The following is a 52,618-nucleotide window of genomic DNA, read 5'->3' on the forward strand; positions in this document are numbered from 1 at the left end:
ACCTTCACCGGCCGCGCCTGGTTCGACCGGACGACCTTCACCGGCAGCGCTGAGTTCCATGGTGCGACCTTCACAGGCCACGCCGTATTCCTCGAAGCGACCTTCACTAGGCACGCATCGTTCGACAAGGCGACGGGGCTGGAACGGGCGCAGCTGGCCCACGTGCGGGTGGCACCCTCCATGAGCGCGCAGCGGTTGTGGCCGCCGAACTGGCAGATTGAGGCGGGCGCGGACGGGTGGGCAACCCTGCGCCTGGCCGCGCCCGGCGGTGACGCGGAAGCCGAGACGGCGCAGGAGCAGGAGCCAGAGGGGTTGACCTAGAGTTCCTTACCGAGCACCCCGACCTGCAGAACTCAAGATCGCATTGTCGCGCCGGAACCTTTTACGTTGTCCTGCGGGCTCAGGTATTGCGGCTATCCAGGGAACGCTATGACCTCGACCAATTCCGCAAGATCAACGTGACGGGTGAGCTCCCCGATGGTGGCGCAGTAGCCGATAAGGTAACGGCGGCCGTGGACCCGTTGCGTCACCTTCATGAGAGCGCGGGTGTCCAACTGGATGACCTCTACCAGGATGCTGTTGGGGCCGAGCCATACCGACATACCACAAGAAACTACACATAGCGGACTTCAGGCCATAATGCGGACAGGGTCGGCGACACCGGAAAGCGGCGATAGCCGCGGTAACACCTAAGCGCCGAGCTGCGGCCGCTGCTGACCCGACGGGCCGTACAGCTCCCGGTACGCCTCCCGTAGCTCCTCAGCCACCGCGAGGCCTCGCTGCTCGACACCCGCGATGATCTCTTTCGCCCGCCAATAGTTCGAGGGCACCAGCACGCCGCTCGTGATCGCCTGGAGAGCCACATGCCCAGCTTCCCCCGGCTCGTCCGTGGACAGCAGAGCCAAGGACAGATCTAACCGCGCGGCGGCCGCCCTGCGCGGGCGCGGGCCGCCGTCATCCGCGGACTCCAGGCGCTCCAGGACCTGCCGCGCATAGCCGACCGCTGCAGGGTCGCCCAACCATGAGAGCGTTGTCACGGTGTACGCCTCGCTCTTGGTCGGGTCGTACCGGTAATGGTGTTCCGGCTGATCCGGCATCGGCATGGGAGAGACCAACTGATGAATCCGGGTCAGCGCCGCTCGAGTTTCGATGCCCCGCCCCATACGAGCCCACGCCCTCCCTTCCTGCCCGGTCGACTGGATGAAGGCCGAACTGGAACGTGGGGCGACATCCTGCGCTGCCTGAGACAGCACCAAGGCGTGGTGATATTCACCATCGGTGAGGGCCTGCCACGCCTCGGTTTCCAGGCACCACGCCCTGATCTCCGGGTGCTCCGCATGGTGCGCCAACTGGGCCGCGGTCCGCAGTCGTGCGGCGGCTGCCGGGTACTGCTTCAGGTCGATGTGACACGTCGCGCCGAGCAGCGACAGCCATCCGCCGGCCACGAGCAGGCGGCGATGCTCGGCGATGGTTTTCTTGCCGTCGAGGAGGCGCCCGACGTACTCCAGGTGCCGCCGCACCCGCCCAAGGAGCTGCGTCGGCGGAGTCCGTTGGTAGGCGGATGCCAGGTCATCCACGGCGACCTCAAGACGCTCCAGCGTCTCTCTGCCGACATCGCTGGCCGCCGCCCGGCGGGCGAGCTCCATCGCGTCGATCTCGTCTCCGAGGTCGGTCTCAGCGTCCGTATGGTTGAAGAGAGCGTGCTCGCTCAGGCCGTAGAGGCGGCAGTACAGCTCTGCGTACTCGTCGTCAGGCCGGTGCCGGCCCGACTCATGGTCCCGGATTCGGCGGATCATGCTCTCCGGTTCAGGCATCGATCTGTCAGCTACGGCAGATAGACGCACCGCGAGGTCCCGCTGAGACCAGCCTCGTCGTGTCCTCTCGGCGCGTAGCCGACTGGCCCAGGCCGGAGCCTTAGTCATCGCGTGCACCTCCGAGGGCGGACACGGGAGGACATCGGGGTTCGCCTCTAGCGTCCTCTCCCGAAGTCGTACCACACACGGCTGTCATAGATACGTGAATCTGAACACGGACAACCAGCCTGCGGGAATCACCGGCTATCGCGTTCGTGAGGCCATGGCACAGGCAGCGCTTGTACAGGACCTTCGGGGTCGGCAGCTGTCCGTGCTGCGCAACACCTACCCGGGTTGGGACATCGACGCGCCGAACGATTCGAGCGGCGCGCAGAGCTGGACGGCCAGGCTACGCATCCCGCTGACCTTCGAGCTGATGACCGCTGGCGCTCAGCAGAGTGTGGCGCAGGTCGACGCTATCGCGCTCGCCTCGGCCCTGGCATGGCAAACAGCCCTCATCAACAACGGCCGCCTCTACCACCGATCTAGGGCCGGCCAATAAGGCTCCCGGCCCGCCGCTTCGCGAAAGGCTGCAGGCGGTGGGCCGGGTCAACCCCACGCAGGCGCGGCGGTGGCCCGCACCCAATCGTGTCCGCCGCCGCGCCCCTACCAAGGAGGTCTGATGACCATCACCGCGACACGCCCCTGGGGCATGAGCCGCATGACGCCGCACATGGAAGCGGTGCCCCTGCCATGGGCGTCCACCGTCCTCGATGAGGACACCCAGCTCGCCATCTACCGCGACGGGGACGGCAGGCCCGTCCCGATCACCGCGGCGACGTACCAGACCGTCACCACGTCGAGGCCGCATGACGGCTCGGGGAACGCGTCCCCGAGCGCGGACGACTCGAACACCGACCAGAAGTAACCATGCGATCCTCTCCGGGCACCGTCATGGTGATCACGTGCATGGACGATGTCACCGCCAACCCCGTCATCGCCGCGCTCGTGCAGCGCGGCGCCCGGGTGGCCCGGGTGGATCCGGCTGACATCGGCCCCGATTTGACGTTCAACGCTCAGATCGGGGCCGATCAGGTTGGATGGTCCGGGCTGATGCGGACCCCGTCTCGGGATGTAGCGCTGGAGGACGTGCAGGCGCTCTACTACCGCCGGCCGTCGCCGTGGCGCTTCCACGAGCTGCCCCCGCAGGCGCGGGAGTTTGCGCGCGCCGAGGCCCGGCACGGGCTCGACGGCATGCTCGCCGCCCTACAGGGGTGCCGATACGTCAACCACCCGGCCGCCGAGGCACGGGCCGAAATGAAACCAGCGCAGCTCCAGGTGGCCGCCGAGGCGGGCTTCGCCGTGCCGGCCACCCTCATCACCAACGACGTCGACGCCGTCCGCGAGTTCGCCGCCGAGCACGGCCCCATCGTCTACAAGTCGTTCCGCGGAGTGCCCGAGGCGCCGGGCGGCGAGGTGGCGGCCATCTGGACGCAGCGTGTAGATCCGGCCGACGTTGACGAGTCGGTCAGCGTCACCGCCCACATGTTCCAGGCCGAGGTGCCCAAGACGGGCGACGCCCGCGTCACGGTGATAGGCAATCGCGTGTTCGCCAGCGAGATCACCCACCAGGACGGCACACTCGACTGGCGCCGCACCGACTCGGATCGCCTCGTCCACACCCCGATCGACGTGCCTGCCCCGATCCGAGCCGCGATACGGCTCTACATGGATTGGTTCGACCTCACCTTCGGCGCCTTCGACTTCGGGCTGGTCGGCTCCGGAGCCGACCGCTCGTGGGTGTTCTTGGAATGCAACCCCGGCGGGCAATGGGCCTGGCTGCCCGACAGGGACTCGATAGCGGCAGCCATCGCCGACGCCCTGCTCAACTTGGAAGGATGATTGCATGAACGACCTAGCCGCCCAGTTGCGGCACGAGCTCGCCGGCCAGATCGGCTCTCCACGCTGGCGTGCCGCGCTGGAGTCGGTGCCGCGCGAGGTGTTCGTCGGCGACCACGTGTTCCGCGACGACACCGCCGAGTGGGTGCCCATGCACCGGTCGCAGATGAGCAGCGAGGACTGGCTGGCCCTCGTCTACAGCGACCGCAGCCTCGTCACGCAGGTCGCCGGCGTCATGGCCGAGGACGCCACCGAGCCGATCGCCTATGCATGGGCGACGTCATCGTCCACGCTGCCGAGCCTCGTCGTGAGCATGCTGCACACGGCCGGGATCAGCGCCGGCGACAAGGTGCTGGAGATCGGCACAGGCACCGGCTACTCGACGGCGCTGCTGTGTCATACGATCGGCGCGGAGGCCGTCACCTCGATCGAGTATGACCCGGAGGTCGCCCGCAGGGCGGAAGCCGCGATCGTGGCGGCCGGGTACGCACCGACCCTGCTGGTCGGCGATGGCCTGCGAGGCTTCAACGAAAACGCCCCGTACGACCGGCTCATCGCCACGTGCGCGGTGCGGACGATCCCGCCGGTGTGGTTGCGGCAGGTCCGTCCGGGCGGGACGATCACCGCGCCCATGCTGGGGTGGCTCGGTGCCGGCGCCCTGGCGCACCTGGAGGTCGCGGACGACGGCACCGCGAGCGGCACCTTCCCGGACATCGTGTATTTCCAGCCCGCCCGGCCGCACGCCGCCCCGCCCATGGGCACGATGAAGCTCGGCGTCGGAGACGTCAGCCACACCACCATGGACCCGGCGCTGCTGACCGACCAGACGGGCCAATTCGTGGCCCAGCTCGCTGCGCCCCAGGCGCAGCACGCATGGATCGAGAACACCCTGGCACTGCACGACGTGGAATCGGGCTCGCATGCTGATGTCGAGCCCGCGGACGCGGGAGGGTGGACGGTCCACCAGTCCGGCCCAAACCGCCTGTGGGACGCGGTCGAGCGAGCCCTCACCACGTGGATGGACGCTGGCAAGCTGAACCTGTCCGCGTTCGGCCTCACCGCTACGCAGAACGAGCAGCGCGTTTGGCTGGGCAGCCCCGACGGGCCCACGTGGGACCTTCCCCGCGCTGGCGCGTAGCGTGACACCCACCGATCACAGCTCCTAGGAGTGCCGCCGAACCCGGTCAGGAGAAACGCGAAAAGCCCCCGCCCGCCTCCGAAGAGGCGAGCGGGGGCTTCTTGTTAAATGCCGGAATATAGCAACCTTGGTACGGCATGTCAGCATCTTCATGCTTGGCCCTGTAGCGGAAACTTGGTCCGCTTCGGCAATCCCGGGGCCACAGACTTTCTCCGATGGCGGTATGTTTTGCTGCGTACTGGACAACGATCGCGACGGGGATGATCACTGTTTGGGCGAGCCTTTGGGTGGGCCGCCGGAGTGGTGCTAATTGTCGTTGAGGTCAGCTCTCTGTTCCACGCGAGGTCGGAGCTTGTGCACGGCCGCCGACCCGGCCTAGGCCAGTCGACCGGCTGGTCTGAGAGCCCCCATAGGGGCATGGAACATGGAGTGCCATATGTGCCAGTGCGACCGCAAGCCCGTAGACCCGGGCGACAAGGTGACGAGGTGGGCGTCTATCACGGGCGCTGCCGCCTCGGTCGGCAGGTTCTTCTTGGACCTGTTCGACAGATGGAAGTGACGGCCCCGGATCGAGCCGGTTACCACCAGCTCGACGCCAGGGCCGCCGCCTAACCAGGAGGGACTCTCGCCCCGGTCCTAGCCCGACCGGATTCCGGCGGTGGGTCCCTCCACCCTTTTGCTACCCCGCAGGCTCGTACAAGTGACAGATTTAGCCGCCTCGCTTTACCTTGCGGTTGAACGCACAGTACACAACCGACTACGCGCCCGCCGCCAGAAGGGGGGTATTCTGCCAGAATGCCCCTTTTGGGGTTTTTAGTCGCACGCAGCGCTGTGCCATGATGCTCCACATGCCACAAAAATTCTAGGGTTATGTAGAATTAGGTCCGTTATATCATCAGATATCCCCTTCGTGCCAACATGCACGATCGGGCGTGGAGGTCCGCATCGCGAGCGGCATGGTTCCATGCTCTTCGAGCGTAAGACGATCAAATGCTGCTGTTCTCGGTCAGGTCGACACCCACGATCGGAACCAGCACGGTCAGGTTCGGGTAGTCGCCTCCGATGTCGGTGGGCAGCTGGGTCAGGCCGGGGTGGGTGAACGTCCGGCGGCCGTTCGGGTTGTAGATGTCCGGCTCCGAATAGATAGGGTTCTCCAGCATGATGAAGCCGGGCTGCTTGCCGCTGTACTGGGGCACGAGAGCGGTCAGCCAGATCATCCGGTCTTCCGCCTCAGCCGACACCGGGGCGTCGAGCGGGGAGTAAGACCATCCGGACGTCATGAACAGCTCGGGGTCGTTGGCCGTCGCCGCGACGAGACCGCCTGCCTCGCTGTAGACCGCCAGCCGCGCCTCACCCGACCGGGTACCCTCCGCTGCGCTTGAAAGCAGCACGCCCAGGTGAGTGATCGCCTTACCCGCCGGCAGGACGGCTTTCGCACACACCATCTGCCGCCCCAGCGGTGCAGCGCCGTTGACGTGCTCCGGCAGGAGAGTCGCGCACGACAGTCCGTACACGTCCTCAGCCCGCAACACAGTCGGGGCGGCCGCGGGAGGATTAGCGGTGCAACCGCAGCAGTTCACAGTGATGTCGTCGCCGGTGATCGTGATCGTCATTAACGCTCCAGGCAGATCGAAGGGTTGTCCGACAGCGGATCGGGATGGCTACCGCTGCTCAAGCGGCAGGTCCGGCCGCGCGGTGTGCTTGGCCCTGTAGCCGGACACCCACGTGATCAGGCCGGGCAGAAGCGGGACCGCGAGCGTCTCCAGCCAGTCAGGCAGAAACGCGATCAGGTCGAGGTCGGCGCTGACGGTCTGCAGGACGGCCAGGAGCGCCACCAGGCCGAGGTACGAGCCGGCCGTCGCGGCGGTCACCTTCCGCTCGATCGGCGTGCCGTAGGTCACGGGCTCAGCGTGCATGATTCCTCCAGAGAGAATGGGACATGCGAAAAGCGCCGCCCGGATGGGCGGGCCACTCAGGGTTAGTTCGTTTCGCCCAGCACCGCCGTACGGCCAGACTTCTGAGCTCAGCCTCGGGTGGTACTCAGACAGCTAAGACCGAACGGTCGACGTGAGCAGCTACATAGAAGCCCCCTCCCAGGAGCAATCAGAGCGTGCTCAACTGACGGGATGCAGAGTGCGATCACGAGCCTCATCGCCATCGCCGGCACACTGCTGGGCGCCGCAGCTACCTATGTCTTTCAAGCGCGTGCAGCAAAGCAGGCGCGATTAGAAGCCCGGGAGGAGCGGCTCTGGCAAGAACAACTCGCTGCCTACAGTGCATACGCCGGTGCCATCACCTCGTACCGAGCAAGCCAGAGTGCCCGCTGGTATCGCAAGCGGGAGGACCCTGGCGGGTCCGCGTACATCAACGCCCGGGATGAGGCGCTCAACGAGCGTGCGAATGCCAAGGCCGCGCTGTTTAGGCTGCGGCTGCTCAATCCGGACGCGGAGCTAGGTCGGCTAGCGTCGGAAGCACTAGATGTCACTACTGCCATCCACCGCGCCCAGGATGACGCCGCGCGAGAGGAGCAAGCGGAGCGTTCGCAAGCTGCGCTCCTCGCTTTTGTGGAGTCCGCATCGGCCCAGATCCGGGCCCGAGCGACGCAATCAACATCTAGGCGCCCGTCAATATCCTGACCAGTCTGCAGCACTCAACCGAGACTGGTCTCGGAGCAGGGCGAGGCAGGGCGGTCAGTCCATACGCAGCAGCTTCGGCCACGTCTTCGGGCCGCACTGGCCGTCCACCTTCAGCCCGGCCGCCTTCTGGAACGCCCTCAGCGCCTCCTCCAGAGGCCCGCCGAACACCGTGTCGTCGATGCTGTCGTTGAGGCCGTAGCCGCGGGCGTGCAGCAGGTAGAACACGGTCTTGACGTCGTAGCCTTTACTGCCGCGCTTCAACAGCGGAAGCGTCTTCACGATCTCCTCCGTCCTATCCGCCGCCGCGGCGGGCGTGGTGCTCTTGCCTCCGTAGAGGGGGTAGCCGAACCCGGCAATGACCGACATCGACCGCTCACGCCGCATGACGCGGTTGGACGTGTTGCCCTCGATCGTCACCACCGTGCCGTCCTTACGGACGGACTCGACGACGCCAACGTGGTCGATCGCGGGGATGTTCTTAGAGCCGGCCCAGTCGAAGAAGACCACGGCGCCCTTGCGCGGGGTCTGCCCCCACTGGCCGCGGTCCTTGAACCACTGCGCGTGCCCCGGCGTCCACGCCGAGTCGCCCACCACGGCGAGCAGGCCCGCCTTGTTCGCGGCCCACGACACGAACATGTCGCACCACGGCTCGCGGGCCCACTCCTCCGGCTTGCCGTGCCGCTTCGCCCACCACTGCCCGAACACCGACCAGCCGTTCGGCGACTCGGTGTACCCGAGCTGGGCTCGCATCACGTCGAGCAGGCGATCCTCAGGCGACTTCGCCACCCTCCACCTCCTCCAGGTCCTCGACGACCGACCCCGGCTCCTGCGGCAGCCACGACTGATCCGGGTCGAACTCGGTCACGTCCGCATCCATCCACGGCGCCGGCGGCCGCGGCGCGTCATCCTCGATCGGGGGCACGATCTCCTCCTTGCTGTTGAGGGCCAGCCAGTCGGCCACGGTGAGTTTCAGGTCCGCCTCGGTCAGGCGGAAGGGCAGGACGGCGGGCACGACAAGCACGCCGTCCTCGGCGGGGAACACGGTCAACGGGTCAGCCCCGCGTCAGCTGGATCAGCGCGATCACCGCGCCGGCCACCGCAACCAGCGCCGTCACGACGCCGATGATTTGCCGGGTTCGCTCCGTCAGCTGCGTGCGCGTCACCGACTCCCGCTCGACCGCATCGAGGCGGGCCTCCAACGCCGCGTACCGGATCTCAGCGGTAGCCCGGTCCTGCTCGACGCGCTGGGCCAGCTCGGCATGCCGGTCGTCCACCTGGTCGAGACGCTGCAGGATGAGCGCCGTGGAGCCGTTGGTCTTCTCGAACCCGACCTCGACGAGGCGCCGCAACGTTTCCAAGGCGAGTGCCAGGTTGGGCACCTCCTCACTGGTCACAGCGGGATCGACTCTCCGTCCAGGCTGTAGGCGATGTCGTAGTTGTCGTATCGGCGGACCACGACAGTGCGGCCCTGCGTGGCCAGGCCCTGAGCGAATTCCACGGCCGAGACCGGCGCCGTCTGGTACGAGGCGACGCCGAACGCCCGCTCCGCGATCGCGTACAGCAGCCACCGCACAGGCTGGTCGGCCGGAGCGTCACGGACGCACACGAACCACGCGCGGTCAGACCGGACCAGGCTCTGGCCGCCGGAGTAGATGGAGCGGCGGCTGGCGTGGCCGTACTGGTAGAACAGCTTGGCCGCCTGGTCCACCTTCTCCAGGTCCGGCCCCGCGCCGCCGTTCGGGTCGTCGCCAATCGGCAGGGACATGTCGGTGTCCGGTGGGGTGAACAGCTCCATGGTGATCTCCAATCCCTGGGCTTGCGGCAATGGTCAGGCGTGAGGCGCCTGAGCGTTCGTCTCGGCGCGGAGCCGCTCCAGCTCGGCGCGGAGTTCGTCCCGCTCGGCGGTTCGCTGCACAGCCACGGCCTGCCACTGCGCGGCCTGATCCAGCGCTTCGTTGCGCTGAGCAGCCACTACCAGGGCGTACGGCTCCAGCGGGACAGCGAAGGACTGAGGGTTATCCATGAGACTCCTTGATCGTGTAGTAGCGGTACGGGCCGAAACCGGCGACGTTCACCTCGTCGCGGCGCGGCTCTACCTTGACGGGCGGCACATCGCTGCGAACCGCCTTGACCTGCCAAGCCACACGCTCGCCCGGCACGCCGTAGATGCTGAACTGGCCGTCGAGCGGATACGTCGCTGAGGCGGAAGAGCGGCCCGTACCCATCGCTGTGATGAAAACGGCGCGCTCTTCGACCTCCGTCAGCCCCTCGAAGTAGGCCGGCAGCTCAACGTGGGCCTCACCACGTTCGTCGAGTTGGGCTGTGCCCCAGTACTCGACGCCGTTGTGCGGCGATTCGGTGCAGGCGTGGATCAGCCACCGGTCTGGGTCGTCAGGGTGCGGGATGATGAAGGATTTGACGCCACCATTGATCCTCACCGGCGAACCGACCAGGTCCAACGGGCCGAAGTCGTTCCGGAACTCGCTACCGCCGCGATAAAGGGTGAGCACGACGCCGTCGAAGTTGGAGGCCTGCAACGCTGGGCCTGACCCGCCGCTGTAGGCCCATATCTGGCCGACGATGGCGTTGCTGGGGTTGATGAACTCGATCGGCGAGTACGTTCCGCCGAAAATCCGTTGGATTTGGACGCGGGCCTCGCCCGCCTTTCCGCTGATGAGCGTCCCAGTGATGCTGGCGGTCCCGTTCGAGCCGATGGAGACGGTTTGCGCGCCCGAGCTGTCGTAGGCCCGGAAGCCCGTGTTGTCCATCTCGATGCGCGCGCCCGAGGAGCTCGACTTGAGAGCGAATGACCCGGTGCTCGCCAGACTGACCGTCTCGACGCCGCCCGAGTTGTACGCCCTGAAGCCGGTTCCGTCGAGCTGGATGCGGGCGCCGGACGATGCGCTGCGCAGCGCGAACGACCCGTTGTTAGCGAGGCTCACCGTCTCGGAGCCGGAACTGTTGAACCCCCGGATTCCCGTGGCGTTGAGCTCCACCCTGCCAGCGGATGGGTTCCCTGCGACTACGCGCGTGGACAGCGTCAAGACCGACTCCAGCTTGCCCGCAGTAACCGAGCCGGCCGCCAGGATCGGCGTGGTCACTGCGTTCGCTCGAAGGTGCCCCGTGTCGATCGCGCTGGCTTGGACAAGGCTGCCAGTAATCGTGTTGGCGATCACCGCGTCGGCGGCGTTCACCGTCCCGGTCTTGATGTTGGCGCCGTCGAGAACCTTGCCGATCACGTCCGTATCCACCAGCGGCTGCGTCGCCACGGTGACGTGCCCCGACTCTAAGGACTCATTGCCCGAGCGGTCCACGGCGGTCAGCCAGAACTCGCGGGCCGCGCCGTACGGCTGGCCGCCGACGACGATCGTCTCCATAACTCGCATCGAGTCGACAACCCGGGCGCTCCCTCCGACCAGCGGGTCGGCCATCCATACCTGGACGCGGTCGAGGTCGGACGGCATCGACTCGCCGAGGCTGCCGAGCCCGTCCCACGTCACATGGATCATGCCGAGCCGCGTGGTCACAGTCGGGGCGGACGGCGCCGGCGGCGGAGTGGTGTCATCCGGGATGAGGATGATCACCTGTTCGGAGAACGCGCCTTTCGCCACCAGTTACTCCTTGGTCGTGTAGTAGCGGTACGGGCCTGTGCCTCGTACTGCCACCTCGTCGCGTCGGGGCTCGACCAGGACGGGCGGCACGTCCTTACGGATCGCCTTAACCAGCCACCCCACTTCCTGCTCCGGCTCGCCGTGCACGGTGAACCTGCCACCCTGCGGCTTGGTAGCTGAGCAAGCGGAGGCCGTCGTCCCGACCGGGGTGACGAGAACTGTGCATCCCTCGACGTGCGTAAGCGTCTCGAAGTAGCTGGGCAGTTCAACATCGGCGTTGCCGTCCTCGTCGAGAGTGACGCTGCCCCAGTACTCGACGCCGTTGTGCGGGCTCTCCGTGGTCGCATGGATCAGCCAGCGATCACGGTCCATAGGATGCGGGATGATGAACGTCTTCAGCTGAGATCCGTTGTAACGCCACTCGCCATGCAGAGTGCCGCCGGAGCCATTCATCTCCGCCGACGCGAGGGAGTTGCCTATCTGGGCGCTGTCCGTGAACAGACGGACAAAACCGCCCGTTAGTCCAGACACATGGTCCACGGTCCAGAGATCCACCGCGGCGCCGGCGATAAAGCCGTTGCCCTGCCAAACGTTGTCCCGTGTGGTCCAAGTCCCGGACATGAGCCGGATCGTCCCTGTCGGGTCGCCCGAGTAGGTTCCCGTGGAGGAAATCTCGGCGAAGTTGTTTCCCGTCTCGGGATAGAAGCGGATCGTTTGGCTCAGCCCCGGAGTTGAGTCGATCACGATGCGGGTTCCGCTGAAGGCAGTGGATAGCGCCCCAACAAGCGACACGTCGCCGGATGAACTAATCTGCATGGTCTGCTGAGAGGCCGAGTTGAATGCCTTCAGCCCTGTACTGTCCAACTGGACCCGGGCCCCGGCCGTGCTGCCAGCGACGATCCGGGTGGACAGTGTCAGGGTCGCTGCCAGCTTGCCCGCTGTGATGGAGCCGGCCGCGAGCTTGTCGGTCGTCACCGCGTTCGCTTGCAGATGACCGGCGTTGATCGCGTTGGCTTGGATGAGGCTGCCCGTGACCGTGTTGGCGATCACAGCGTCGGCGGCGTTTACGGTGCCGCTGACGATGTTCGCCCCGCTGATGACCTTCCCGATAAGGTCGGTGTTGACGAGCGGCTGAGTGGCCACCGTGACGCGCCCAGACTGGCCAGACTCGTTGCCCGACCGGTCAAGCGCAGTCAGCCAGATCTCTCGATTCTCGCCGTACGACTGACCACCGATGACCACCGTCTCGGCGACGCTCATCGCGTCGACCATGGACTCGCTGCCCGGCTGGTCGGGGTCGGCCAGCCACACTCGGACGTGGTCCAGGTCCGAGGGCATGGCGGTGCCGTCAGCCGACAGTCCGTCCCATCCGACGTGGATCATGCCGAGGCGGGTCGTCACCGAAGGCGTCGACGGCACCGAGGGAGGCGTCGTGTCGTCCGGGATAACCAGAATCGCCTGGTCAGAGAACGGACCCCTCATGAGGTGACCGCCCGCACCTTGAACGCGTACTCGATGCCGACCCGCAGCGGCGAGTACGTCGCCGTGGTGTCTGCGCCGTCGACCACGGCGATCTGCCGCCAGTAGTCGCCCGGCCGGTTCTCCCGCGCGTACAGCTCGTAGCTGGAGACGTCGACCGCGACACCGTTGACGTCGGTGACGACCGGCGACCAGGTCGCGGTGATCTGCCCCTGCGGGTACCCCTGGTCGTCGATGTACGCGTCGCCGTTGACCACCAAACCCTGAGGCGCGGCCGGCTCGCGGCCGCCCGGCTCCGGCGCGGGCGTCCCGCCCGTACCGCCCGAGCCGACGCCGCCTGCGAGGATCCCGGCCGCCTGCCTGGCGAGCCTCAGCTCACGCTCCAGAAAGCGGTCGTTCAAGACGATGTTGCCGCCTACCCGCCCGTCCTTGTCGACTGAGAGCGTGATCTGACGGACGCGCAGGGCCTGCATCTGGCCGCCCTCGCCCGGCGCCGCGATGAAGTCGCCCGGCCGGTAGTGCGCGAACGGAAGGAACCGCGCGGCCTCGAACCGGAGACCTCGCGTAAGCTGCGCACGCTCACGGCTCGCCCGCTCCAGCGCGTTCTGGCCGAGCAGCTGCGCGGTTCCGGTGTCGCTGACGCCGCCCTGCGACTGGCTGGTCTCCCACCGGCCCCACGGAGCGACTGCGCTGGGGTTGTTGACCTCGACGGCCAGGCCCTTCTCTCCCCTGACGAGGATCGCCGTCGCGAAGTCCTCCAGGGTCGCGCTGTCGGGCGCCTCATCGATGTCGCGGCCGAACCGGAGCTCGACCGGGCTGCCCCCGCTCGCGTTCTGGCGGCCCAGGACGGTGCCCTCACGGAAGACGCGCAGCGTGCGGCCGCTCATCGTCCAGTCGAGCACGCCTTGCTCGGCAAGGTTGATCAACAAGGTGAGCAGATCGACGCCGGGCTCCACCTCCAGCGTGAGTAGCTTGTCGCCGTCCCACAACTGGCCAGCGCTGTCGCTCGTGGTGTCGAAGTCGATTTCCAGGCCGCGCCGAGGCAGCGCCGGCGACAGCGCGCCGCGGGCCTTACCCTCCTGCACGAGCGTGCGCAGCAGCGCGCCCGGCGTGACTGCCGAGAACACGCGCTTCCCCTCCGACATGACCCCGCCCGGATACATGACCAGCTTGCGGAGCTGCCACGACCAGGCCGGACACTCGTACGTGCTCGTCCGGGTCTGGTCGGTCGAGTCCCCGTCGCGCTTGATCCGCAGGAACCGGGCCCCGTCCGGCTCCACCCATGCCCCGCCGTCAACGGCGTACTCGAGCGCGACCTCGACCGGCTGCGCCAGCCACTCCGCCCCGACACCATCGGCCGGGTAGTTGAACCGCAGCGATGGCACGTCGTTGAGCGGCATGCCGACCTCGACGTCGAGAGGGTGGGGCAGCGTGCCGAGACGGTCGCCGCCCGGCTCGTACGCCACCAGCCGGAGCGCGAACCGCTGCGGGTCGCCGGGCACGATGACCTGCACGAGGTCCTCCTCGATGTCGTTACGGGCGCGCGGACAACGCGGCGATCTGCCGCGCCACCCGCACTTGGTACTCGTCACGCCGGTCAGCCAGGATCAGGTTCCCCGCGACGGCGCCCTGCGCCGACCGCGTCAGCGTGATCTGCCTGACTCGCATCCGCGCCGGCTGTCCGCCGTCTCCAGGCGCGACGATCAGGTCTCCCGGCTGGTAGTCGCGCAAGGGGAGATGCGTGGCCACGCTCATGTTGATCTCGCGGGTGCGTTGCACGCTCTCCTGCGAGCCGCGCAACACCACCGCTGTGCCGATGGTGTTGGCGCTGGCCGTCGAGGTGATACCGACCTCGCGCACACCGGCCTCCCACCGGCCCCACGGCATGGGGACACCGCCTTGGATGACCTCCTGTCGGATGTTGTTGTCGCCCACGACGTACGCGGCCGACGCCATGTCCTCCAGCGTGGCCAGGTCCGGAGCGGCCGTCACATCGCGGCCGGCCCGCAACGCGACCGGGGAGGGTCCGATGGTCAGATCCCGCGCCAGGGTCGTGCCCTGCACGTACGCGCTGAGCTGACGCGGGCCTGTCATCCGGAAGTCGATCAGCCCGTAGTCGACGAGGCGCATCAGCACCGACAACAGGTCCGTGCCGAGCGGGATGCCCATCCCTATGACGGCCCCCCACGCCGCCGCTGACGAGTCCTGCGACGCGTTGAAATTCCAGCCCAAGCTGGAAAGTGCGCCGCGGCTCTGCGCCTCGGTCATTAGCGTGTGGAGGATCAACCCCGCTGTGGCCGTGAACGAGAACACGCGGTTGCCGTTGATCGGCTCCACGCCCGACGCGGCGTAGGTGACCGCTTTCTGCAGCGTCCACAGGTAGCTCGGGCAGGTGTACTCCCACGTGGCCGACTGGTCGAGCTGGTCGCCTTCGCGCCGCAGCAGAAGGAATCGTGCCTCGGGGTACTCCGTCCACGTGGTGCCGTCCGCCGACCACTGCAACCCGATCTCGCACGGCGAGGCGATCAGCTCGGCGCCGGGCGCATGCCTGCTGTAGGCGAACTTCAAGGTGGGGAGGTCGTTGAGCGGGAACGCCGCCTGGATGTAGAGCGGGTGGGAGAGCTGACCGAGACGGGCTCCGTTAGGGGCGAAGACCACGAGACGCAAGTCCATCGCCCCTCCTCAGGATCACAGGTAGGAGCGGCGGGCCCGGATTTCGAGCCGCGACGCCGAGGTGGTGCTCGTCGCTGTGCACGAGACGACCACCGCGCGGGAGAACGGGTCGCCGACCGCCATCGCCGGCGTGAGGTGGAGCCAGCGGTTCGCCGACCCCGGCCCGGACACGACCATCACGCCTGTCCTGTCCGTGCCCCCGGTGAGCTCCCACGTGTCCGTGGTGACGAGCGCGGCCCGCATCGCCTGTGCGTCGACGACGAGCCACTGCCCGGCCGAGATCGTATTCGCGCCGAACGTCGTCAGCGCGACGGTGCCGCCGCTGGCTACGTCCCTGATGGTCGGGTTGGTGGCCGGCCCGGTGACGCGGATCAGCGCATCGGTGATGGGCGCGGTGCTCCCGGCGAGCGTCGTCACCACCTGGTCGACAGTGTTGGCCGACCCTGACCAGGTGGAGAGCGTCTCGTCTCGCCAATACACACCAGGAACCTCGACGACGACCGTCAGCCGCGCGCGGGCCGCGCCGACCCAGATCTCCGGCTCGGACGCGGCTGTGATCGTCACGTCCGCGATTCGGGCGATCGGGCCCGCCTCGTAGCGCAAGCTCATGAGCCGGTTCCGGACGCCGAGTAGCGCGGTCAGGGCCTCCAGGTTGGTTTCCATCTGCGCGTACCCGCCGTCTGCCCCAGACGGGGTTGCCCCGGTCACAGCGAACGTCAGCGAGAACGACGTGGCCTCGTGATCGAGGCCGACGATCGGCAGTTCGCCGGCGCGTCCGGTGACCGAGACGCGGACCGCGCGGGCCCCCGGCAGAGGCCTGCGCTGGGTGCCTCGCTTGAGCTTCCAGCAGCCCGCGGGGTGATCCAGCGGGACACCGTCCAGCGTGTACGACGGCACGTCAGATCACCCCCAGGGCGCCCGCGAGCTGCAACCCGCGATTGACACTCACGCTCGTGGGTTCGGCCTGCGGGTAGTAGTTGGTTTGGTGGATCACGGTCCGGGCGTTGCCGAGACCGCCCACGGACATGCCGCCCGGAAGGCTCACGCCTGGAGCGGCCAGGTCCGGGATTCCGGTGCCGGCGACGATGCCCGCCATGCGCTGCGCGGCGGTGCGGACCACACCTCCGGCCCCGAGGATGCCTTGCGCGAGTCCGGCCGGGACTTCCTTACCGATCTTCATGAAGAGTCGGCTCGGCGAGTGGATGCCGAGGAAGTCGAGGACGGGACCGGGCAAGATGTCGCGCAGGAAGCCGACGATGTTGTTCTTGATCGCGTTTCCCGCCGCCACGATGCCGTTCCACAAGCCCTCCATGAGCGCTTTACCGGCGTTCATCAGGGTGGAGCCGAGGCCCGTGACCGCGTCGACGATCATGTCGAGCGCGCCACTGAAGTCGCCACGAAAAAGCCGCACGACCCCCTCGACGATCTTGATCAGGCTGGGCAGAATGTCCCCCACGATCTGAAGCAGCGGCGCGATGATCGGCTGCACAGCACCGAGAATTTCAGACAAAACGCCCACAAAGGTCGAAACCAGGGGAATCAGGCTCTTGACCAGGCTCATCATGGGCGGCAGCAGCTTCGACGTCAGCTCCACGAACGGCGGCAGCACTACCTGGATCGCCTGCGCGAGCACCTGACCGATCTGCGCTGCCAGCGGGCCCACCGCCGCAGCCAGCTCTGTGACCAGGGACGACATCTGCGGGAGAAGCGGCTGCAGGCTGGACGCCAAGGCCTCGATCACCGGCGCCAAGACGGCCGACAGATTCGTCAGCGCCATGCCCAAGGTCTGGCCCAAGATCCCGGCGAGCTGCCCAACCAGCGGCAGGAGTGGAGCCACCGCCGACAGCAGCGCAGAGATTCCCTGACCGAGCGCCAGCAGTCCCGCTTGCATTTCAGGCGATGCGAACGCCTTGCTGAGCATCTCAGCCACGAGTGTTAGCCCAGGCCCGAGCGCGGCCAGAGCCGGCCCGAGCGCAGTCACCGCGGCGGCCAACCCGGGGCCGAGCGCGACCGCGATGTTAGCGATGTGCGGGGCGATCTGCGCGACCGCGCCACCCAGGGCCTGGAAGATCGGAAACAGGGCCGACCCGACCTGCGACAAGCTCTGGAAGATCGTGACCAAGATCTGCTGACCCTGAGCCGATGCAAGGAACTGGTTCAGCTGCACAAGCAGCTGCCCGAGCACGCCAAGCGCGTTCGTGCCTCCGGTCTGCATCGCGGAGAAGATCGACTGGATGATCCCGACCAGACTGCCCACGATGGTGCCGAGCTGCTGGAACACGGCCATCGCGCCCTGCATCCAGCCGAGCGCCTGCCCGCTGGCCGCCGCCTGCGACAGGAACTCGCCGAACTTCGCGGCAGCACCAGCGATCCCTGGCACCAGGCCGGACGTGAACTGCGCGCCGACCACCGCCAGGTCACGAAAACCCGCGAGAAGCGGCTCGATCGCGGGACGCATGTCCGCGACCGCCTGCCGCAGCGACGTGAAGATCGCCGACACCGCCTGCACCGAGGCCGACGACGACGCGAACTGCGCCGCGGCCGCGCCAGCAAGACCGAACTCCCGCGCGACCCCGGACATGCCCGACTGCAGCGGACCTACCAGGGCGGCCGCCACGGCCGTGATCTGGCTGGCCAGCGGCTGGAAGAACGCGTCCTGGACACTGCTCTTGAGCCCGTCGATGGCGGGCTTGGCCGCCCGGAGCTCCTTCGCTGCCGCTTGGGCCGCAGGCGAGAGACCCGCGATCGACTTTTTGAAGGCCTCCGGGTCATCGGCCAGCGCGGCCGAGAAAGCTTCGCTGACGCCCGCCAGCGCGACCTGGAGCGTGGCCGTCGCGGCCTTGGCCAGGACCATCGCGCCCGGTAGAGCAGCGATGATGCCCGCCGCGGGGGCGAGCGCGGCCGCCAGAGCGATACCGCCCTGGGCAGCGACAGCGAGACCACCGGCCGCGACCGAGCCGGCCGACGCCACGGCGACCAGCCGCGTGCCCATCGCGGCGGCGTTCGACGCCACCGTCCCGAGGCTGGACTGGCTCTTCTTGGCCGCGTCATCAAGATCACGGTTGAATTGCTTGATCGGCGGCCCCGACCGGTTCTTGACGAGGATCGTGGCGAACAGCTCGCCGACGTTGAGGCCCATGAGCCACCTCTCGGGGTGTCGCGATCACAAGGGAGGCGAGGGGAAAGGCGGCCGAGGGATGCCAGCGGAACCGCTGGCGCTCAATGCCGTCTGCGGCGGCTCACATCGTTATCACCGGGGTCGAGCGCCCGAGCGACCCGCGTGTCAGCGGTCAGCAGGCCAACGATGCGGGCCTGCAACCACCTCCACGACCGGCGCTGCAACAGGCCGGGCTCGTCGAGGTCGATCCCGAACTCGCTGTGGAGATCAGCCTCGACGAGCCCCCATCTGCTCAGGAGCTCTTGCCAGGTGACCCGGTGGCCTTTTGCCGAGAGGCCGTCTTCCGGGTCGTACCAGTCGCGGAGCCCCGAGTCCGGGTCGACGTCGCCGCCGAGGCTGCCGTCCGAGTCGGGGCTTCCGCTTCCCCCATCGCGCTGCCGGACTCCCAGTGCTTGGCCGCAGGCTCCATGCCGGCCGCGATCCATATCAGCGCTGTCTGGCCGACGTGCAGGATCTTCGGCCACGCGACCTTGTCGGCGATCAGCTGGTCCCAGACCGGGCCAAGGATGCGCTGGTAGAGGTCCTTCTCCTGGTCGTCGTCGAGGACGACCTCGGCGAGCTGGTTCAGCCCTTCCGCGTCCACCGCCTGGCCGGAGTGAGCTGCCACGCCAGCTTGCATGAGCCGTTGGCACAGCAGGCCGACTTCGGCGGAGGGCGGCGGGATGACGTATGTCTTCCCGCCGACCGGCAGCGGCAGGGTGGGGTCGAAGAACTCGTCGAGGTCCTTGAATGACGCCATCAGGGAGTCACCAGCGGGTTCTCGATCTCCTCGGGAGCACCCTGGCCGAGCAGCGTGAACGAGAACGGCTCAAGGTCCGTGGTCTCGCCGCCCTCGGTGTAGTCGGTCACCGTGCAGGTGCCCTCGAACGCGTCGGGGGCGCCGTCCCTGCGGTACCAACGGACCTTGATGTTGGCGTTGAAGCCTACGACCCCCGCGGCCTTGCGGATCTTCTCCTGGCCGGGGTCCGGCGTGAACACCGGGTCGTCGGTGCGCTTACGGCGGCCCTCGGCCTCGATCTGCCAGGTCCGGCCAGTCACGACGGAGCTGCCGTAGCCCACCTCGTCGTCGAAGTCGCCGTCCTCCTCGGTGTTGTCATCCGAGCTGCGCTCGAACGACGTCAGGCCCTTGACCGGGGTCCAGGCCGGCTCAGTCGCGCCCGGAATGGACGTGTCCACGTCCAGCCGCCAGTCGCGCGCGAGAAGACTACGCATCTGATCTCTCCTTCAGTGCATGCGAAAGCGCCGCCCCGCTGCTGCGGGACGGCGCGATGGAAAAGGAAGGAGCTGCTAGTCGCGGTACGGCGTAGGCCAGACCGTCATCAGCTCATAGCTGTCCGGCCGCTCCCACCGGCCGGACGAGTCGCGCGCCAGTGGCGCCACGATGGTCCGCTGGATCAGCAGCACGACGACGCCCGTGGACAAGGTCAGATTCGACCGGCTGTGCAGCGCCGCGAACACCCTGTCGGCGTAGTCGCCGACGACGCGCGGGTCCGTCGACGTCCGCATGCGGACCTGCACCAGCACGGTCGAATCCGACTGGTCGACGTCGTCGCCGCCCGCGCCCGTGCCGTAGATCGTCAGCGAGATAGCTTCGTCCGGCTTGGTCGGCAGACCACCGAGCGTGATCGCACGCTGGTTCGGCTTGTACGCGCCGACCGGATCCCAATCACCGACGCCGGCGTCGGCCAGCAGCTCGGCCAGGCCGGTGAGCAGGTCGCGGGAGAACGTTTCCGGGCTCATCCGCGTAGCGCCCTCTCCAGCTGAGTGCCGATGATCTTATGGACGGTGCTGGCCTCGGCGCGGAGCGTCCGCTCCAGCCACTTGGGCTCACCCTTGATGAGGTGCTGCCAGTCCATCTCCTCGTGCTGGCGAGCCGCGTAAGCGATGTCGTAGCCCAGCGCCGCCTCAAGCCGGCCGTTGTCCACGGCAACCGCGCCCGGCCGCTCACGCGGGTCACCCGACTTCTCCAGGTGACCTTCACGCCACGGCGTACGAGGGCCCGCCTCGGTCAGGACGTGCTCGGCCGCCAGGTACAGGCCGCGCGACGCCGCCTCGTTCAGCTCGTGCTCGATGATGTCCGGCCCGAGCTTCAAGTCGAGCCGGACATCGACGTCGATCTTCACGCCAGCCTTGGCCATCAGCGGCACACCACCTCTACATGATCGGGAGTCGGCAGGCCGCCGCCGTCACGCGCGTACGACGCGATGACGGTGGTCACGCGGCCATTGACCGTGACGCGGCTGCCCTCGGGGCAGTGCACCCCGGGACGGAAGAAGATCGTCGTGTCGCTGACGGTCTCCAGGCCCTGGGCGTCGCGGACGAGCCGCCGCTCGTCGTCGACCAGGCACTGTTCCGTCACGGCGTCGTCGTAGATCACGCCGTACGCGCCCTCACCCTGGAAAGGCTCGATCGTGGCCTCATGTCGGAGCAGCCAGTCAGGAAGCATGCGATCACCACGCAGCCACGTCGAACGCGTACCCAGGCAGCAAGCCCGCGGTGTGCAGGATGCGGCCCGCGTCCGGTGCGTGCCGGGCAGGAGCAGACTCCCCCGAGCCGGCCCGCGACAGCCGCACCGACCCGATCGAGATGTCCTTGAACGCCGCGGCGACACCGTACGGATCGCCGGTCGCGAGCATCCAAGCGGCCTGCGCGCAGGTCGCCCGCGTGATCGCGTCACGCTCGCGCGGGTCGGTCGGCATCTCCTGGTCGTCGGTGTCGTACACCGCGCCGATGAGCAGCTCGTCGATCCGTTCGCTGGCCCTGGCAAGGGACGCATCGATGCCCTCGGGGGCGGGCTTACCCGTGAAGGCCGCGTAGTCTGCGGCCGTCGCGTACACCACCACCACGGGCCTCCTCAGTTGTCGGTGTCGTCCTGGCCGAACTCCTCGATGAGCGCGGCCTTCGACAGGGCCTTGGCGTCCTTCTCGGCCATGCCGCGAAAGACCGCGTACGCGACCCAGATGGACTTGTTCGCGCTCTCAGGAGGAGGGCCAGGCGGAAGACCAGGAGGCGGGCCGGCCGGGGCCTGCTCGGTGGCAGGCCCCGGCGCGGACGGAGTGGCCGGAGCGGCCGGTTCATCGGGACAAGAAACGATCGTCCACTGCGGGTAGCACTCGATGATCCGGTTACGCTCCGGCTGCTCGACCGTCAGCCCGGTGTTCCGGTTGTGGTAGACCCACATTCCGGACACTCCTTACGCCTTGGTCTTGGTCGTGCCGCTGGTGAGGACCACGGCGCGGTTCTCGTCGAGCGTCTTCACGCCGTACAGGCAGTCGATGCTGACGATGTCTTGCTTCTTCGAGATGTCGTAGTCCATGACCACGCGCAACCCGAAACCCTTGTAGGACTCGACGTGGGCGTTCGCGGCGCCCTGCGGAAGCACGAGCGGCCTCGTGACCAAGGCGAACGCCGTCCGGTGGAAGGCCACGCCGATCTCGTGGTCCGGGAGCTCTGTACCTGCCGGGTCGGTGGGCAGGAACTCGGGCTCCTTGATGTTCTGGGTCTGGTAGCTATCGAATCCGAAGACCCTGCGACCCAGGTTGGCCTCGCGCAGGCCCTCGGTATCCCCTCGGGCATCAGCGCGGTTGAACAGGTCGTCGCTCAGCCAGAGCGCCTCCTGCTCGGGACCGACCACGATGTAGCGGTCGGTGCTGGGGACGTTGGCCTGGTTCAGGACGCGGCGCGCGGCGATGGCCGTACGCGGGTTCGCGTACCGGAACGCCTCGGTGGTGTCGGTGTTGAGGCCGACCTGCCGGTGCATGACGTCGGCCCGCAGGCTGAGGATGTCGCGGTCGATCTTCTGGGCGATCGCCTCGGTCGCCGGGGCGAGCAGCTGGGCGTTGAAGTCGACGATGTCGAGCGTCAGCTCCTCGCTGCTCACAGCGAAGGAGACGTCGGCGAAACGGTCGAGAGTGATCGGGATCTTGCCCTCGACGGCGTTCTGGATCTCGATGCCGGTCTCCCGGTCGAAGTCCTTCGCCTCGAACTTCGCGGGCTTGCGGATGGTGATCGTGTCGCCGATGCGCGACACGAACTCGTCCTCGTAGTCCCTGTAGACGAGCTGGCTCATCACCGTCGTCTCGTAGAGGTTGGCGAGAGCCTGCCGGGCGATCATGCTCGGAGTCAGAAAGGTGTTAGCCATTTCGGGCCTTTCCTAAGGATGTCAGCGGTACCGCTGGCGGTTACTGCGACGACTTCTTCGCAGTCCTCTGCTTGCGGAAGTCGTCGATGGACGGCTCGGCGTTGGGCGCACGTCCGCCAGGCCCGCCGGCGAACTCCCCTCCCGAGCGGCTGGGCGGCCCCGCCAGGGAGCCGGCCTTGAACTTGGGGTTTTCCGTCACCGCGAGCTCGATCACTTCGCCGAGCTTCTGCGCGAAGTCGTCGGCGTCGGTGTCCAGGTCGCGGACCTTCTTCAGGAAGGACCGGGAGTCGAGCAGGGCGTCCGGGTCTGCGCCGAGCTTCAGGCCCTGCCGGTGCACGGCAAGCTCCATCAGCGCGCGGCGGTGCCGGTCCCGCTCCTCGTCCCGCTCCTTCGCGGTCGAGTCCCGCTCACCGGTGAGCTGCTCGATGATCTGCTCCGGCGTGAGTTCCTTCTGCTCCTCACCGATGAGCCCGAGCGCCTTGCCGATCTGCTTGGCCAGGTCGGACTGGACCTGCTGAGTGATCTCCTCAGCGGACGGCCCCTTCGCCTTGGCGGCCTCGTCGGCGGCCTTCTGCGCGTCCCGCAGCTGGTTGCGGAACTCCGCAGCCTCGGTGCGGGTCTCCCGGATGAGCTTCTGCGCCCACGACGGAAGCTGCTCCACCTTGATGGCGTCCGGGTTGACCTGCTCCTCCCGCTGCCGGGAGTTGAGCGGGTCGGGGGTGGTGCTCTGCTGCTGGTCGGGCTGCGTGACCCCGGCCTCAGGACCACCGCTGTTCTGCGGTTCGCCCTGCGGCTGGCCTTCGCCCCCTCCCTCTCCCTCGGGCGCGCCACCGGCGATCAGCCGGATCGGCTTGCCGGACTTGCGGTAGCCGATGATCGCGCCAGGCGTCGTCGGCAGCATCGAGTGATCGAACATTGGCCCTCCCGGAGCCGGACATGAGAAAGGCCCGCGCCAGGCGGGCCTACAGGCGGACAGGACTCGGTCAGCTCCCGGCTGACTGGGTCCTGCGGTAGATACGCACCCACAGGAAGGCGAGCGCACGCTGTCGCGCGTCCCCCGCGGGGTTGTACGGGCATTCGGTGACCGGTCGGCGGGTCAGCGCCGCCCACCGCGCCGTGGTGACGGCCGCCCTGTGGTCGAGTTCGGAAAGCGTCACCTGCGGTCCTCCCTGGTCCGCCGCGCCGCTCTCTTGTCGGAGTCGCGGCCAAGGGCCTGCGCACGGAACTCGGTCAGCGTCATCCGCGGGTGCTGTTCCCACCAGGCCTTCAGCTCGTCGCTGGCCCACTTCATCGCACGGGCGGCCGGCCCGGACAGAAGCGACCGGCCGTCGACGCCCTGGCGGCGACCCTCAGCGGTGACCAGCACGCCGCGCGTGTACCGCTCCGCCGCGACGTAATGGATCTCCAGCCACTCGTCGTACAGGCGGCGAACCACCTGGTCGAGGGTTTCGCCCGGCAGCCGCTGCGACTCGACGTGCGCGCGTGCCTCCTCCCGCCGCATCACCTCCGGGTCCAAGCCGTACACGATCGCGTACGCCTCCAATGGGTCCGTGCCGGAGTCGAGCAGCTCGGCCACCGCGCGGTCCTCGGCCGTCTCCTCCACGTCGTAGCGCCAGTTCGGGTTCTGCTCGCGGCGGTCCAGCTCGGCCAGCAGCCGCTCCAGCGCCACGTCATCCCCGGCCGCCGAGAAGCGCTGCACGAGCTCCAGAATCTGCTCTTCGGTGACCTGCGAGTAGTCCTCCGGCAGTTCCCGCAACGCCGAGGTGACCTGCTCGTCCCGATCGCGTTCCCGCTCCTGGTCGCGTTCCTCCAGGACCTGCGTGATCCGTTTGACGGCCGGCTCGTCGTCGGCGTGCTGACCGAGCAGCGCCGCCAGCTCCTCGTCCGAGCGGGTCTCCAGGCTGCGCGGCAGCACCTTGGCCTTCTGCCGATCGGTACGGACCGGAAGCCGCTTGTCCTCGGCCAGCTCGTGGATCTGGTTGGTCAGCCTGTTGGCTCGCACCTCGGCCCGGTCCCGGTCCGTCTTGTCCAGAGCCACCGACGCCTGGCGGCGCGCGGCCCGCAGGTCGCGCTCCGTGCGGCGCATCTTCTGCATGTCGCGGTAGCCCGCCGGGTGGCGCTGCACCGGAGGCCGCTTGGTGGCTCCCGGCAGATACGCCCGCAGGTTGTGCCCGCATCCCGGATGCATGAGGCCTGCCGTGCGGGCCTGCTCGACGGTGCCCTCCACGAGCACGTCGACCATCTCATCGGAGACGTACGACAGTTCCTGCCGCCACCCGATGCTGCCCGCCTGGGTGAGGATCTTCCCCTCCCAGAAGTCACACCGTTCGCACGTGAACGGCAGACGGCTCACGATCACCAGGTCGACGCCGTTCTCCTGCAGCGTGGACAGGTGCCCGTCGACGGCCGCCCGGGACATCGCGGTGCGCACGGCCATCTCGGTGTAGGAGCCCATCGACCAGGACCGGCCGGACGAGTCCGTGAATCCGGCGATGCCCTTGCGGGCGAACATGTCGAGCGCCCGCTTCGTCGCCTGCTCGCGCGTCTCCGCGCCCGCCAGCGCCCGGCCGGCCACCTGCGCGATCACCTGGGAGTACACGTCCTCCGTGGTGCGCAGCGCCCCTATGTGAACGCTATGCACGCGCTGCACCGTCTGCCTGGCCAGCTCGATCACGCCTTGGCCCTGACCGATGCCCTTCGCGTTTCCGAGGTGGGATAGGTCCGTCATCGCGCGCTTCACGCCGCGGCGCCACGCTGTGTTCACGCCGGTCGTGACGAGCTTGTCCGACAGCCGTTCCAGCCGCGCAACCACGCGGTCGGCCTGGCGTCTCAGCTCGCGAATCTCAGCGAACCGAACGCCCTCCCACTCGGGTTCGCCCAGCCTCGCCGCCAGCGACTCCGACACGATGCGCAGCAGCTCCCGCTCCGCGTCGTAGTAGACGGCCGCCACCGCGCGGGCGTGATCGAGGCTGTTCTCGAACTGCTGCAGCTCCTGCTGCGCGAGGGCCTCGGCCGCCGCGGTGCTCACTCCTGCTCATCCAGTTCGGGGATCAGAACATCGTCGAGCCGGTCCGGGTCGGGCACCGTCAGGCCGAGCTCGTCACGGAGCGCCTTGACTTCCTTCGTGACCTGGTGGTCGTCCCACTCGGGGTGGACCATGCGGACCTTGGCATCCAGGCTCATGGCCTGGGCGCGGTTGAGCAGCTCGACGGTCCGGCCCAGCCCCTCCGGGTCCGGGATGACGCCGTCCGGCCAGTGCACCTCGCCCCGCTCGGCCGACACCTTCGTACCGAACACGCCGTGGTCCACGCTCATCAGCGCCTCGGCCAGCCACATCAGGGACGGATTCCAGTAGCCCGTCTTCCTGCCGCGAGTGCTGAACGACTTCCGCTCGCGAGAGTGGATCTCCGTCGCGGTCAGCTGCCGGCCGGTGCCGTCCGACTCGCCGAAGGACTGCGCGCTGTATCCGGCGCCTCGCAAGATCTGACCGACCAAGGCCTTGGCCGACTCGACGTGCTCGGCCACGCGGATGTCGAACTGGCTGATCGTCAGCATCGCGTTCGGCGCGGCCCCGGGCGGCGGCAGCATGCCGAGGCCGGAGTAGATCTCCTTGTCCGGGTCCCAGCTCGCGCCCTTGCCGCGGCCGTGGTTTTCGAGGAAGAGGTCGGGGACGATCACGCGGCCCTTGGCGAGCCGGATGTCCCGCATGAGGCTGGTCCACACCTCGTCGAGGCTGTCCATCAGGTGCTCAACGCCCTGATAGTCGGACCGGCCCAGGCTGGTCCCCCGGATCAGGCGGTGCGGCCGCATGTTGGGCACGTACGTGACCAGCAGACCCTTGGAGTAGTAGGTGTCGAACCCGCCGTCCTCGTCGATCTTGTCGGCGTAGATCGCCGTCTCGGGGTGCTCGGTCAGCGGGATGGGCTTGCCCAGCTTGTCGCTGGTGCCCTCGTAAAGCCCGTGGTAGACCCGGCCGCGCTCGTGGCGTTCAAGATGCCGGATCACGCACTTGTCGTTCTCCGACAGCACCCGCCAGAACGTGACCGCGAAGAGCGCGCCGTACCGGAACTCTGGGATCGCCGCGTCCGGAGGCAGCACCGACAGGACGGGATGGTCGTACATCTCCGTGTCCCAGCCGACCCGCAGAAACACCCCGCCGTACGCGCTGGACACCTCGGCAGCCTCCAGCAGCGACCCATAGATGCCCGCCTCATGCATGAGGCTGTCGAGCCGCTTCTGGCCGTTCTTTCCCTTCACCCGCAAGGTCGGGGGCTCACTGAACAACAGGTCTGCCGACGTCGACGAGATGTCTCCTGCGATCGGGACGTGCAGCTTCGTGCTGCGCACCTGCCCGGCCGGCGTCGCCGATCCCCAAAACCAGCGGCTGACGCGGTTGAGAGCCCCGGTCACGCCCTTCTGCGGCCGGTCCCAGCCCTTCGGGTCCATACCGATCCCATGGACCTGGTTCGCGCCGTACACGCTGGCCAACCGGTCGGGATCTCCGGCGTACCAGGCCTCCCACTGTCGATAGAGCCGCAGCTCACGCGTGATGTGCGGCGGCGGCCACTCCTGATCCTGCACCGGCAGCGGCATCGCTCTTACGCCTCTCTTCTGTTGTCAGTCGCCGGACAGGCGGGCCTACACGACGTCGATGAGCCCCGCGGGCAGTACCGGCTGCTCGACCGGCGCGGTCACACGGACCCACGCCTGGTAGCTGCCATCCGGCCGTGAGACCGTGCCGCCAGGGCCGAACAGGATGAGCGCCGTCGCACCGGCCTCCGTGACGGAACCCGCCTTCCATTCGGCGGGGTGCCAGTCGTTCTCGGCAGGCTCGACGCCCGGCCCGGTGAAGGCGATCTCCACCTGCTCCACGCCGGTCGCGCCATGAACGAAGAACGGCAGCCACTCGCGGGAAAGCGACGAGATCGTTTTCACCACGCCTCCTTAGGTGTGCGTTGCGGACCAGGTGCCGCGGGGCGGGTCAACGTCCCAGCTGCGCCGCGACAGGTCAGCGCTCCATGTACGGCTGGCCGATTCCACGATCCAGCGGCGCCGCAGCACGTCGGCGCTCCACGTCTCGCCAGGCCCTTCCACGCCGGTAAAAGGGCCTCCGCGATAGAGCAGCGGGACGATCGGCAGCGCCTGGTCCAGCTCGTCGACCAGGACGACGAAGCCAGTGCCGAAACGGCCCGCCAGGCTGATCTCCGACGCCGGCCTGAGGCGCACCTGCTTGACGCGGTTCAGCACGACGGCCGAACTCATATCCGCCGCAACGCCAAGAAGCCGCTGATGGACAGGCCGCGACGCCCTGACGACGTCCGCGGTGGTGGCCATGCCGACATGGCGGATCTTCGTCCCGGTCACCGGGAGCGCGATGCTGCTCTCGACGAGCGTCCGGATGATCGGGCCCAGCGAGGCGGCAAGTTGCTGAGCTTCGCTGAACTCGATGCCGCGGCCGAGCGTGAGCGCGTGCGCGCCGGCCGCGTCCGCAGGGTTCCCAGCTTCTGCGGCTTGTCCCACGGAGCGGCGCTTCTGCCTGCCGAGCATGTCCGAAGCGTCAGCCTCAGTCGCCGTGCTGAGCCGACGAGCCCGCAGCACCCGAGCCCCGAGCACCGTCTCGGCGGACGACACGGGCCTGACCATGCGGAGCTTGCGCGCGCTGATCGGCTGCGCCGTGCTCGACTCCGTAACGCGGTCGATAGGTTCAGCGATCTGCGAGAACGCCGACCCGAGCTTGACGTCGGAGATAGCGATGTCGTCGATGTAGGTCGCGCAGGCCGAATCTCTGCGGAGGTGAAACTCGACGGTGCTCGGCTTTACGCCACCCCATGCGACGTTTGCGATCGCGTAGTGGTCGTGGACGGCCGAGTCGGCTGAGAAGTACATCCACTGCTCGAGAGTGCCGACGCCGGATGTGCCCAGGTCGAATCTCCACTCGAACCGAACCCATTGCTCAAATGGTGCCCTGCTCGTCCCAGTGTTGATGTACTCGACGTCGGAGCCGGCATCCCACACCCCGACGCGGCCGGTGTTGAACATCCACGCTTTGAAGAGGACCCCGGAGGGTCCAAGCGCCGCGAACATCGGGACCGTGCCCGCGGGCGTCCCGTCCCGGTAAATGTACATTCGGGCGCAGAAAGTGTTCCCGGGCTGGGTGACGTTCTCCCAATCGAGGTGCGGGTCGCCTGCTCCGATGATCGCATTGCTGGCGGTCTTGCCGCCGTCTCGGTGTGGGATCCAGCTGCTATAGAACGGCTGGCCGACGATTTTGTGGAAGGCATTCCCGGCGTTGCCGCCAGAGTTCGCGAGGGTGATCGCGGTTCCGTCAGCAACGTTGACATCGAAGTTGTTGGACAGCCGGACAGGCGCAGACTGGAAGGGAACAGGGTCGGTATCAGTCGAGGCTCCGCTGCCTCCCGACAGGGTGAGGCCGTTGCCGGAGTTGTCAGTCGTCGACGGCCCACTGAACCTGTAGTAGGCGCGCAGATTGGTCGTTCGCACAGGAAGGAACTGGCTGGCCTCGGCCTCCAGCTGCGTCTGCGTCAGGGCGGCGCTCCACCATTTGAGTCCGGCGATGGACCCGTTGAGCCACTCCCCGCCATAGACAGAGTCTCCGATGCGGAAGTTCGTGTGCGTCGTGTTACCCGCGCCGTTGCTCCAAGTGGCGATGCTGTACGCCGTCTCGTTGGCTGCCCTGGACACCATCGTCCCGGACGAGCCATTGACCGAGATGGCGATGAAGTACCAGACGCCTACTGTCATCGCGCGCGTGGCCAAAGGAGTGACGCTGGACTGGAAAAAGCCCATCGTCGTGCCATCGTTGTCGGTCTGGAGCAGGTTGTAATTGCCGATGCTGCTGTCGATGCACCACGCGCTGCTGTAGTTGTTTCGGTCGGCGGAGAGTTTCACCCAGCACGTCACCGACCATGCACCTTGCGTGGAGAGATTGACGACACGAAGGTAGTCCTCGCCAGCGGCGTCGAACCGGACCGCCATCTACTGCGCCCGGAAGAAGCCCGATGCGGCGATCTGCGCGACCACGTCGGTCCCATCGGGAGTGATCGCGAAGTCGTGGCAGGTGAGAGGCACGATCTGCGAGTCGGTGGAGGACGCGGACGGCCGGTAGCAGATGACCAGCTTGGCCCACGCTCCGCTCGCCGCGAGGACCTGCGTCCACGTCTGGTCGGGGATGTCGACGTTGACGAGGTCGTTGGTGTTGTCGACGACGGCCGGGCTGAGGTCCGCCGCGACGAGCACCTTGCGCGCGTAGCCGTTGCCGGTGGGAACCTCGTTGGTGGTGCCCGACAGCACGTCGAACAGCGTCGCCTTGTCCTTCAGGTCGGCGTCGGACTCGATGCCGGCCGCGGCCAGGGCGACCACGAGCAGCGCGCACCCGGACGGGTCGTTGGCGCGGACGCGGTTGTGCAGCTCAGTGATGCGGCCCAGCGCGATGTTGAACGTGAAGTCGGCCACGAGGCTCTCCCAGGTCAGGGATGGTCAGGTCCTGGGTGCGGCCCAGGCCCCGCGCTGCCCCTCAACAGCAGGGGGCCGGGGCCGCACCGGTGTGCTCGACGCGCGCACGGGGAAGCCGCGCGGAGCACAACGCACCTCCGGGCGGCCAGGCCGCCACAACCGGCCGCGTGTCTGGGGTGCGCGTCTAGGCAGGTCGGTTTTGCCGTACCGGCAAAAATTTTTGGCTGTTCGGCATGCGGCGCCGACTATGGAGCGAGACCTGCGTTCCTTTAGCGGAAAGGATGGATCCCATGGTCAACCGGCATCACACCGAAGCACCTGGCAGCATCAGCATGGGCGGCACGGCCAGCCTCTTGACTCTGACCGAGAAGTCCGGCATCGGCGCCGTGACAGGCGCCATCGACGGTGCCGCCTACGGCGAGCCCACCAGCGACCTGAAGCAAGTCGGCGACGGCAGGGTCGAGTACACGATGCTCCACGTCTTCCTCGACAAGGACGGCTCCATGCTGCGCACGCGGGACAATGCCGTCCTGCACACGCCTACAGGGGACGGCCACAGCACCCTGGAGGTGGAGTACACCGTGGTCGAGGCCACGGGGAAATTCACGGGGTACGGCGGCACCTTCAGGAGCCGCGGCTGGGTCAGCATGCCGGAAGGCGAACGCGCGTTCGACCAGCATACCGTCGGCGTCGTCCGCTTCGAGGGGGAGATCCGCCGCGGCTGACCACGTCGATGCCGCCCACCTAGGGCAGTGCACGTGTCGATCTGGAGCTAGTACATGGGGACGGGTTCGAGGAGGCGAATCCACGCCGCTTGCGTAGTGTGGACGGCGTACCGGAGGGCGTCCACGCTGTGGTCGTCCACCTTGACCGGGGCGTCGTCGCCCTTCTCGGCTTTCTTGTCGTCCCAGGCGTAGCCGGCCATCTCGTCGAGGAGGTAGCGGCAGCTCTCGTGCACCCGCAGGTGATCGGCTGAGATCACGTTCGAGACGGTGCGGATGCCGTCCAGCACGCTGTTGTCGGCCTGCATCGGCCGGTAGTGGTCCCGGTACAGCTGCTGGATGAAGCTGGCCGCGCTCGGGTCGACGATCAGCCACTCAGGCCTGACGCCGTGCGTGCCAGGCCCGTACGTGCCGGGGATGTTGTCCAGCCAGTCCGTCAGCCGCGCGCTGTACTCGCCGTCCGTGAGCTGCCTGCGTTCCGCGCGGGAGTCGTACCGCAGTTCGGAGGCGACGTAGATGCGGCGCTGCCCGTCCCGGTCGGGGACGCTGACGCCGAGCAGGAGCGCGGCGAACGGGTTGGTCGTGCCATAGTCGATCCCCACGGACAGCCACTTCTCCATCAGCGGCAGCGCGGTGACGACGTGCTTGTCCTCGTCGAACATGTCGTAGATCGCGCCTTCGGCCATGACCCACAGGCCGCTGATGAAGCGCTTGTACCAGAGCCCGCTGTACTCGCTCTTGAGCGCCTTGACATAGGCCGGGTCGAGGCTGTGGTTGTCGTCGAGCGAGAAGTGCCAGCTCCTGAGGTCGAGCTCGTGGGCCCGGTCGAGGAAGTCCTTCTTCAGCCAGTGCGACGGCGCGTCAGGGTTCGTGCTCCCGAACAACTTGGCGCCCGTTACGGACAGGCGGCTGAGCAGCATGTCCCAGAACGCCCGGTCGATCAGCGTGATCTCGTCAACGTACGCGCCAACCGCCGTCATGCCTCGCAGGCGGTTCTCCGCTCGGGCGTCGTTGGAGGTGACGATCTCGACGGTGCGGCCGAGAATCTTCGCGGTCGGCGCACCTCTGGTGTAGGTGATCCTTTTGGCGATCGGGCCGGTGATCGCGGGGTCCATGAGCGGCTCAAAGACGTTTCTGCCGACGGTGTCGCTCGTCTTGCCGACGACGACCAGGCTCCCACCTCGCGGCGCGTTCGCCACGAAGATCACCCAGCGAATAAGCGAGGCGATGGTTTTCCCCGACCGGATGGCCCCCTGCCAGATGTTCAGGCGGGCCGTCGACTCGGCGATGCTCTTCTCTTGCTTCGGCGACAGCTTGATCGCCATGGCCAGGCTCACGCTTCGCCCCCGGCGTCGTCGTATCCGATCTCGCCGATCACCTCGGCCTGAAGGATCACGTCCGTGTCCGGGTCGGGCACGTTGTGGCGCTGCTGCAGCTGGATCAGCATGTTGCCGAGCAGGCTGGCCATGTCGTTGTCGGCCGCGCCGTTCCGGTTGATCAGGTCCAGGCCGAGCAGGCTCGCCCGCTTGTTCACGATCTTCAGCGCGGCTTCGACGGCGTTGACCTCGCCCTTGATCACCTTCGGCCAGACCGCCGCCATCATCCGGTCGAGCCGGTTGATCTCCAGGTTCAGCAACTCCTCAGCCGCCATCGACTCCTGCTTGGCGGCCCGCTTCAACGCGGCCGTGATGTCCTTGGACACCAGCTGCGGCGACGAATAGCCGAGCCGCTGAGCGATCACCGCGTTGCTGACCCCGGCGATCCGCATCTGCAAGGCCTGGTAGCGGCGCTCATGCCGGGCCAATTTCGTCTGTGCGTCCTCAGCCATGAGGGGAGCCGCCTCCTTCCGTCAGCGTTACCGCTGGCGCTCTGCGTGCGTTCGCAGCGCTGCCACCACCACATCCGCGAGCGGCACGGCACCGTCCCGCGCGCGGATGGCCGCGATCAGGCCCGTCACCTCGTCGTGCTGCGCGGCCGTCAGCGGCACGATCAGCTCGACCAGCGCGCCCGCCTTCGGCCGAGGAGGAGGCGCGGCCGCCGCGGCGGGGCCAACGTCGCCGGCGTCGTCCTCTTCGTCCTCGTCGTCCTGGCCCTCGTCGGCCTGGTCGTCGTCGACGTCGGCCAACTCGTCCTCGTCAACGTCGCGGGCAGAGGCGGGGACCGGGGCCGGCGCGGGCCTCGGCTGGGCGGGCTCGTCCTGCACGATCTCGATCTCGTTGCCGAGGTCGTGCAGGATGTCCGCGAGGTCCTCCTCCCGCCACCCCGTGCCGTCGAGGTCGGGAAGCGACTGGAGCAGCTCGGCGAGCTTGCCGTCGTCGTACTCTCCGTACTCGGCGAGCCGGTTGTCCGCCAGCATGATCCGCTTCGCGGTCTCGTCGTCCACGTCGATGACGACGGTGGGCACGTGCTTCAGCCCGGCCTTGGTTGCGCCGCGCCAGCGGTGCTCACCAGCGATGATCCGCATCCGGGACTTCTGCGCGACGACGGACCCGTAGAAGCCGTGCTTCCGGATCGACGCCACGATCACGTCGATGTCGCCGCGGTGCGGGTTGTCCGGGTGCGGCTTCAGGTCGCGGACCGCGACCATCCGGTATTCCTGCGGCGCGATCTCCGCCATCAGCCCTCCCGCAGCAGGTCAGTATTCGGGGTGGTCGTCATCGGCTGCCACGGCATCGATCCACTGCGGCGGGGCCGGCTCGACGACCTCGACGGTCTGCTCGGTCACCCACATCGCGCGGGCGCCGATCTTCTCCGAGAAGTCGTTGAGCGACTCGGTGTCGTCGCCGGGCTGGGCCTGGTCCACGATCAGCGCGAACGGCTCCTCGTGGATGCCGCCCATCTCGATCAGCGGGAGCTGCAGGACTTGGATGCGCACTACTCGCCCGCCGCGCCCAGCTCGGAGAACCGGCGCTCGAAGATCGACGCCGCGACGGGCCAGAACTCGCCCCCGCCGTCGTGCAGGACGTAGTCGCCGAGGTACGCGCGGCGCATCCCCTCAGGCGTCTGGATGTCGACGTACTCGCCCGAGCGGCCGCGGAGCGCTGTCCGGCCGATGATGCCCTTCAGGTTCGAGTGCTTGTTGATCCAGGCCACGACCTCCGGGACCTGGCCGCCGAGGACCTTGACGGCCTCGACCAGCTCGGGCACGTGCTGGTACTCCTTGATGTCCATGCCGCCACTCCATTCTTAGCGTGCGCGTGAATTTCCGCATTAGGTGGTTCTCTACTTAGGGGGCTAGGTAGAGTAAGAGCATGCCTAAACGAGCAGGGCCGCGGATGACGCTGCCCACGCAACTTGTCCTTCGAGCCCTGCTCGAAGACCCCACAAGAGAGATGTACGGGCTGGAGATATGCGCAGCCGCCGGTCTGCCCACAGGTACTATCCACCCGATTCTCGCCCGCTTCGAAGGGCTAGGCTGGCTCACGTCACATTGGGAAGATGCCGACCCGCACGAGAAGGGTCGTCCTCGGCGCCGCTATTACAGACTCACGCCGGATGGCATAGTGCAGGCACGTGATGCCCTGGCCACGGCGCACACCCAGGTCGCCAGAATCTCTGCCGCAAGGCGTGGTCTGTTGGGCGGGACCGCATGACTGCAGACGCGAACTCCCTATACGCGATCAGGCATCGTCAGCCCAGCCTGGAGGAGGCTTGCCTGATCTTGGAGTTTATAGCCAAGGAAATAGACAACGGAATCGAGCCACTCGCCGAACATGGAGCGTATGACTGTAGAGCCGTCACCACGTGGATGAATGAGCTAGCAGCTAGCCTCGAAGAGGCGAACATCCCCTCCTATGCAGGGAACGAGGTCTTCGAGCTCTTCCACCGTTTGGAGCGTGAGCTCGACGTTCTTCACGCTGCGGTCCGCAACTCCCGACCCAACTACGAGATTGCAAGCGTTGAGGATCGTGTGCGGCTGCTCGCTTACGAACTTCACCGCGTTCTAGACCGGCATCGGTTCAGACCTGCCGTGGTTCCTTATGAGAACGTCCAGCCGGTTTCCGACAAGCCTCGCGTTGAAGTCGCGCGCCCTGCCACGCGCATGGTTAAACTCGCCCTCTTCATGCTGCCCCATGCTCACCGCGAACGCTACGACGAAGAAGCTCACAGCGAGTTGTACGACTTGGCACGAGCTAAGGCCACTGCCAGCATGCAGGTTTATCACGCCTTGCGATACGGCATCCGAATGGTGCAGCTTCGCAGCGCCTTGAAGGATCCGGCCCGACGGAGTTGGGAACCCGTTCTACAGGTTACGTGCTGGATTTTGGCGACGGAGTTTCGGACATGGCTGATCATCGGCTCAGTGACGACCGCCGCTCTGATCAACGTCGTGGCGGAACAGGGATGGGGCTCCGCTGTACTCGCAGCTCCAACCGCATGGATGTTTCACCACGGAGCACGATGGCTTCGCAAGCGCCTCGGCCTGTCATTGAAGGAGGGCGATGAGGAGTAAATGGCCTAGCGATTGATCCACACGGACTCCACGGCGTGCCTCCGCTCGTCTGAGCTGGAGGCGCGCACTCGGTAGTCGATGCGGCGCCAGTCGGAGAGCAGCTCGTCGTACAGCTCGCTGCGGTACCCGGACAGCACCACGGCTCCCTTGCAGGCGGCGAGGACCTCCAGGAGGCGGCGGTGCTCGGGCTCCAGGTCCATCTCCTTGACGTAGTGGCCAGAGCCGAACTCGTTCCGCGTGCTGCGCAGGTACGGCGGGTCGACGTACATCGCGGTCTGCGGCGAGTCCATCCGCTCGATCAGCTCGAACGCGTCCACCTGCTCGATGAACGCCTCCCGCAGCCGAGCCGCGTGCCAGCGCAGAGCCGCGGCGGCCCGCTTGGAGCCGGCCGGGTTGTTGACCCGCGTTCTCGAGGTCGGCCTGCGCCAGGAGGCGCCGGCCTCACCGCTGCGGGACTGCGTGCACTGGATCCACCAGCGGCGGGCGCGCTCCAGGTCTGACGCGGTGTTGTCGCCCAGCTTGGCGGCCTGGTGCTCGGCGCGGGCGTACGGCGTCAGCTCGATCGCGCGGATCAGCGATCGGGGCCGATCGCGCAGCGTCCTCATGAAGCAGATGAGGTCGCCGTTGATGTCGTTGATCGTCTCGATCTGGACGGGCTGCTTGGCGAAGAACACCGCGGCGCTGCCCGCGAAGGGTTCGACGTACACCTCGTGCGGCGGCAGGAGGCTGGCCAGGAACGGGCCCAGCCTGCCCTTGGCGCCGTAGTACTGGAACGGAGGGCGCAGGGCATCCAAGGCGGGCCCTCCTCGCTATGGTGACGTAGTGGACGATTCGATCAGGTGTGCGATCCGGTGAAGCCGAACCCGTACGACGATGAGGCGTATCCGGTCCCGAAGCCGCCGCTGGTCGCGTACGCACCCGCGGGGGAGTTCGATGATCGGGGCGTGTTCCTGCTGGCCTGGCGGCGGGTGGACGGCGGCCGCTGGGAGGGCCTGGTGACGTGGGTGGTCACCACGCGGTCGGGGGCCGGGGAGATGCACCGGAAGTTCGTCGAGTGGGTACCCGCCGATGACCTGCATCAGGTCCCGGCTGAGGCAATGCGCGACAGGTACAAGGGAGTGCCGAGGTTCACTCAGTGACCGGTGCGAGCGTGGGAGCGCTTCTGTCTCTTGTGTCTCGCGTCATGGTGCGTGACCTGCGGAAACGCGCGAAAGAGCGCGTAATGATCATGGTGTGCGCGATGCTGTGACCAGCGGAAACGTGCTGTCGTCTCGCCTAAGGCACCGTGTCGCGGACCTATTCCCTTACATGCGGAAGCGCTAGATAGACGCTCAGCGTTGACTACAGCGCGTCTATCTAGCGCGTTCTGGTCCGATCAAAGCGCAGCATCACCAGACACGGAGCAGCCGATACTGCTCGACATCCTCAGCGTGCCCCACCGAGACGTGGCACCCAGTGCACACCGCGCGGTCAGCCCACGTACCCAGGTTGATCGCACCGCAGTGGTGCACCCACGCCGACTTGTCCAGCGCGCTCGATCCCGACCTGGGCACGCAGCCTCCCTCTACTCCAGCGCCGACGCCACCAGCTGCGACGGATCCCGCTCCAACAGGCGGCCGGAGTGCACGTACCGCATGGTCGTATCCATCGACTCGTGGTCCAACGCGTCCTTGATCTCGAACGAGTCCGCGCCCAGCTCCGCAGCGATCGACGCCCACGTGTGCCGCAGGACGTGCGGCGTGATGCTCAACCCCGCCTGACGGCCGACCCGCGCCACCAGCTCCGACGCCGACGACCGGTAGAAACGGCCACCCGTGTCCGTCACGAAGATCCGCCCCGTCAGCTGCGACACCTCGACGCCGGCGCGGCGAGCCCGATCCTCCAGATACCGGTCAATCGCATACCCGGTCTCCACCGGCAAGCGGCGCCTCTTCGGCTTGGTGCCCTTACCGACGATCCTCAGGCTTCGCAGGCCGCGCTCATACCCGAGTGCGGCCAAGTCCGCCGACACTGCCTCCTCGATCCGGACCCCGGTCTGCACCAGCACCCGGATGAACGCCGACGTCCGCAGCCGGGCCGGCCCGTGGTCAGAGTCGGCCGCGGCAATCAGCTGACGGGCCTCGGCCAAGGTCAGCGCCGTCGTCTCGGAGTGGTTGCGCGACAGCTTCGGCCTGCGCGTGCCCTTGAACCGGTTGGCGTCGATGACCTCCTCGTCGACGAGGTAGTCGTACCAGGCCGACACCGACGACAGGCGCCGCGACATGGTGGCCGGGGGCACCGCCTTACCGGTCTTCTCCACGGCGCGGAGATCGAGCCAACGCTTGTAGACGTCGCCGTGCGACTTGCGCGCCTGGAGCGGGTCAAGCCCGGTCTCCCGGCAGAAGTCGAACCACATCGCGAGGTCGCGCCGGTAGCCGTCCCGCGTGTTCGGCGAGTCGTACGACAGCAGCCACGACATCGTCGCGTCCTGAGCGAAGCCGAGCAGACCGGGCGGGAACGCGAGTTCTCCGCCCCCGCGCGGCACCAGTTCGGCGGTCACGGCTCGCGCTCGGCCGAGCGGGAAGTGATCTCGGCGAGCGCCTCCTGCAGAGCCGGGTTGCCTGCGGCAAGCTGCTCCAGCTCAGGGCCGGCGATCTCGTAAAGGGCGGCGGCCTCCGGGGCGCGGGACTGCAGCGCGGCGGCGATGCCTTCCGGGGTAGCGTCGGGCCAACGAGTGTGGACGCGACGCACCACCGCGGCGTACAGCTCGGCCGTTTCGCTCGCGGATGCTGCCGGGTCGAGCTCGATGGAGTTGGACGGCCGGGTGTCGTCGGTGCGGAGATGCGTGCGAACGAGCTCATAGTTGCTGAGCATCCCGCCACCACGCACCGGCGCACCCTTGACCGCCTGGTGTGTCTTCCGCAGCAGGGCGAGCACCGCCCGCAGGTCCTGCGGGTCCAGGCCGGCCAGCGCGTTGACCGCGCGCCGATCCTCCGCGCCGAGGGGGACGCCCAGCTCGTCGAACAGGGCCACGATGTGCTGAAGGTTCCGCATCAGAAACCACCGCCGACGCTGAAGGCCGTCACGTTCATAGCTCCACCTGCCGGAACACGACGGTGGCCTTGTAACGGCCGTCGTACTCGGGGTCCGGCTCGGACTCGGCCGACACGACGTGCAGCTCCGCGTCGTCGCCGAAGAAGCGTGCGGCTTCGTGGAGTGCGCGGCGTCGGAGTTCGTCTGGGCTGAAGCCGATGACGTGGACGCTGTGTTGGAAGGTGAAGTCGGGTGCGGCCGGGTTCGGCGGGCCGCCTTCCGCGTGGTTCATGATCACTTTCTCTCTGCCGCAGGGGAGAGTACATGATCAGCCTAGCTAATGATCAATGGTCATAACAGCGATTATGACCATGTCTTAGCGATCTTGAGGTGAGTCCGCTTTCAGGCGTCGGAGATCGCGGCCGTGGCAGACAATGACCTCATGACAACTCCCCCACCACTAGCCCGGCTGCTTATCGTCGCCGCCAAAAAAGCCCTCGCGGCAGTCGGCCTGACGTTAGTGTTTCTTGTCGTCGGCACGACCGAAGGCATCTTTGATCCTGAGCCGGACTGGCTGCTCTGGCTCTTCAGTGGCGCAGCCGTGGTTTCCCTAGGGTCGTCGCTAGTGCTCAGCTGGTACACCGACAGACCGCGCCGCGCAGCAGTCGAGCAAGCCGAACGAAGCCCGTCCGAACGGCTACGCGAACTCAACACAATGGTCGAGTCCTCCATGGCGGTCACCGCCCAATTCATGGACCGACTCGTACGCGAACTCGAATCACAGAAAGCCGCCGCCGAGGCAACCATCGCGGAAGGTGAGGAGCGGGCTCGGTGGCTGGACATCAACAAGGGCGAAGCCGAGAAGATGCGGCAGCTCCTCGTCGGCGAGACGAAGGCGACCATCAGCGCCCAGCGTCGTCGCGACTGGATGCTCGTCGGCATCGGCGCGCTCATCTCGATCCCCATCGGAGCCATGATCAACTTGCTTGTGCCATGAAAACGAGACCTCACGGGCGACGGCGCCTTCTGCGTTTTGGGGGGTGGTGCCCCCTGGCGTGGTCGGGCGCGGGCCGGCTGGTTGTGGGTGGGTCTGCGTCGAGGAGGACCAGGCCGTCGTCGACGTGCGCCGCGGTCAGCGCAGGCCGGGGAACATCTGGTCTAGGTTCGCGGCGGCGGAGCTGGTCGCGAGGGCCAGGTGCAGCCGCGTCCATGCGTCGGCGAGGGTGACGCACGACTGGACGTGCACGGTGTCGTCGAGGTGCTCGGCCGCCTGGTCGAGGAGTTCGCCTGCTTTCGCCGCGGCGATGCTGGCAGCCTCCGAGGGGATCATGCGGACGCTCCGGCCGAGGTGGTCGTGTTCGTCTCGGTGCGGGAGCGGGTGTCGCCGCCGCGGTGTCGGAGTTCGGCGCCGGCCTCCTCGAGGAGCTGGTGCACGAACCCGTACGACCGGCCGATCGACAGGGCGATCGCGCGGATCGACTCGCCGGAGCGGTACCGGAGGGCTACGGCTTGGGCGGCCTGGGCGCGCTCGGCGCCGACGATGCGGACGTTGGGTCGCAGCTGCATGGGGGGCCTTTCCTGTTGTCGAGGGTGGAGAATCGGGAGCATGCAGACGTACGAGGCCGGACGCCCGGTCGAACTGGACGCCCGGGAGCGGTTGATCCTCGTGTACCGCCTCGTCGCCGCCGAGCCGCTGTCGCGCAAGCAGCTTGGCGCCGTCCTGGGCATCTCGGACGCCAGGGTCAGGCAGCTGGAGTCCAAGCTGATGAGCAAGCTTCGGTTCGGCCTGACCGTGGAGTTTCCCGCATCCGAGCAGTACGAGGTGCCGGCCCCGCGGGACCTGCCGCGCTGACTCGGGACCGGTGCGTCGAGGGTGTTCAGGCTGCGCGGGCCCGGGCCAGGGTGGCGCGGAGCTCGTCGCGGTCTTCGGGTTTCGGGGGTACGGGGTCGCCGCGCCAGATGCAGCCTTCGATGGTGGCGAGGTCGTCGAGGTCGTAGACGACTTGGCGGCCGGCTCGGCCGAGGGTGCGGGCGGCGTAGCGGAACGCCCACTGTCGGATGGTCGAGGCTGCCCGGTCGAGGTGGTCGGCTGCTTGCTGGGCCGTGGCTGGGCGCACGCCGTCCTCCTGAGGCTCGGGGGGCAAATGGTGCGCTGGTGCGCTTTTGACGCGTTCCGGACAGGCAACCATGCGAGGTGGACGCGCTGTAGTCAGCGGAGGCGCACGAACAGAGTGGTTCGCATAGGCGAGTAAGGGTCAGCTAGCGATCTTGTTACAGGCGATCTCAGCGTCTCGCTAGCATTTCCGCAGGTCAGAGGCTCGCAACCGTGTAACGGGTACACCACACCTGTCGGCGCAAAGTGTTACACACCCGCCTCACCAGCCGCAACACCAGGCAACGAGAAAGGGCCGCCTCCCAGTCCCCCACGAACAGGAAGCGGCCCCAAGACCCCGCCCAAAGGGTCACCCACCAGACGAAGCGCTCTCGACCAACCGGATACGCCCGGCACGGAGCGTAGCACCCCCAACGATCACGCACAGCATCACCGCCGTTCAACGGTGACGATCACCTGCCAGGTGGCATCGAGCTCGATAGAGATCAACTTCCAGCCCAAGTCCGCCGCGTAGTCGAGCGCCTGACGACGGAGATCGTCCGCGCCGGTGACGTCGAGCATGAACGGCTCAACGTCGTGGTCCTCCTCCCACAGGATCTTGACCACTGCCACGTAGCGGCCCGCCCGCACCGACAGCTCGCTCACGCGCCCACCTCGTCGACGACCAGGCCCCGCTCGGCGACCTCGCTGACATGCCCGCCGCACGTCGAACACACAAACGCGCCCAACCCCGCGTCCCAGCGCAACGACCGCTCACCACACGCCGAACACCGAGCGTGCGACTCCTCCGGCTCCTCCCCCACCGCCGCGCGTAGCCGCTCCTCCCAACCGAGCGACCACTCCACCAGCTGCACCGGCTCAGCATCCGCCGGCCGGAGCGCCGACACCACACCCAGGTCCTCCACCGCGAGCACCGCGACCAGCTGCTCTACCAACCACGCCACCGACCGAGACCGAGCAACCCCCGACCGAGCACCACGAACCCGCGCCGCGCACCCCAACCGCTCCCTGGCCAGGTCCTCGAAGTCGAGCAGCTCCCCCACCAGCACATCCAGCAGCTCCGCATCCGGCGACACCACCGGCCGCGGCCGCGACCCCGACACGCGAGACCAGCGCGACGCCGGCCTCAACCCATCCCCACGAGCAGACACCACCGCCGCCAGCGCATCCACTTCCAACAGCGCGCGCCTCGTCGTCGCCCGACAGCGACCACACACCAGCGGATCCCCCGCACGCCACGCCACGTCAGGCTGAACCGGCTCGAGCGGCATCTCCCCCACACCGCCCTCCGCGAGCCACCGATCCACCGCATCCGCATGCACCTCACGAGCACGAAGAAACGACGCCCACACGCGACGCGCACCACCATTGCACGGGCCAACACACACCTGACCAGCCAACACACACCCCCGGTGACAGACCCCCACACAGTACAAGATCAAATCCTTTCGCACAGAACCAAGCCGAAGAGGGCCAGCCGGCTTCGCTGACGAGCGGGTCCGGGGCGCGCGAAAACCCCGCGCGACTGGCTGTCGCGCGGGGTTCGCTGGGCGGTTCGCGCTACGCGCGCGGGCGGCGCGTCGGGATCGCTGCGAGTCGGCTCCGCGCCGCTTCGCTGGCTCGCGCTACTCCGTAGATCTCGTCAAGCGCTCCGCTGTCGGCAAGCTCGGCCATGCGGCGGAGCGATCGGAGCGCGGCCACGCAGTAAGAGGCTTCCTGCTGCGCCCTGCCGGTGGCGTGGGCGCGGGTGTAGGTCGCCTGCGTCTCGTACCGGGCGAACATGGGCGCGTCATAGGTGATGCTGACCTTGCCGTGTTCGGCGGTCACCCGCACGTGCAGGAGCTGTCCGCACGTGGCGAGTAGGCGCGTGATCTCTGCGGCTGCGGTCCGGACGGCGGCGAGGACGCCGGTCGGCTCGGCTTCGATCGGACGGCGGACATCGCTTACCGCCACGTCTTCGATGATCGCACCCGTGCCGGGCTTGATCAGGAGGAACGTGGCATGCAGCGACTTGCGGCACGTGTCGCCGATGCTCCACACCCCGTGCAAGTGGACGGCGGGGCCGTGGTACTCGACGGTGCTGCCGGTCGGCGCGTAGTCCAGCAGGGCCGCGCGGGCGGTCTGGCTGGCCATGTAGACGCGCCGCTGAAGGTCGGCGCGCGGGTTGCACGGCTGGTGCCACATGCACCGCTGGCAACTGGTCCGGCCGTGTCCCTCGTACGCGCTCTGCGCGTCCCTCACGGCTTCGATGGCGGCGTAAGCGGCGTTCTTCTTGATCTGGTCCATGACTGGTTCTCCCTGTGGTGGTGGGGGTGCCGCGCCCCGGTGCGGGGCGCGGCGGGTGGGGCTACTTCTGGTCGGTGGCGGCGTCGTCTTCGGCGTCGTCGGCCTTGACCTTCTTCGCGGCGCGCTCGGCGGCGGCCTTCTCGCGCCTCTCCAGCTCGGCGCGGCCTTCCGGCGTGAGCCTGGCGACGAACATCTCGCGCATGTCGTCGTCGGTGGCGAGCTGCATGATTGCCTTAATCCGCTTGGTCTCCTCCTCCGGGAGCTTCGCGGCGGTCTCCGACTTCGCCTTGGGCGTGAGCAGCAGGGCAAGCGCGTTGGACGGGTCGGCCATCGGCTCGCCCATCGTGAAATCGACCTTCTCGCCGATGACCTGCGCGATAGCGCGGGTGATCTGCGGGTGAGACAGGTTCCCGGCTGCCTCGCGGTCAACGAGCGGGCTCGCGTCGTCCTGGCCCATGCCCTTAGCGCCCTTGGCAACGAGGTCCTTGGGGGACACGTCCCAAGGCTGCGGGTTGGTGCCGTAGTCGCCCGCCCAACCGTGCTCGATGACGGCGGCCACCATGCCCGCGACGGGCATGGAGAACGCGCGCCACATCAGGCGGGCGGGGGTGCTGGCGTCGCTGGCGCGGTTGATTACGCCGTTAGCGGCGCGACGGAACCACGTCAGAACGACGGTGAGAGCGGCGGTCACCTGCTCGTCGGTGTAGCGCTCGGCGGTCTGGGCCTTGGCCTTAGCGGGAGTAGCCATTTTGGATCTTGCCTTTCGGTTGGGGTGCCCGCCCCCGGTCGGGGGCGGGCGTAGGGGATGGTTTGTCAGTGGTTCCGCTGGCGCTTCATGCGCACCGAAAGCACGTAGATGGCCAGGGCGGCACCTACCAGCAACCAGGCGCAGACCTGCACCCACAGGGGCAACCACGGTTCATCCGTCGCCACGGGCGTCGGGGTCGGCGTGGTCCGCGTAGGCGTGGCGCTGGCGGTCGGGACGGCGCTACGGCGCGTGCTGGACGCGGTGCCCGTGGCGGACGGCGTAGCGGTGACCGTAGGGGCGGGCGAACCGTCCCGACCGTTCCTGCCGTCCCTGCCGGGCGTACCGGCGTTGCCCTGCGGGCCGGTCGTACCGGCAACGCCAGGCGTACCGGCGGGACCGGTCGCACCGGGCGCGCCCTTCTCGCCCTTCTCGCCCTTCGGACCTGCCGGGCCCTGGTCGCCCTGGTCACCCTTCGGGCCCTGGGGGCCTGCCGGACCCTGCTCGCCCTTCGGACCCTGCGCCCCTGCGGGTCCAGGGTCGCCGGGGTCGCCCTTCTCGCCCTTCTCGCCGGGCTCGCCCTGCGGACCCTGCGAACCGTTAACACCGGGCTCGCCCTGCGGTCCCTGCGGACCCTGCTCGCCCTGGTCGCCCTGCACGGACACGTAGGGGATGCACACCGCGAACGAGAGTGCGGCCCCGCTGTCCATCGCGGTCGCCGTGACGGTCGGGCAGAACGTGCCCGTAAGGGTGACGGTCGGCGCTGCGACCGGTGTGGCACCGATCGCGCTGGGCGCTAACCCTGCCGTGATGGCCAGTACGGCGGCGGTGAGTGCGACGCTCGTAAGCGCCGCCCCCGCTGCCTTGGCCTGTCGTGTGTTCTTCATGGCGATCACTCTCGTTCCCTACGTAATGGGACGTCCAGGGCTGTCAAGTTTTTGTTATCGACACGTTATGAAAATCGGGCGCTGACATACCCCCGCCCCCTATCTGACCAGCGGTTCAGCATTAGGAAAGAAACCTAACTAAACTCCAGGCCGCGCCGAACCAAGATCCAACCACCCACAAACAGCCGCCGGCATAGCCCACCCACACATCTCTTGGGCTGGTTGCCTTCGACTTGCTGTTGTCGCTTCTGAGGGCCTCTGTGGTGTGTCTGGTCTCCTTGTACCGGTGCGCGTGTGTTCGTTCGCGTGTGTGGACGCTGTCAGGTCTTTTGAGCGTGTTCTGTCTGCGTTGTCGCTTGCGCTTTGCGTTGTGCGCTCATGCGAAAACCCGCCATCGACGACCAGGTGCGTTGGCCTGGGTGCGTCGGTGACGGGTTTCGGGGTGGTGTCGCCTTGGGTCAGTCGGCGGCGAGTCGGTCTGCTGCGCAGGCTCGGCAGGGTTCTTCCATGTACGGGTGGGTGGGGCACATGCGGCCTACGCCTCGGTGCGCTCCTGGTAGGGGTTCGGGCTTGGGCAGGTGTTCATGGGGGTTGGCGCGGAGTGCGCGTTGCACGTACCTGGCGGGGTTTTTCACGGTGCTGCGGGCTCTGCTGAGGATGTGGTCTCTGATGTGTGCGGCTTGCTGGTCGGTGATGGGGTGCGCGGCGAGCGCAGCGAGTTCGCGCTTCACCATGGCGTCTACTGCTGAAAAGTCCTGTCCGTCTGTCTGGTTGTCGTCGCGTTCGCGAGCGGGGTACGGCGGGATAGATGACTGACTAGAGAAGTTGTTTTGGGAGTGGGATTGGGATGGGATTGGGGCAGCGTCTTCAGACACGTCGCCGGACACGTCTTGAGACGCGTCTCCGCGTGATCTTGTGCGGTCGCGTTTCCCTTCCAACCACCGCTCTTGACGTGCACGTTTAGCCTCACGCCCCTCCCTGATCTTCTCAGCGGACGGTTGATATTCGAGGTAGTCGTGCACGCACCAACCTGAGTCCGTTTCCTCCCACAATCCGACCGAAACCAGCTCACTCGCGTACCGTTTCGGAGCTCGTACGTCGCTCACAAACTTCAGCTCACGCTCCGGGATCTGCCCATCGGACAGGTTGGCGTTGCACCAGCACAACGCCGAAACGTACAACCGGAACGCCTGGTCAGACAGGTGCCGCACCTTCCGATGCGTGGGGAAGGGATCATCGAGTCGAACCCACGCCATCAGACCCGCGCCCCCTTCCTGCTGTTGCAGGACCGGCACAGCACCCGCAGGTTCTCCACGGTGTCCTCTCCGCCCAATGACCATGGAAAGATGTGATCAAGGGTCAGGTCTTGGATGGCGCCGCACAGAACGCAGCGGTCGCCGTCGCGGTCGAAGACGAAGACCCGGACGTTAGACGGTATGGTGCGGCGGTAGTCGTCCCTTTCGACCGTCCACAAGGCGATCGGCCGGCCGCCTGGAACAGCCGGTACGGCGTGAGGCATCAGCCAGCCCTCCCCCGACCGTTCCCATAGCCGAGTGCGGACCAGGTCAGCGACATGAGCGCGCCGAGCGCCGAGCGAACGAGGTGTCCCCTCTGGAATGAACCCCGCCGTCGAGTAGGCCACGCACCATGACCCAGCCATCGCCCACAAGCCAAGAGCCGCTGGGCTCGCCGCTAGGACCGCTGGATGCGAGTGAAATCCGTCATCGACCTTGAACCACGGCATGCTGTGTGCCGCCTTCCTTCCCTATATGCGAAGCGGGGGCCGCCACCGAGGGAAGTGGTCGGCCCCTACCGTAAGCGGTCGCTGGCGCACGTCGTCAACGAGCCCGCGGTGGACGCCCCGACAGGTCGTACATGTGGCGCCGCTCCGAGTTGGACAGCACGTCGTACGCCTCGGTCACGCCTTTGAACCGTTCGGCCGCCGCGGAGTCGCCCGGGTTCTTGTCGGGGTGGAGCTCGCGCGCGAGACGCCGGTACGCGGTCTTGATGTCCTGCTGCGTGGCGGCCTGGTCGACGCCGAGCCGCTCGTACAGCTCGCCGGCGCGCGGCCGCGGCCTTGGCCTGGGCGGCGGCTCCTCCTTCTTCCGCTTTCTCGGGCCGGGGCACGTCGCGGTGTGCGGCATCATCAGCTTCTCGTGCGGGGCGATCGGCTGGTCCTTGGTGACGCGCCTCGACCGGAGCACGCCGTGCAGGTCTTTTCGCACCGCGGTGTTGCCGCCCGGGTCCGGCTGGAGGTCGACGGCGAGCCACTTGCCCGCTTCTGTCTTCGTCCACCGGACCATCCGGCCGCATCCGGGCCGGCCGTGGTCGCCGCACCGGCCGACGTCAACCTTGGAGAACACGCACCACCTCGCCGCTCACCCGCCGCCGCCCCCTCCCGACCGGCCGAACCCTCCGCGCTGGATCACAGTCCCCCTGCGGGTGGTGATCTCCGCGTTCGCTGGCTTGAGGCTGGTGCCGCCGCGCACGTATCCGGGCCGGCTCGTGGTCGACGAGCCGTACAGCCAGTGGTAGTAGGCGGCGTGGGATCCGCCGTCGCAGTACCGGTCGTCCACGATCTGGTAGGTGCCGTCGGCCTGCTTGGTGGCGAGCACGCAGTCGGCGACCACCTCGGGGTCGTCGTCCGGGGCTGTGGCGATCAACGCGACAACGGCGCTGGCGAGGATGGTCAGCGTGACCACTGCGAGGCCGCATCCGTCTCCGTCTCCGCTGCGGCGCCGGTAGCTAGGCATCGGCGGTCACCGCCTCGGACCGGACCACGGACACCGGGCAGACACACGCCGCGATGAAGCACACGTACAGTACGTGAGGCCGCGCCGCATCTGCTGGACGTGCCGGTCGCACGTGAGGCCCTCGCGGGTGTGCCCGTGCTCGCACCGCGCGGTGACCTTGGTCGTGCTGTCGGCGCCGCACGGCGTGCCCAGGGCGATCGCGGTCACGGCCGTGCAGACGAGCGCGGTCATCGGGTTCCCTCCGTGTTGACGAAGAAGCGGGACAGCTCCCGCATCGCCTGGTCGGTCGCGGTCTTGCGGCGTCGCTGCACCTCGTCGTCGAGGTAGCGCTTGAAGTCGTCCGGGTACTGCTGGACGAGGCGGTCGAGCGCCGCACCGTGCGAGGCGTTGGCCAGCTCGGCCGCGCCTTCCGCGAACGGCAGGTGCAGCGGGCACAGCGAGCGGTACCGGCCGCCGACAGCTTCCGGGGCGGTCCGGTCGGGCCGGCTCGACGTGTGCTGGACGAGGACGACCGCGACGGGCGGGCCGCACGGGATGCCGCGCGCCTTGCGGGTGATGGCGCACGCGGGGTGGTCACCTTCGCGCCAGCGACGTATCCACGTGCTGCGGTGCCGGTAGGTGTGGTTCGTGTCGCCGAGCAGCACGAACCCGTGGCCAGGGGCCATCTCTCTCACCAGTTCACCGCCTCATCGACGATGACGAGGTTCGCGGTGGCGCCCTTGAACGGGCCGTGCTTGGCGCGGCGGTCGTCGGCCTGGGCGAGGTATTCGCGGCCGGAGTCCGTCAGCTGGACGCGCCACACGCCGAGCCGGGGGTGGTCGACGGCGATGTGCCCGAGCTGGGACGGCACGCGGAACGTCTCCTCTCGGGTGGAGTACTCGGTGCCGTCGAGCCGGCGGCATCCTCGAGGTGCGGGCTGGAACAGAACGCCGTCGCCCTGGTCGTGCTCGGCGATCTGGCGGAGCAGCGCGACGGAGGCGCGCTTGAGCGGCTGAGGGGAGGTCACGGCGCTACTCCCCCTCGGGGTCCTGGTCGGCGCCGCCCTCTTGGTCAAGGAACCGCTTGCGGACGAGCTTGATCCCGTATGCGTCGCCACCGCGGGCGTGGGCCTTCGTGAACTCCCACGTGGGCGGCCGGTCAGCAAGGACTGTGCCGTGGTCCATCACCGTGTTCTTGACGACGGCGAACGCGCGCTCGCTGTCCATCGGGAAGACCCGGTGGCCGTGGACCTCCTGCCAGAGGACGTACTTGCCGTAGCCCTGGGCGGCGCGGACGTTGTGCAGCCTCAGGTACGCCTCGAACGGGTCGGCGCCGCCCCAGACGATCTCTTCGGGGTGCGGGTAGCGGTGGGGGTGGCGGATCAGGTTGCCGAGCTGGTCAAACGGGACCTGCATCGTGGTAACCCTCCTTATCAGGGTCGGATTTGAGGTTGAGCCAGCGCCGCGCGAGGGCCGCGCCACGCTGGTACGTCTCGGTGTGGTCGCCTCGTGGTGTGGGGGCCCAGGTGCTGCGTTTGGCCTCGGTCGGCCGCCAGCCGTGACCGACCTGCGCGGTCACGTACGACAGGGCGAACGCGTGCGCGTCGGATCTCTCCTCCTCGGGGAGCTCGTCGCGCTCGTGCACGCGGTGCGCGAGCGCCCGGGCGGCCTCCTCGATAGCGCGCTGCAGCGCCTGGGCCGACGTCACGACCGCGCCTTGCGCTGCGGCCTGCGCTCCACCAGCTTGTAGTGGCAGGCAGCGGCGATGTAGCGGTCGATCATCCTGCGGCTTCTGCCGGTCTCGGTGCAGATCTGGTCGACGGTCAGCCCCTCGTTGACGAGCTGGGCGACCTTCTCCACGGCGGCCCGGCCGAGGCGGCCCTTGGGCAGCCAGACCGGGGCGCCGGTGTCGGGTTCGTCGATAACGCATCCGGCCTCGAACAGTTCCCGGATGATGATCTTGGCCGTGGGAGTGGCCTTCCTCCGCAGGACTCGGCTGATGACCTGCTCGGCGGTGCTGGGCATGGTGTGGTTCTCCTACTGCGATGCCGTGGCGCGGAGCGCGAGCTGTCGCGCTGCTGCGATGTCGTCCGGGGTGACGTGGCCCTCGACGACGGCGAGCAGGGTCGCGCCGTCCGAGGACCAAATAGCCGTGTTACGCGGTATGGCCTTCTTGTTTCGGCTGCGGTTCCGCTTGCGCTTTACGTCGAGCGCGTCGGCGGGAGTTAGCACGCTGTGTCTCCTTCGGGTCAGGTAGGGGAAGCTGGTAGCCGACGATCTCACCGTCGACGATGACGGGCTCGCCGAGTTGCTTCGGCTTGCGTGGCATCAGGTCCTCGGCTTGTCGTCGTCCTTGGTGAGGCCCATGAGCCGGAAGTACGGCGCGGCCACGAACCCGACCATGCAGACGAGGAAGATGAGGACACCGCCCGGCTTGCTGTCCTGGTAGGTGATCCAGGACGCGCCGCAGGTGACGGCCACCATGACGAGGAACGCGACCAGGCGGCTCACGCGGACACCCGCCTTACGGTGTTGACGTCCTTGAGGACTCGCCGATGCGTGGCCGGGAGATCGAACGCAGGGTGACCGAGGTAGTCCAGGCCGAGCCAGCGCAACCACGCGGCGTCGCACTCGTCCTCGGTGGCGAACTCAACGCCGGCCCGCTTGAGCGCGGCGGTGGCCATCTGGCTCTTAGTCGCGTCGCCTCTACTGGTGGCGTAGATCTTGAGGTGCATCACGTTGACCAACGCGAGCGTCACGCCAGACCGCCAGCAGGCGAGCCGGACGTTGCCGCTGATCTCCGCTAGGCGGTGCGCCGCTGCGGAGCGCAGGCTGGCCGCGTAGTCCTCCAGCACAAGCATGTCCGGCTTGAGCCGGAACAGCACGTCGTAGACGTGGGCCTGGATGTGGTCCATCCGGGCCAGGTCGTCGGCGAGAGACCTGGCGCCCTTCACCTTCGGAGCAACGATCGCTTCGGTGCTGCCGTCCGGGAGCGCGAGCCCGGACTGCTCGGCCGCGAGGTCAAGCCCTACGACGCGGGGAAATGTCATGTCCAATCCTTCGGGGTGTCGATGTCGTGCAGGTCGTGATCAACCACGTAGTCGAGCCAGGCGGCTAACCCTGCCTGGCCGGTGACGTCGTCCGGTTTCAGGGCTCGGGCCCGCCTGTCGCGTCGCGCGCGAGCGGCCCGCTTGTGCTGGCGACGCAGCCACAGCCCGTACAAGACCAACCCGGCCGCGGCCGACACCGTGATGGTGCCGACCACGGCCAGGAGGGAGACGACGAGGTCTTTCACGGGGTGGGCTGGGTCTCCGCGACGGCGTCGAGTTCCTCGGTGTCGTCGTTGGGCGAGATTCCGGCCTCGGTCAGGCGGGCGCGGAGCGTCGCCTGTCGCAGGTGCGCGAGCGCGAGGTCGCGCCGCAGCTCGTGAACCTCCCCGGCGAGGTCGGCGTGCGCCTGGATCGCGCGGTGTGCCGCGTCGACGGCGTTATCGTGCTGGGCCTCGGTCAGTTGCATGCGGCGTTCGAGCTCGCGCCGCGTTGCCTCCTGGCCGAAGGCGTAGCTGAGCGGGCAGCACACGATGAGCACGAGCTGGACCGTGATGAACGTCCAGATCCCCGCCGACACGAAGCTGAGGCCGAGGTACGCGGCCGCGGCCGCGACGACGAGCCCGCGCTGGCGTCGGGTCAGCCGGTTCCACCACTCTTCCATCAGGCGGCCTGCCCTTCGAGTGCGCCCAGCACGTCGACGAGCGTCGCGCGGTCGTTCCAGAAGGCCAGCCACCGCGGCGGCGACGCCTCGTCCTTGGGCCGGCCGAGCACCGCGGCGATCTCGGCGCAGACCTGCTGCGCGACGTCCCAGCGGGCGAGGTAGCCGGGGTCCGTGCTGGACGGCTTGACGCAGGCCAGCTCCGTGACGGGCAGGCCCGCAGCGAGGCTGATGGCTCCCACCAGGTCGAAGCCGGGTGTCGTGGGACTCTCGGAGTAGTACCTGCCCTGGATCCAGCCGCCCGTCCTGAGCATGTCGGCGGCTCCGGCCCGGACGGCGGCCGTGCCGGGGACGGTGAGGGTGGTCATTTGACGATCTCGCTTTCCAGGAGAAACGGGGACGACGCGGCGAGGATGACCGCAGCGGCCAGGACCGCGAGCAGCACCAGCCCGATCAGCGCCCACAGATCTGGGCGGTCGTCGCGTCGGTTCACTGGCCACCGCCAGGCGCCCAGTCGAGTTCGTCTGGCGTGACCTGCACGAGCTCGACGCGAGTCGGGGAGCCGGTTGCGCGCGCCTGGTCGGCCAGCCGCCGCCATTCGCCTGCGGCGTGCTCGATCGTGAGTAGCTGGTCTGGGTTCATCGCCGTGTTGTTGACGAAGACCAGCCAGTACGTCTCTGTCGCTGGGTCCCCGGAGGCCTTCGGGAAGGCGTCTGGTGTGAGTTTTGTCGTCACGCGCGGCTCGACTCCGGGAGTCGAGCCGGCTGGGCGGCGGTGGCGAGGGGTTCACTTTTGCACTGATCACCCGCAGGCTCGGGCTTGCCGTCGATGTCGTGGTACCAGCCGAAACCGGTCATCCACTTGGCGGTGCGGCCGCACGTGGTGCACTCGGTGGTCTCAGAGGGCTGGCTGCTGCTGGGGTCGCGGTTCAGGTCGGCGTACCGGATGAGGGCTTCCAGCTGGCGGGCACGCTGCTTCAGGCCCGCGATTTCCTGGTCGGCGCGTTGCCGGACCTGCTCGGCCTGCCCCAGCAGGCTGTTGCGCTGGCCGACGAGCATCTGGATCGTGTCGGCGGTGAACATCGTGCCGAGCGGGTCGTTGGGGCTGATGCCGAACTGCTCTTCGCTGGTCATAGCCAGTCCTTCCAAGGGGAGAGTCAGGGGTTGGTGCCGTCCGGGCGTCCTGGCTGTGCGCGGACGCCCGGACGGGGCTATCGGTTGCGGCCGGGCTCGCTGCTCCGGGTGATGGACGTTCCGCCAATCGAGGCGAACTCGATGCGGCGGACGATCACGCAGCCGGTGCACTTGCACTCGGCGAGCAGGTCGCGCTCGTTGTTGTTGCGGTACGCCCAGGTCGCGTGTCCGGCGAGTTCCTCGCGCATGACGCGGAGCATGTGGTCCCGCTCCCAGCGCACTTCTGCGAGGTTCTCGGCCAGCTCAGCCTCTCGGCAGTCGCACGCGGGGTGGTGGTCTGCGCAGGCTCGCCAGCGCGGATCCATGGTGTTCTTCGGCAGCGGCAGGACCAGCGGAATCTCCGGGCGCTTCTCGCGCCACCGGGGCGGTCTGAACCGCACCACGTGGCGCACGGCCACCTCTGTGGACGCCATCAGAAGCCGCCGCCCTGCTGCTCACCCTGCTGGGCCTCGGCCGCCTGCTTGGCGGCGCTAACCATGGTCTCCCAGGTGGCGCGGGGCTGCTCCGCGCCGAGCGCCGCCTCCAGCAGCTGGGCCACCGCTTCCACCTGCTCGAATGTCAGGTCGTCGGCGTTCATGATCGGCTGCTCCAGGATGATGGACAGGTCCTGGAAGCGGTCCTCGCCGTTGGTGATGCCGATCCGGGTGAAAGACTCGTCGATCTGCTTGTAGAGGCTGAGCCGCCGCTTGGCGCGCTCAACCAGGAGCCGCTTCAGCTCGTCGATGGCGGACTGCGCCTGGCCGTGGG

Annotated in this window: 77 protein-coding genes (1 of these 77 cut by a window edge); 12 read left to right on the forward strand and 65 right to left on the reverse strand. The window is 67.8% G+C overall.

What is annotated here, in order from left to right; translation table 11 throughout:
- Positions 1-321, forward strand: a 321-nt coding sequence (locus BLR04_RS31035) for a pentapeptide repeat-containing protein (RefSeq protein ID WP_176903371.1), incomplete at its 5' end; no start/stop codon positions are given.
- Between the two features lie 368 nt (positions 322-689).
- Here the strand turns inward: BLR04_RS31035 and BLR04_RS31045 are convergent.
- Complete coding sequence (locus BLR04_RS31045; RefSeq protein ID WP_143022277.1) at positions 690-1,814, reverse strand: NsdA family TPR-like regulatory protein; 1,125 nt, start codon at positions 1,812-1,814, stop codon at positions 690-692.
- A 202-nt stretch (positions 1,815-2,016) separates the two neighbouring features.
- Between BLR04_RS31045 and BLR04_RS31050 the strand changes: the two genes are divergently transcribed.
- The 4 genes from BLR04_RS31050 to tgmC all read left to right on the forward strand — a co-directional run bounded on the left by BLR04_RS31050 (position 2,017) and on the right by tgmC (position 4,830).
- Positions 2,017-2,355: a hypothetical protein gene (locus BLR04_RS31050; RefSeq protein ID WP_143022278.1), complete on the forward strand. Its 339-nt coding sequence runs from the start codon at positions 2,017-2,019 to the stop codon at positions 2,353-2,355.
- 120 nt (positions 2,356-2,475) lie between these two features.
- The gene (gene tgmA, locus BLR04_RS31055) at positions 2,476-2,721 is read left to right on the forward strand and encodes a putative ATP-grasp-modified RiPP (RefSeq protein ID WP_090771985.1); all 246 of its coding nucleotides are present in this window, start codon (positions 2,476-2,478) and stop codon (positions 2,719-2,721) included.
- A 2-nt stretch (positions 2,722-2,723) separates the two neighbouring features.
- Positions 2,724-3,695, forward strand: a complete 972-nt coding sequence (gene tgmB / locus BLR04_RS31060) for an ATP-grasp ribosomal peptide maturase (RefSeq protein ID WP_090771986.1) — start codon at positions 2,724-2,726, stop codon at positions 3,693-3,695.
- 4 nt (positions 3,696-3,699) lie between these two features.
- Positions 3,700-4,830: an ATP-grasp peptide maturase system methyltransferase gene (tgmC, locus tag BLR04_RS31065; protein WP_090771987.1), complete on the forward strand. Its 1,131-nt coding sequence runs from the start codon at positions 3,700-3,702 to the stop codon at positions 4,828-4,830.
- 986 nt (positions 4,831-5,816) lie between these two features.
- On the opposite strand, the gene BLR04_RS31070 is transcribed toward tgmC, so the two are convergent.
- Together BLR04_RS31070 and BLR04_RS31075 are read right to left on the reverse strand one after the other, a co-directional pair.
- Positions 5,817-6,443 (reverse strand): hypothetical protein, encoded by a 627-nt coding sequence (locus tag BLR04_RS31070; RefSeq protein ID WP_143022279.1) that lies wholly within the window; start codon positions 6,441-6,443, stop codon positions 5,817-5,819.
- Between the two features lie 48 nt (positions 6,444-6,491).
- Positions 6,492-6,746: a hypothetical protein gene (locus BLR04_RS31075; protein WP_090771991.1), complete on the reverse strand. Its 255-nt coding sequence runs from the start codon at positions 6,744-6,746 to the stop codon at positions 6,492-6,494.
- Between the two features lie 210 nt (positions 6,747-6,956).
- Between BLR04_RS31075 and BLR04_RS40020 the strand changes: the two genes are divergently transcribed.
- Positions 6,957-7,466 (forward strand): hypothetical protein, encoded by a 510-nt coding sequence (locus BLR04_RS40020; RefSeq protein ID WP_143022280.1) that lies wholly within the window; start codon positions 6,957-6,959, stop codon positions 7,464-7,466.
- Between the two features lie 54 nt (positions 7,467-7,520).
- Here the strand turns inward: BLR04_RS40020 and BLR04_RS31080 are convergent, their stop codons facing one another.
- From BLR04_RS31080 to BLR04_RS31205, 26 genes are all read right to left on the reverse strand, one after another.
- Positions 7,521-8,252, reverse strand: a complete 732-nt coding sequence (locus tag BLR04_RS31080) for a CHAP domain-containing protein (RefSeq protein ID WP_090771993.1) — start codon at positions 8,250-8,252, stop codon at positions 7,521-7,523.
- Positions 8,236-8,514 carry a hypothetical protein gene (locus BLR04_RS31085; RefSeq protein ID WP_090771995.1) on the reverse strand — a complete coding sequence of 93 codons (279 nt, stop codon included), beginning with the start codon at positions 8,512-8,514 and terminating at the stop codon, positions 8,236-8,238. The genes BLR04_RS31080 and BLR04_RS31085 overlap by 17 nt, the downstream gene beginning before the upstream one ends.
- A gap of 4 nt (positions 8,515-8,518) precedes the next feature.
- Positions 8,519-8,860: a hypothetical protein gene (locus tag BLR04_RS31090; RefSeq protein ID WP_090771997.1), complete on the reverse strand. Its 342-nt coding sequence runs from the start codon at positions 8,858-8,860 to the stop codon at positions 8,519-8,521.
- Positions 8,857-9,261: a hypothetical protein gene (locus BLR04_RS31095; RefSeq protein WP_090771999.1), complete on the reverse strand. Its 405-nt coding sequence runs from the start codon at positions 9,259-9,261 to the stop codon at positions 8,857-8,859. Before BLR04_RS31095 ends, BLR04_RS31090 begins: the two co-directional genes overlap by 4 nt.
- Positions 9,262-9,294: 33 nt before the next feature.
- Entirely contained in the window at positions 9,295-9,489 is a 195-nt protein-coding gene (locus BLR04_RS31100; protein WP_090772001.1) for a hypothetical protein, read from the reverse strand.
- On the reverse strand, positions 9,482-11,077 hold the full coding sequence (locus BLR04_RS31105) for a phage tail protein (protein ID WP_090772005.1): 1,596 nt from the start codon (positions 11,075-11,077) through the stop codon (positions 9,482-9,484). The genes BLR04_RS31100 and BLR04_RS31105 overlap by 8 nt, the downstream gene beginning before the upstream one ends.
- Positions 11,078-11,080: 3 nt before the next feature.
- Entirely contained in the window at positions 11,081-12,559 is a 1,479-nt protein-coding gene (locus BLR04_RS31110) for a phage tail protein (protein ID WP_090772007.1), read from the reverse strand.
- On the reverse strand, positions 12,556-14,070 hold the full coding sequence (locus tag BLR04_RS31115; protein WP_090772009.1) for a fibronectin type III domain-containing protein: 1,515 nt from the start codon (positions 14,068-14,070) through the stop codon (positions 12,556-12,558). The genes BLR04_RS31110 and BLR04_RS31115 overlap by 4 nt, the downstream gene beginning before the upstream one ends.
- Before the next feature lie 19 nt (positions 14,071-14,089).
- Positions 14,090-15,229 (reverse strand): hypothetical protein, encoded by a 1,140-nt coding sequence (locus BLR04_RS31120; RefSeq protein ID WP_090772010.1) that lies wholly within the window; start codon positions 15,227-15,229, stop codon positions 14,090-14,092.
- A gap of 15 nt (positions 15,230-15,244) precedes the next feature.
- Positions 15,245-16,126, reverse strand: a complete 882-nt coding sequence (locus BLR04_RS31125; RefSeq protein ID WP_245740743.1) for a hypothetical protein — start codon at positions 16,124-16,126, stop codon at positions 15,245-15,247.
- A 1-nt stretch (position 16,127) separates the two neighbouring features.
- On the reverse strand, positions 16,128-18,368 hold the full coding sequence (locus tag BLR04_RS31130) for a phage tail protein (protein ID WP_090772012.1): 2,241 nt from the start codon (positions 18,366-18,368) through the stop codon (positions 16,128-16,130).
- A gap of 271 nt (positions 18,369-18,639) precedes the next feature.
- Positions 18,640-19,146 (reverse strand): DUF7426 family protein, encoded by a 507-nt coding sequence (locus BLR04_RS40975; RefSeq protein WP_176903372.1) that lies wholly within the window; start codon positions 19,144-19,146, stop codon positions 18,640-18,642.
- On the reverse strand, positions 19,146-19,619 hold the full coding sequence (locus tag BLR04_RS31145; protein ID WP_090772016.1) for a phage tail tube protein: 474 nt from the start codon (positions 19,617-19,619) through the stop codon (positions 19,146-19,148). The genes BLR04_RS40975 and BLR04_RS31145 overlap by 1 nt, the downstream gene beginning before the upstream one ends.
- Positions 19,620-19,694: 75 nt before the next feature.
- Positions 19,695-20,147: a minor capsid protein gene (locus BLR04_RS31150; RefSeq protein WP_090772018.1), complete on the reverse strand. Its 453-nt coding sequence runs from the start codon at positions 20,145-20,147 to the stop codon at positions 19,695-19,697.
- Positions 20,144-20,554 (reverse strand): hypothetical protein, encoded by a 411-nt coding sequence (locus tag BLR04_RS31155; RefSeq protein ID WP_218129239.1) that lies wholly within the window; start codon positions 20,552-20,554, stop codon positions 20,144-20,146. Before BLR04_RS31155 ends, BLR04_RS31150 begins: the two co-directional genes overlap by 4 nt.
- Positions 20,545-20,853 (reverse strand): hypothetical protein, encoded by a 309-nt coding sequence (locus BLR04_RS31160; RefSeq protein ID WP_090772020.1) that lies wholly within the window; start codon positions 20,851-20,853, stop codon positions 20,545-20,547. The genes BLR04_RS31155 and BLR04_RS31160 overlap by 10 nt, the downstream gene beginning before the upstream one ends.
- Before the next feature lie 4 nt (positions 20,854-20,857).
- Positions 20,858-21,253, reverse strand: a complete 396-nt coding sequence (locus BLR04_RS31165) for a hypothetical protein (RefSeq protein WP_090772022.1) — start codon at positions 21,251-21,253, stop codon at positions 20,858-20,860.
- Positions 21,254-21,261: 8 nt separating this feature from the next.
- Positions 21,262-21,588, reverse strand: coding sequence for a hypothetical protein (locus BLR04_RS31170; RefSeq protein ID WP_090772024.1), 327 nt, complete (start codon positions 21,586-21,588; stop codon positions 21,262-21,264).
- A gap of 12 nt (positions 21,589-21,600) precedes the next feature.
- Positions 21,601-22,548 carry a phage major capsid protein gene (locus BLR04_RS31175; protein WP_090772026.1) on the reverse strand — a complete coding sequence of 316 codons (948 nt, stop codon included), beginning with the start codon at positions 22,546-22,548 and terminating at the stop codon, positions 21,601-21,603.
- A gap of 40 nt (positions 22,549-22,588) precedes the next feature.
- The gene (locus tag BLR04_RS31180; protein WP_090772028.1) at positions 22,589-23,464 is read right to left on the reverse strand and encodes a hypothetical protein; all 876 of its coding nucleotides are present in this window, start codon (positions 23,462-23,464) and stop codon (positions 22,589-22,591) included.
- Between the two features lie 67 nt (positions 23,465-23,531).
- Positions 23,532-23,705 carry a hypothetical protein gene (locus BLR04_RS40980; RefSeq protein ID WP_176903373.1) on the reverse strand — a complete coding sequence of 58 codons (174 nt, stop codon included), beginning with the start codon at positions 23,703-23,705 and terminating at the stop codon, positions 23,532-23,534.
- The gene (locus BLR04_RS31185) at positions 23,702-25,576 is read right to left on the reverse strand and encodes a phage minor capsid protein (protein WP_090772030.1); all 1,875 of its coding nucleotides are present in this window, start codon (positions 25,574-25,576) and stop codon (positions 23,702-23,704) included. The genes BLR04_RS40980 and BLR04_RS31185 overlap by 4 nt, the downstream gene beginning before the upstream one ends.
- A complete protein-coding gene (locus BLR04_RS31190) occupies positions 25,573-27,141 on the reverse strand; it encodes a phage portal protein (protein ID WP_090772032.1) in 1,569 nt (522 codons plus the stop codon). The genes BLR04_RS31185 and BLR04_RS31190 overlap by 4 nt, the downstream gene beginning before the upstream one ends.
- Positions 27,142-27,186: 45 nt before the next feature.
- The gene (locus tag BLR04_RS31195) at positions 27,187-27,483 is read right to left on the reverse strand and encodes a hypothetical protein (RefSeq protein ID WP_143022281.1); all 297 of its coding nucleotides are present in this window, start codon (positions 27,481-27,483) and stop codon (positions 27,187-27,189) included.
- Positions 27,484-27,492: 9 nt separating this feature from the next.
- On the reverse strand, positions 27,493-29,544 hold the full coding sequence (locus BLR04_RS31200; RefSeq protein WP_090772036.1) for a LamG-like jellyroll fold domain-containing protein: 2,052 nt from the start codon (positions 29,542-29,544) through the stop codon (positions 27,493-27,495).
- A complete protein-coding gene (locus tag BLR04_RS31205) occupies positions 29,545-30,021 on the reverse strand; it encodes a hypothetical protein (RefSeq protein WP_176903374.1) in 477 nt (158 codons plus the stop codon).
- A gap of 281 nt (positions 30,022-30,302) precedes the next feature.
- On the opposite strand from BLR04_RS31205, the gene BLR04_RS31210 reads away from it, so the two are divergent.
- Positions 30,303-30,746, forward strand: a complete 444-nt coding sequence (locus BLR04_RS31210; protein WP_143022282.1) for a hypothetical protein — start codon at positions 30,303-30,305, stop codon at positions 30,744-30,746.
- Positions 30,747-30,793: 47 nt separating this feature from the next.
- On the opposite strand, the gene BLR04_RS31215 is transcribed toward BLR04_RS31210, so the two are convergent.
- The 5 genes from BLR04_RS31215 to BLR04_RS31235 are packed head-to-tail and all read right to left on the reverse strand — an operon-like array spanning position 30,794 to position 33,914.
- Positions 30,794-32,080 (reverse strand): PBSX family phage terminase large subunit, encoded by a 1,287-nt coding sequence (locus tag BLR04_RS31215; RefSeq protein WP_245740744.1) that lies wholly within the window; start codon positions 32,078-32,080, stop codon positions 30,794-30,796.
- A complete protein-coding gene (locus BLR04_RS31220; protein ID WP_143022283.1) occupies positions 32,077-32,571 on the reverse strand; it encodes a hypothetical protein in 495 nt (164 codons plus the stop codon). Before BLR04_RS31220 ends, BLR04_RS31215 begins: the two co-directional genes overlap by 4 nt.
- Before the next feature lie 27 nt (positions 32,572-32,598).
- On the reverse strand, positions 32,599-33,360 hold the full coding sequence (locus BLR04_RS31225) for a ParB N-terminal domain-containing protein (protein ID WP_090772042.1): 762 nt from the start codon (positions 33,358-33,360) through the stop codon (positions 32,599-32,601).
- 18 nt (positions 33,361-33,378) lie between these two features.
- Complete coding sequence (locus tag BLR04_RS31230; RefSeq protein WP_090772043.1) at positions 33,379-33,618, reverse strand: hypothetical protein; 240 nt, start codon at positions 33,616-33,618, stop codon at positions 33,379-33,381.
- Positions 33,618-33,914 carry a hypothetical protein gene (locus tag BLR04_RS31235; RefSeq protein ID WP_090772045.1) on the reverse strand — a complete coding sequence of 99 codons (297 nt, stop codon included), beginning with the start codon at positions 33,912-33,914 and terminating at the stop codon, positions 33,618-33,620. The genes BLR04_RS31230 and BLR04_RS31235 overlap by 1 nt, the downstream gene beginning before the upstream one ends.
- Positions 33,915-34,075: 161 nt before the next feature.
- Between BLR04_RS31235 and BLR04_RS31240 the strand changes: the two genes are divergently transcribed.
- The gene (locus BLR04_RS31240) at positions 34,076-34,336 is read left to right on the forward strand and encodes a PadR family transcriptional regulator (protein WP_245740751.1); all 261 of its coding nucleotides are present in this window, start codon (positions 34,076-34,078) and stop codon (positions 34,334-34,336) included.
- Positions 34,333-35,196 carry a hypothetical protein gene (locus BLR04_RS40025; protein WP_143022284.1) on the forward strand — a complete coding sequence of 288 codons (864 nt, stop codon included), beginning with the start codon at positions 34,333-34,335 and terminating at the stop codon, positions 35,194-35,196. Before BLR04_RS31240 ends, BLR04_RS40025 begins: the two co-directional genes overlap by 4 nt.
- Positions 35,197-35,201: 5 nt before the next feature.
- On the opposite strand, the gene BLR04_RS31250 is transcribed toward BLR04_RS40025, so the two are convergent.
- A complete protein-coding gene (locus BLR04_RS31250; protein ID WP_090772051.1) occupies positions 35,202-35,990 on the reverse strand; it encodes a DNA adenine methylase in 789 nt (262 codons plus the stop codon).
- 57 nt (positions 35,991-36,047) lie between these two features.
- Here BLR04_RS31250 and BLR04_RS31255 point away from each other — a divergent pair, with 57 nt between their 5' ends.
- Positions 36,048-36,335: a hypothetical protein gene (locus BLR04_RS31255; RefSeq protein WP_143022285.1), complete on the forward strand. Its 288-nt coding sequence runs from the start codon at positions 36,048-36,050 to the stop codon at positions 36,333-36,335.
- 425 nt (positions 36,336-36,760) lie between these two features.
- Here BLR04_RS31255 and BLR04_RS31260 read toward each other — a convergent pair whose 3' ends face one another.
- From BLR04_RS31260 to BLR04_RS31270, 3 genes are read right to left on the reverse strand one after another with little or no spacing between them, the layout of a single operon-like run.
- On the reverse strand, positions 36,761-37,735 hold the full coding sequence (locus BLR04_RS31260; protein ID WP_090772055.1) for a tyrosine-type recombinase/integrase: 975 nt from the start codon (positions 37,733-37,735) through the stop codon (positions 36,761-36,763).
- On the reverse strand, positions 37,732-38,229 hold the full coding sequence (locus tag BLR04_RS31265) for a hypothetical protein (RefSeq protein ID WP_090772057.1): 498 nt from the start codon (positions 38,227-38,229) through the stop codon (positions 37,732-37,734). The genes BLR04_RS31260 and BLR04_RS31265 overlap by 4 nt, the downstream gene beginning before the upstream one ends.
- A 34-nt stretch (positions 38,230-38,263) precedes the next feature.
- The gene (locus BLR04_RS31270; protein ID WP_143022286.1) at positions 38,264-38,500 is read right to left on the reverse strand and encodes a hypothetical protein; all 237 of its coding nucleotides are present in this window, start codon (positions 38,498-38,500) and stop codon (positions 38,264-38,266) included.
- 150 nt (positions 38,501-38,650) lie between these two features.
- Here BLR04_RS31270 and BLR04_RS40030 point away from each other — a divergent pair, with 150 nt between their 5' ends.
- Positions 38,651-39,205, forward strand: a complete 555-nt coding sequence (locus BLR04_RS40030) for a hypothetical protein (protein ID WP_143022287.1) — start codon at positions 38,651-38,653, stop codon at positions 39,203-39,205.
- Between the two features lie 135 nt (positions 39,206-39,340).
- Here BLR04_RS40030 and BLR04_RS31280 read toward each other — a convergent pair whose 3' ends face one another.
- The gene (locus BLR04_RS31280; protein WP_090772063.1) at positions 39,341-39,538 is read right to left on the reverse strand and encodes a hypothetical protein; all 198 of its coding nucleotides are present in this window, start codon (positions 39,536-39,538) and stop codon (positions 39,341-39,343) included.
- Positions 39,535-39,774: a helix-turn-helix domain-containing protein gene (locus tag BLR04_RS40035; RefSeq protein ID WP_143022288.1), complete on the reverse strand. Its 240-nt coding sequence runs from the start codon at positions 39,772-39,774 to the stop codon at positions 39,535-39,537. Before BLR04_RS40035 ends, BLR04_RS31280 begins: the two co-directional genes overlap by 4 nt.
- Before the next feature lie 40 nt (positions 39,775-39,814).
- Here BLR04_RS40035 and BLR04_RS40040 point away from each other — a divergent pair, with 40 nt between their 5' ends.
- Entirely contained in the window at positions 39,815-40,060 is a 246-nt protein-coding gene (locus tag BLR04_RS40040; RefSeq protein ID WP_176903375.1) for a sigma factor-like helix-turn-helix DNA-binding protein, read from the forward strand.
- Positions 40,061-40,085: 25 nt separating this feature from the next.
- Here BLR04_RS40040 and BLR04_RS31290 read toward each other — a convergent pair whose 3' ends face one another.
- The 25 genes from BLR04_RS31290 to BLR04_RS31410 all read right to left on the reverse strand — a co-directional run.
- On the reverse strand, positions 40,086-40,325 hold the full coding sequence (locus tag BLR04_RS31290; protein ID WP_090772067.1) for a hypothetical protein: 240 nt from the start codon (positions 40,323-40,325) through the stop codon (positions 40,086-40,088).
- Positions 40,326-40,750: 425 nt separating this feature from the next.
- Positions 40,751-40,966, reverse strand: a complete 216-nt coding sequence (locus tag BLR04_RS31295) for a hypothetical protein (RefSeq protein ID WP_090772069.1) — start codon at positions 40,964-40,966, stop codon at positions 40,751-40,753.
- Positions 40,963-41,265, reverse strand: a complete 303-nt coding sequence (locus BLR04_RS40045) for a hypothetical protein (RefSeq protein ID WP_143022290.1) — start codon at positions 41,263-41,265, stop codon at positions 40,963-40,965. Before BLR04_RS40045 ends, BLR04_RS31295 begins: the two co-directional genes overlap by 4 nt.
- Before the next feature lie 616 nt (positions 41,266-41,881).
- Positions 41,882-42,607, reverse strand: a complete 726-nt coding sequence (locus tag BLR04_RS31305; protein ID WP_090772073.1) for a hypothetical protein — start codon at positions 42,605-42,607, stop codon at positions 41,882-41,884.
- Positions 42,608-42,668: 61 nt separating this feature from the next.
- Positions 42,669-43,355: a hypothetical protein gene (locus BLR04_RS31310; protein ID WP_090772075.1), complete on the reverse strand. Its 687-nt coding sequence runs from the start codon at positions 43,353-43,355 to the stop codon at positions 42,669-42,671.
- Between the two features lie 65 nt (positions 43,356-43,420).
- Positions 43,421-44,239, reverse strand: coding sequence for a collagen-like domain-containing protein (locus tag BLR04_RS31315; RefSeq protein WP_143022291.1), 819 nt, complete (start codon positions 44,237-44,239; stop codon positions 43,421-43,423).
- Positions 44,240-45,494: 1,255 nt separating this feature from the next.
- On the reverse strand, positions 45,495-45,983 hold the full coding sequence (locus BLR04_RS42880; protein WP_090772079.1) for an HNH endonuclease: 489 nt from the start codon (positions 45,981-45,983) through the stop codon (positions 45,495-45,497).
- A 94-nt stretch (positions 45,984-46,077) separates the two neighbouring features.
- Complete coding sequence (locus BLR04_RS42030; protein WP_245740745.1) at positions 46,078-46,602, reverse strand: J domain-containing protein; 525 nt, start codon at positions 46,600-46,602, stop codon at positions 46,078-46,080.
- Between the two features lie 15 nt (positions 46,603-46,617).
- The gene (locus BLR04_RS31330) at positions 46,618-46,992 is read right to left on the reverse strand and encodes a hypothetical protein (RefSeq protein ID WP_143022292.1); all 375 of its coding nucleotides are present in this window, start codon (positions 46,990-46,992) and stop codon (positions 46,618-46,620) included.
- Positions 46,993-47,219: 227 nt separating this feature from the next.
- The gene (locus BLR04_RS31340; RefSeq protein WP_143022293.1) at positions 47,220-47,666 is read right to left on the reverse strand and encodes a hypothetical protein; all 447 of its coding nucleotides are present in this window, start codon (positions 47,664-47,666) and stop codon (positions 47,220-47,222) included.
- Positions 47,663-47,998 carry a hypothetical protein gene (locus tag BLR04_RS31345; RefSeq protein ID WP_090772087.1) on the reverse strand — a complete coding sequence of 112 codons (336 nt, stop codon included), beginning with the start codon at positions 47,996-47,998 and terminating at the stop codon, positions 47,663-47,665. The genes BLR04_RS31340 and BLR04_RS31345 overlap by 4 nt, the downstream gene beginning before the upstream one ends.
- A gap of 4 nt (positions 47,999-48,002) precedes the next feature.
- Entirely contained in the window at positions 48,003-48,386 is a 384-nt protein-coding gene (locus BLR04_RS31350; RefSeq protein ID WP_090772089.1) for a hypothetical protein, read from the reverse strand.
- Positions 48,370-48,678 carry a hypothetical protein gene (locus BLR04_RS31355; protein WP_090772091.1) on the reverse strand — a complete coding sequence of 103 codons (309 nt, stop codon included), beginning with the start codon at positions 48,676-48,678 and terminating at the stop codon, positions 48,370-48,372. The genes BLR04_RS31350 and BLR04_RS31355 overlap by 17 nt, the downstream gene beginning before the upstream one ends.
- Positions 48,675-48,995: a hypothetical protein gene (locus tag BLR04_RS31360; RefSeq protein WP_090772093.1), complete on the reverse strand. Its 321-nt coding sequence runs from the start codon at positions 48,993-48,995 to the stop codon at positions 48,675-48,677. The genes BLR04_RS31355 and BLR04_RS31360 overlap by 4 nt, the downstream gene beginning before the upstream one ends.
- A gap of 12 nt (positions 48,996-49,007) precedes the next feature.
- Complete coding sequence (locus BLR04_RS40050) at positions 49,008-49,202, reverse strand: hypothetical protein (RefSeq protein WP_143022294.1); 195 nt, start codon at positions 49,200-49,202, stop codon at positions 49,008-49,010.
- 96 nt (positions 49,203-49,298) lie between these two features.
- A complete protein-coding gene (locus tag BLR04_RS31370) occupies positions 49,299-49,481 on the reverse strand; it encodes a hypothetical protein (RefSeq protein ID WP_090772097.1) in 183 nt (60 codons plus the stop codon).
- Complete coding sequence (locus BLR04_RS31375; protein ID WP_090772099.1) at positions 49,478-50,020, reverse strand: hypothetical protein; 543 nt, start codon at positions 50,018-50,020, stop codon at positions 49,478-49,480. The genes BLR04_RS31370 and BLR04_RS31375 overlap by 4 nt, the downstream gene beginning before the upstream one ends.
- Positions 50,017-50,265 (reverse strand): hypothetical protein, encoded by a 249-nt coding sequence (locus BLR04_RS31380; RefSeq protein ID WP_090772101.1) that lies wholly within the window; start codon positions 50,263-50,265, stop codon positions 50,017-50,019. The genes BLR04_RS31375 and BLR04_RS31380 overlap by 4 nt, the downstream gene beginning before the upstream one ends.
- Positions 50,262-50,681, reverse strand: coding sequence for a hypothetical protein (locus BLR04_RS31385; protein ID WP_090772103.1), 420 nt, complete (start codon positions 50,679-50,681; stop codon positions 50,262-50,264). Before BLR04_RS31385 ends, BLR04_RS31380 begins: the two co-directional genes overlap by 4 nt.
- On the reverse strand, positions 50,681-51,046 hold the full coding sequence (locus BLR04_RS31390) for a DUF6197 family protein (protein WP_090772105.1): 366 nt from the start codon (positions 51,044-51,046) through the stop codon (positions 50,681-50,683). The genes BLR04_RS31385 and BLR04_RS31390 overlap by 1 nt, the downstream gene beginning before the upstream one ends.
- Positions 51,043-51,171 carry a hypothetical protein gene (locus BLR04_RS42485; protein WP_281191762.1) on the reverse strand — a complete coding sequence of 43 codons (129 nt, stop codon included), beginning with the start codon at positions 51,169-51,171 and terminating at the stop codon, positions 51,043-51,045. Before BLR04_RS42485 ends, BLR04_RS31390 begins: the two co-directional genes overlap by 4 nt.
- Positions 51,168-51,413 (reverse strand): hypothetical protein, encoded by a 246-nt coding sequence (locus tag BLR04_RS31395; protein WP_090772106.1) that lies wholly within the window; start codon positions 51,411-51,413, stop codon positions 51,168-51,170. The genes BLR04_RS42485 and BLR04_RS31395 overlap by 4 nt, the downstream gene beginning before the upstream one ends.
- Positions 51,410-51,811, reverse strand: coding sequence for a hypothetical protein (locus tag BLR04_RS31400; protein WP_090772108.1), 402 nt, complete (start codon positions 51,809-51,811; stop codon positions 51,410-51,412). Before BLR04_RS31400 ends, BLR04_RS31395 begins: the two co-directional genes overlap by 4 nt.
- 77 nt (positions 51,812-51,888) lie before the next feature.
- The gene (locus BLR04_RS31405) at positions 51,889-52,284 is read right to left on the reverse strand and encodes a hypothetical protein (RefSeq protein ID WP_090772110.1); all 396 of its coding nucleotides are present in this window, start codon (positions 52,282-52,284) and stop codon (positions 51,889-51,891) included.
- Positions 52,284-52,618: the 3' portion of a hypothetical protein gene (locus BLR04_RS31410; RefSeq protein ID WP_143022295.1), read on the reverse strand. Its footprint extends 1,126 nt past the window's final position; only the last 335 of its 1,461 coding nucleotides appear in the window; its start codon lies off the right edge, out of view; the stop codon is at positions 52,284-52,286. The genes BLR04_RS31405 and BLR04_RS31410 overlap by 1 nt, the downstream gene beginning before the upstream one ends.

This window comes from Nonomuraea maritima (genome assembly GCF_900100395.1).
Taxonomy (GTDB): domain Bacteria; phylum Actinomycetota; class Actinomycetes; order Streptosporangiales; family Streptosporangiaceae; genus Nonomuraea; species Nonomuraea maritima.

Coding starts and splice junctions, on each gene's coding strand:
- BLR04_RS31190 (WP_090772032.1), bottom strand. CDS start 27,141: ATGCCGCTGCCGGTGCAGGATCAGGAGTGGCCGCCGCCGCACATCACG.
- BLR04_RS31360 (WP_090772093.1), bottom strand. CDS start 48,995: ATGCCCAGCACCGCCGAGCAGGTCATCAGCCGAGTCCTGCGGAGGAAG.
- BLR04_RS31315 (WP_143022291.1), bottom strand. CDS start 44,239: ATGAAGAACACACGACAGGCCAAGGCAGCGGGGGCGGCGCTTACGAGC.
- BLR04_RS40020 (WP_143022280.1), top strand. CDS start 6,957: ATGCAGAGTGCGATCACGAGCCTCATCGCCATCGCCGGCACACTGCTG.
- BLR04_RS31170 (WP_090772024.1), bottom strand. CDS start 21,588: ATGTGGGTCTACCACAACCGGAACACCGGGCTGACGGTCGAGCAGCCG.
- BLR04_RS31400 (WP_090772108.1), bottom strand. CDS start 51,811: ATGACCAGCGAAGAGCAGTTCGGCATCAGCCCCAACGACCCGCTCGGC.
- BLR04_RS31330 (WP_143022292.1), bottom strand. CDS start 46,992: ATGCCTAGCTACCGGCGCCGCAGCGGAGACGGAGACGGATGCGGCCTC.
- tgmA (WP_090771985.1), top strand. CDS start 2,476: ATGACCATCACCGCGACACGCCCCTGGGGCATGAGCCGCATGACGCCG.
- BLR04_RS31220 (WP_143022283.1), bottom strand. CDS start 32,571: ATGGCTGAGGACGCACAGACGAAATTGGCCCGGCATGAGCGCCGCTAC.
- BLR04_RS40040 (WP_176903375.1), top strand. CDS start 39,815: ATGCAGACGTACGAGGCCGGACGCCCGGTCGAACTGGACGCCCGGGAG.
- BLR04_RS31130 (WP_090772012.1), bottom strand. CDS start 18,368: ATGGGCCTCAACGTCGGCGAGCTGTTCGCCACGATCCTCGTCAAGAAC.
- BLR04_RS31225 (WP_090772042.1), bottom strand. CDS start 33,360: ATGGCGGAGATCGCGCCGCAGGAATACCGGATGGTCGCGGTCCGCGAC.
- BLR04_RS31150 (WP_090772018.1), bottom strand. CDS start 20,147: ATGAGCCCGGAAACGTTCTCCCGCGACCTGCTCACCGGCCTGGCCGAG.
- BLR04_RS31390 (WP_090772105.1), bottom strand. CDS start 51,046: ATGACCACCCTCACCGTCCCCGGCACGGCCGCCGTCCGGGCCGGAGCC.
- BLR04_RS42880 (WP_090772079.1), bottom strand. CDS start 45,983: ATGCCGTGGTTCAAGGTCGATGACGGATTTCACTCGCATCCAGCGGTC.
- BLR04_RS31375 (WP_090772099.1), bottom strand. CDS start 50,020: ATGACATTTCCCCGCGTCGTAGGGCTTGACCTCGCGGCCGAGCAGTCC.
- BLR04_RS31175 (WP_090772026.1), bottom strand. CDS start 22,548: ATGGCTAACACCTTTCTGACTCCGAGCATGATCGCCCGGCAGGCTCTC.
- BLR04_RS31305 (WP_090772073.1), bottom strand. CDS start 42,607: ATGGACCAGATCAAGAAGAACGCCGCTTACGCCGCCATCGAAGCCGTG.
- BLR04_RS31120 (WP_090772010.1), bottom strand. CDS start 15,229: ATGGACTTGCGTCTCGTGGTCTTCGCCCCTAACGGAGCCCGTCTCGGT.
- BLR04_RS31045 (WP_143022277.1), bottom strand. CDS start 1,814: ATGCCTGAACCGGAGAGCATGATCCGCCGAATCCGGGACCATGAGTCG.
- BLR04_RS31160 (WP_090772020.1), bottom strand. CDS start 20,853: ATGCTTCCTGACTGGCTGCTCCGACATGAGGCCACGATCGAGCCTTTC.
- BLR04_RS31180 (WP_090772028.1), bottom strand. CDS start 23,464: ATGTTCGATCACTCGATGCTGCCGACGACGCCTGGCGCGATCATCGGC.
- BLR04_RS31350 (WP_090772089.1), bottom strand. CDS start 48,386: ATGCAGGTCCCGTTTGACCAGCTCGGCAACCTGATCCGCCACCCCCAC.
- BLR04_RS31240 (WP_245740751.1), top strand. CDS start 34,076: ATGTACGGGCTGGAGATATGCGCAGCCGCCGGTCTGCCCACAGGTACT.
- BLR04_RS31070 (WP_143022279.1), bottom strand. CDS start 6,443: ATGACGATCACGATCACCGGCGACGACATCACTGTGAACTGCTGCGGT.
- BLR04_RS31235 (WP_090772045.1), bottom strand. CDS start 33,914: ATGGACATCAAGGAGTACCAGCACGTGCCCGAGCTGGTCGAGGCCGTC.
- BLR04_RS31310 (WP_090772075.1), bottom strand. CDS start 43,355: ATGGCTACTCCCGCTAAGGCCAAGGCCCAGACCGCCGAGCGCTACACC.
- BLR04_RS31100 (WP_090772001.1), bottom strand. CDS start 9,489: ATGGATAACCCTCAGTCCTTCGCTGTCCCGCTGGAGCCGTACGCCCTG.
- BLR04_RS40030 (WP_143022287.1), top strand. CDS start 38,651: ATGACAACTCCCCCACCACTAGCCCGGCTGCTTATCGTCGCCGCCAAA.
- BLR04_RS31280 (WP_090772063.1), bottom strand. CDS start 39,538: ATGATCCCCTCGGAGGCTGCCAGCATCGCCGCGGCGAAAGCAGGCGAA.
- BLR04_RS31385 (WP_090772103.1), bottom strand. CDS start 50,681: ATGGAAGAGTGGTGGAACCGGCTGACCCGACGCCAGCGCGGGCTCGTC.
- tgmC (WP_090771987.1), top strand. CDS start 3,700: ATGAACGACCTAGCCGCCCAGTTGCGGCACGAGCTCGCCGGCCAGATC.
- tgmB (WP_090771986.1), top strand. CDS start 2,724: ATGCGATCCTCTCCGGGCACCGTCATGGTGATCACGTGCATGGACGAT.
- BLR04_RS31210 (WP_143022282.1), top strand. CDS start 30,303: ATGGATCCCATGGTCAACCGGCATCACACCGAAGCACCTGGCAGCATC.
- BLR04_RS31265 (WP_090772057.1), bottom strand. CDS start 38,229: ATGCGGAACCTTCAGCACATCGTGGCCCTGTTCGACGAGCTGGGCGTC.
- BLR04_RS31110 (WP_090772007.1), bottom strand. CDS start 12,559: ATGAGGGGTCCGTTCTCTGACCAGGCGATTCTGGTTATCCCGGACGAC.
- BLR04_RS31095 (WP_090771999.1), bottom strand. CDS start 9,261: ATGGAGCTGTTCACCCCACCGGACACCGACATGTCCCTGCCGATTGGC.
- BLR04_RS31200 (WP_090772036.1), bottom strand. CDS start 29,544: ATGGCGGTCCGGTTCGACGCCGCTGGCGAGGACTACCTTCGTGTCGTC.
- BLR04_RS31405 (WP_090772110.1), bottom strand. CDS start 52,284: ATGGCGTCCACAGAGGTGGCCGTGCGCCACGTGGTGCGGTTCAGACCG.
- BLR04_RS40025 (WP_143022284.1), top strand. CDS start 34,333: ATGACTGCAGACGCGAACTCCCTATACGCGATCAGGCATCGTCAGCCC.
- BLR04_RS31075 (WP_090771991.1), bottom strand. CDS start 6,746: ATGCACGCTGAGCCCGTGACCTACGGCACGCCGATCGAGCGGAAGGTG.
- BLR04_RS31270 (WP_143022286.1), bottom strand. CDS start 38,500: ATGAACCACGCGGAAGGCGGCCCGCCGAACCCGGCCGCACCCGACTTC.
- BLR04_RS40975 (WP_176903372.1), bottom strand. CDS start 19,146: ATGGCGTCATTCAAGGACCTCGACGAGTTCTTCGACCCCACCCTGCCG.
- BLR04_RS31145 (WP_090772016.1), bottom strand. CDS start 19,619: ATGCGTAGTCTTCTCGCGCGCGACTGGCGGCTGGACGTGGACACGTCC.
- BLR04_RS40035 (WP_143022288.1), bottom strand. CDS start 39,774: ATGCAGCTGCGACCCAACGTCCGCATCGTCGGCGCCGAGCGCGCCCAG.